This is a genomic window from Stenotrophomonas sp. GD03777, from assembly GCF_029842485.1.
Lineage (GTDB): Bacteria > Pseudomonadota > Gammaproteobacteria > Xanthomonadales > Xanthomonadaceae > Stenotrophomonas > Stenotrophomonas sepilia.
The window spans coordinates 1-55,174 of record NZ_JAOCGL010000002.1 but is presented as its reverse complement, the minus strand read 5'-3'; the positions used below and the strand labels follow the sequence as shown (position 1 = coordinate 55,174).

At 65.8% G+C, this 55,174-nt stretch carries 56 protein-coding genes (1 of these 56 cut by a window edge); 26 read left to right on the top strand and 30 right to left on the bottom strand.

Annotation, left to right across the window (positions count from 1 at the left end):
• The 4 genes from N5E02_RS01105 to N5E02_RS01090 all read left to right on the top strand — a co-directional run.
• Positions 1 to 257, top strand: the 3' portion of a protein-coding gene (locus tag N5E02_RS01105) for a VWA domain-containing protein (RefSeq protein WP_279945721.1). Its footprint begins 577 nt before the window's first position; the window shows 257 of its 834 coding nt (coding positions 578-834); its start codon lies beyond the left edge, outside the window; it ends in the stop codon at positions 255 to 257.
• A 2-nt stretch (positions 258 to 259) separates the two neighbouring features.
• Entirely contained in the window at positions 260 to 982 is a 723-nt protein-coding gene (locus N5E02_RS01100; protein ID WP_279945720.1) for a hypothetical protein, read from the top strand.
• A gap of 14 nt (positions 983 to 996) precedes the next feature.
• The gene (locus N5E02_RS01095; protein ID WP_279945719.1) at positions 997 to 2,670 is read left to right on the top strand and encodes a protein kinase family protein; all 1,674 of its coding nucleotides are present in this window, start codon (positions 997 to 999) and stop codon (positions 2,668 to 2,670) included.
• 107 nt (positions 2,671 to 2,777) lie between these two features.
• Entirely contained in the window at positions 2,778 to 3,659 is an 882-nt protein-coding gene (locus N5E02_RS01090; protein WP_279945718.1) for a hypothetical protein, read from the top strand.
• Positions 3,660 to 3,760: 101 nt separating this feature from the next.
• On the opposite strand, the gene N5E02_RS01085 is transcribed toward N5E02_RS01090, so the two are convergent.
• The 3 genes from N5E02_RS01085 to N5E02_RS01075 form a co-directional block, all read right to left on the bottom strand.
• A complete protein-coding gene (locus N5E02_RS01085; RefSeq protein WP_279945717.1) occupies positions 3,761 to 4,558 on the bottom strand; it encodes a type I restriction enzyme HsdR N-terminal domain-containing protein in 798 nt (265 codons plus the stop codon).
• A gap of 236 nt (positions 4,559 to 4,794) precedes the next feature.
• Complete coding sequence (locus N5E02_RS01080) at positions 4,795 to 6,771, bottom strand: TonB-dependent receptor (protein ID WP_279945716.1); 1,977 nt, start codon at positions 6,769 to 6,771, stop codon at positions 4,795 to 4,797.
• A gap of 72 nt (positions 6,772 to 6,843) precedes the next feature.
• Positions 6,844 to 7,254 carry a helix-turn-helix domain-containing protein gene (locus N5E02_RS01075; protein ID WP_049419476.1) on the bottom strand — a complete coding sequence of 137 codons (411 nt, stop codon included), beginning with the start codon at positions 7,252 to 7,254 and terminating at the stop codon, positions 6,844 to 6,846.
• Positions 7,255 to 7,339: 85 nt separating this feature from the next.
• Between N5E02_RS01075 and N5E02_RS01070 the strand changes: the two genes are divergently transcribed.
• Positions 7,340 to 7,966 (top strand): cation transporter, encoded by a 627-nt coding sequence (locus N5E02_RS01070; RefSeq protein ID WP_279945714.1) that lies wholly within the window; start codon positions 7,340 to 7,342, stop codon positions 7,964 to 7,966.
• Positions 7,967 to 8,310: 344 nt separating this feature from the next.
• Here N5E02_RS01070 and N5E02_RS01065 read toward each other — a convergent pair whose 3' ends face one another.
• The 3 genes from N5E02_RS01065 to N5E02_RS01055 all read right to left on the bottom strand — a co-directional run bounded on the left by N5E02_RS01065 (position 8,311) and on the right by N5E02_RS01055 (position 10,746).
• Positions 8,311 to 9,435: an XVIPCD domain-containing protein gene (locus N5E02_RS01065; protein WP_279945713.1), complete on the bottom strand. Its 1,125-nt coding sequence runs from the start codon at positions 9,433 to 9,435 to the stop codon at positions 8,311 to 8,313.
• Positions 9,436 to 9,457: 22 nt separating this feature from the next.
• Entirely contained in the window at positions 9,458 to 10,057 is a 600-nt protein-coding gene (locus tag N5E02_RS01060) for a hypothetical protein (protein WP_139726619.1), read from the bottom strand.
• A 287-nt stretch (positions 10,058 to 10,344) separates the two neighbouring features.
• Entirely contained in the window at positions 10,345 to 10,746 is a 402-nt protein-coding gene (locus tag N5E02_RS01055) for a hypothetical protein (RefSeq protein WP_164229725.1), read from the bottom strand.
• Between the two features lie 577 nt (positions 10,747 to 11,323).
• Between N5E02_RS01055 and N5E02_RS01050 the strand changes: the two genes are divergently transcribed.
• Positions 11,324 to 12,094, top strand: coding sequence for a DUF3011 domain-containing protein (locus N5E02_RS01050; protein WP_111176962.1), 771 nt, complete (start codon positions 11,324 to 11,326; stop codon positions 12,092 to 12,094).
• A gap of 55 nt (positions 12,095 to 12,149) precedes the next feature.
• On the opposite strand, the gene N5E02_RS01045 is transcribed toward N5E02_RS01050, so the two are convergent.
• Positions 12,150 to 12,599 carry a hypothetical protein gene (locus tag N5E02_RS01045; RefSeq protein ID WP_065196028.1) on the bottom strand — a complete coding sequence of 150 codons (450 nt, stop codon included), beginning with the start codon at positions 12,597 to 12,599 and terminating at the stop codon, positions 12,150 to 12,152.
• 275 nt (positions 12,600 to 12,874) lie between these two features.
• Between N5E02_RS01045 and rocF the strand changes: the two genes are divergently transcribed.
• The 3 genes from rocF to N5E02_RS01030 all read left to right on the top strand — a co-directional run bounded on the left by rocF (position 12,875) and on the right by N5E02_RS01030 (position 14,524).
• Positions 12,875 to 13,795, top strand: coding sequence for an arginase (gene rocF, locus N5E02_RS01040; protein WP_005420594.1), 921 nt, complete (start codon positions 12,875 to 12,877; stop codon positions 13,793 to 13,795).
• Positions 13,796 to 13,958: 163 nt separating this feature from the next.
• Complete coding sequence (locus tag N5E02_RS01035) at positions 13,959 to 14,096, top strand: entericidin A/B family lipoprotein (RefSeq protein WP_005407710.1); 138 nt, start codon at positions 13,959 to 13,961, stop codon at positions 14,094 to 14,096.
• Between the two features lie 206 nt (positions 14,097 to 14,302).
• Complete coding sequence (locus tag N5E02_RS01030; RefSeq protein WP_004153772.1) at positions 14,303 to 14,524, top strand: CsbD family protein; 222 nt, start codon at positions 14,303 to 14,305, stop codon at positions 14,522 to 14,524.
• A gap of 72 nt (positions 14,525 to 14,596) precedes the next feature.
• Here N5E02_RS01030 and N5E02_RS01025 read toward each other — a convergent pair whose 3' ends face one another.
• Positions 14,597 to 15,397: a hypothetical protein gene (locus tag N5E02_RS01025; protein ID WP_164093135.1), complete on the bottom strand. Its 801-nt coding sequence runs from the start codon at positions 15,395 to 15,397 to the stop codon at positions 14,597 to 14,599.
• Between the two features lie 108 nt (positions 15,398 to 15,505).
• Between N5E02_RS01025 and N5E02_RS01020 the strand changes: the two genes are divergently transcribed.
• The 4 genes from N5E02_RS01020 to N5E02_RS01005 all read left to right on the top strand — a co-directional run bounded on the left by N5E02_RS01020 (position 15,506) and on the right by N5E02_RS01005 (position 20,158).
• Positions 15,506 to 16,801 (top strand): tryptophan--tRNA ligase, encoded by a 1,296-nt coding sequence (locus tag N5E02_RS01020; protein WP_065178978.1) that lies wholly within the window; start codon positions 15,506 to 15,508, stop codon positions 16,799 to 16,801.
• Between the two features lie 204 nt (positions 16,802 to 17,005).
• On the top strand, positions 17,006 to 17,308 hold the full coding sequence (locus N5E02_RS01015; protein WP_032954673.1) for a hypothetical protein: 303 nt from the start codon (positions 17,006 to 17,008) through the stop codon (positions 17,306 to 17,308).
• A 159-nt stretch (positions 17,309 to 17,467) separates the two neighbouring features.
• The gene (locus N5E02_RS01010) at positions 17,468 to 18,400 is read left to right on the top strand and encodes an MBL fold metallo-hydrolase (protein ID WP_065185635.1); all 933 of its coding nucleotides are present in this window, start codon (positions 17,468 to 17,470) and stop codon (positions 18,398 to 18,400) included.
• A 105-nt stretch (positions 18,401 to 18,505) separates the two neighbouring features.
• Positions 18,506 to 20,158 (top strand): M28 family metallopeptidase, encoded by a 1,653-nt coding sequence (locus N5E02_RS01005; RefSeq protein WP_279945765.1) that lies wholly within the window; start codon positions 18,506 to 18,508, stop codon positions 20,156 to 20,158.
• A gap of 112 nt (positions 20,159 to 20,270) precedes the next feature.
• Here N5E02_RS01005 and N5E02_RS01000 read toward each other — a convergent pair whose 3' ends face one another.
• Together N5E02_RS01000 and N5E02_RS00995 are read right to left on the bottom strand one after the other, a co-directional pair.
• On the bottom strand, positions 20,271 to 20,606 hold the full coding sequence (locus tag N5E02_RS01000) for a hypothetical protein (RefSeq protein ID WP_279945712.1): 336 nt from the start codon (positions 20,604 to 20,606) through the stop codon (positions 20,271 to 20,273).
• A 31-nt stretch (positions 20,607 to 20,637) separates the two neighbouring features.
• The gene (locus N5E02_RS00995) at positions 20,638 to 21,972 is read right to left on the bottom strand and encodes an MFS transporter (RefSeq protein WP_005420583.1); all 1,335 of its coding nucleotides are present in this window, start codon (positions 21,970 to 21,972) and stop codon (positions 20,638 to 20,640) included.
• Between the two features lie 223 nt (positions 21,973 to 22,195).
• On the opposite strand from N5E02_RS00995, the gene yedA reads away from it, so the two are divergent.
• On the top strand, positions 22,196 to 23,101 hold the full coding sequence (gene yedA, locus N5E02_RS00990) for a drug/metabolite exporter YedA (RefSeq protein WP_005420582.1): 906 nt from the start codon (positions 22,196 to 22,198) through the stop codon (positions 23,099 to 23,101).
• Positions 23,098 to 23,994, top strand: coding sequence for an EamA family transporter RarD (gene rarD, locus N5E02_RS00985; protein WP_065185636.1), 897 nt, complete (start codon positions 23,098 to 23,100; stop codon positions 23,992 to 23,994). Before yedA ends, rarD begins: the two co-directional genes overlap by 4 nt.
• A 120-nt stretch (positions 23,995 to 24,114) precedes the next feature.
• Here rarD and N5E02_RS00980 read toward each other — a convergent pair whose 3' ends face one another.
• Positions 24,115 to 26,940: a TonB-dependent receptor gene (locus N5E02_RS00980; protein WP_065185637.1), complete on the bottom strand. Its 2,826-nt coding sequence runs from the start codon at positions 26,938 to 26,940 to the stop codon at positions 24,115 to 24,117.
• Between the two features lie 358 nt (positions 26,941 to 27,298).
• Between N5E02_RS00980 and N5E02_RS00975 the strand changes: the two genes are divergently transcribed.
• A complete protein-coding gene (locus tag N5E02_RS00975; protein ID WP_005420578.1) occupies positions 27,299 to 27,598 on the top strand; it encodes a YrhB domain-containing protein in 300 nt (99 codons plus the stop codon).
• A 74-nt stretch (positions 27,599 to 27,672) separates the two neighbouring features.
• Here the strand turns inward: N5E02_RS00975 and N5E02_RS00970 are convergent, their stop codons facing one another.
• From N5E02_RS00970 to N5E02_RS00955, 4 genes are all read right to left on the bottom strand, one after another.
• Positions 27,673 to 28,995: an ABC transporter permease gene (locus tag N5E02_RS00970; protein ID WP_005420576.1), complete on the bottom strand. Its 1,323-nt coding sequence runs from the start codon at positions 28,993 to 28,995 to the stop codon at positions 27,673 to 27,675.
• A 13-nt stretch (positions 28,996 to 29,008) separates the two neighbouring features.
• Positions 29,009 to 30,166 (bottom strand): ABC transporter permease, encoded by a 1,158-nt coding sequence (locus N5E02_RS00965; protein ID WP_005420575.1) that lies wholly within the window; start codon positions 30,164 to 30,166, stop codon positions 29,009 to 29,011.
• Positions 30,167 to 30,180: 14 nt separating this feature from the next.
• Positions 30,181 to 30,870: an ABC transporter ATP-binding protein gene (locus tag N5E02_RS00960; protein ID WP_005420572.1), complete on the bottom strand. Its 690-nt coding sequence runs from the start codon at positions 30,868 to 30,870 to the stop codon at positions 30,181 to 30,183.
• Positions 30,871 to 30,972: 102 nt separating this feature from the next.
• Positions 30,973 to 32,220: an efflux RND transporter periplasmic adaptor subunit gene (locus N5E02_RS00955; protein WP_065178985.1), complete on the bottom strand. Its 1,248-nt coding sequence runs from the start codon at positions 32,218 to 32,220 to the stop codon at positions 30,973 to 30,975.
• A gap of 327 nt (positions 32,221 to 32,547) precedes the next feature.
• On the opposite strand from N5E02_RS00955, the gene N5E02_RS00950 reads away from it, so the two are divergent.
• Both N5E02_RS00950 and N5E02_RS00945 read left to right on the top strand, forming a co-directional pair.
• Positions 32,548 to 33,771, top strand: coding sequence for a sensor histidine kinase (locus tag N5E02_RS00950; protein ID WP_279945711.1), 1,224 nt, complete (start codon positions 32,548 to 32,550; stop codon positions 33,769 to 33,771).
• Positions 33,768 to 34,370 (top strand): response regulator transcription factor, encoded by a 603-nt coding sequence (locus tag N5E02_RS00945; RefSeq protein ID WP_005420563.1) that lies wholly within the window; start codon positions 33,768 to 33,770, stop codon positions 34,368 to 34,370. The genes N5E02_RS00950 and N5E02_RS00945 overlap by 4 nt, the downstream gene beginning before the upstream one ends.
• 559 nt (positions 34,371 to 34,929) lie before the next feature.
• On the opposite strand, the gene N5E02_RS00940 is transcribed toward N5E02_RS00945, so the two are convergent.
• The 9 genes from N5E02_RS00940 to N5E02_RS00900 form a co-directional block, all read right to left on the bottom strand.
• Positions 34,930 to 35,466: a cytochrome b gene (locus N5E02_RS00940; RefSeq protein WP_065178987.1), complete on the bottom strand. Its 537-nt coding sequence runs from the start codon at positions 35,464 to 35,466 to the stop codon at positions 34,930 to 34,932.
• A complete protein-coding gene (locus N5E02_RS00935; RefSeq protein WP_065196038.1) occupies positions 35,463 to 36,566 on the bottom strand; it encodes a catalase family peroxidase in 1,104 nt (367 codons plus the stop codon). The genes N5E02_RS00940 and N5E02_RS00935 overlap by 4 nt, the downstream gene beginning before the upstream one ends.
• 135 nt (positions 36,567 to 36,701) lie before the next feature.
• Positions 36,702 to 38,069, bottom strand: a complete 1,368-nt coding sequence (locus N5E02_RS00930; RefSeq protein ID WP_279945710.1) for a M17 family metallopeptidase — start codon at positions 38,067 to 38,069, stop codon at positions 36,702 to 36,704.
• Positions 38,070 to 38,072: 3 nt separating this feature from the next.
• The gene (locus N5E02_RS00925) at positions 38,073 to 38,792 is read right to left on the bottom strand and encodes an HAD-IA family hydrolase (RefSeq protein WP_053499497.1); all 720 of its coding nucleotides are present in this window, start codon (positions 38,790 to 38,792) and stop codon (positions 38,073 to 38,075) included.
• A gap of 31 nt (positions 38,793 to 38,823) precedes the next feature.
• Complete coding sequence (locus N5E02_RS00920) at positions 38,824 to 39,933, bottom strand: AI-2E family transporter (protein WP_065178990.1); 1,110 nt, start codon at positions 39,931 to 39,933, stop codon at positions 38,824 to 38,826.
• Between the two features lie 67 nt (positions 39,934 to 40,000).
• Entirely contained in the window at positions 40,001 to 40,462 is a 462-nt protein-coding gene (locus tag N5E02_RS00915) for a hypothetical protein (RefSeq protein WP_005420550.1), read from the bottom strand.
• The gene (locus N5E02_RS00910; RefSeq protein ID WP_004153834.1) at positions 40,459 to 40,929 is read right to left on the bottom strand and encodes a phage holin family protein; all 471 of its coding nucleotides are present in this window, start codon (positions 40,927 to 40,929) and stop codon (positions 40,459 to 40,461) included. The genes N5E02_RS00915 and N5E02_RS00910 overlap by 4 nt, the downstream gene beginning before the upstream one ends.
• An 8-nt stretch (positions 40,930 to 40,937) precedes the next feature.
• The gene (locus N5E02_RS00905) at positions 40,938 to 41,303 is read right to left on the bottom strand and encodes a hypothetical protein (RefSeq protein ID WP_010486932.1); all 366 of its coding nucleotides are present in this window, start codon (positions 41,301 to 41,303) and stop codon (positions 40,938 to 40,940) included.
• 101 nt (positions 41,304 to 41,404) lie between these two features.
• Positions 41,405 to 42,838: a Do family serine endopeptidase gene (locus N5E02_RS00900; protein WP_279945709.1), complete on the bottom strand. Its 1,434-nt coding sequence runs from the start codon at positions 42,836 to 42,838 to the stop codon at positions 41,405 to 41,407.
• 491 nt (positions 42,839 to 43,329) lie between these two features.
• Between N5E02_RS00900 and N5E02_RS00895 the strand changes: the two genes are divergently transcribed.
• Both N5E02_RS00895 and N5E02_RS00890 read left to right on the top strand, forming a co-directional pair.
• Entirely contained in the window at positions 43,330 to 44,217 is an 888-nt protein-coding gene (locus tag N5E02_RS00895; RefSeq protein ID WP_279945708.1) for a histone, read from the top strand.
• Between the two features lie 106 nt (positions 44,218 to 44,323).
• Positions 44,324 to 45,016 carry a hypothetical protein gene (locus N5E02_RS00890; protein ID WP_065178993.1) on the top strand — a complete coding sequence of 231 codons (693 nt, stop codon included), beginning with the start codon at positions 44,324 to 44,326 and terminating at the stop codon, positions 45,014 to 45,016.
• 15 nt (positions 45,017 to 45,031) lie between these two features.
• Here N5E02_RS00890 and N5E02_RS00885 read toward each other — a convergent pair whose 3' ends face one another.
• The gene (locus N5E02_RS00885) at positions 45,032 to 45,391 is read right to left on the bottom strand and encodes a DUF1428 domain-containing protein (protein ID WP_005420538.1); all 360 of its coding nucleotides are present in this window, start codon (positions 45,389 to 45,391) and stop codon (positions 45,032 to 45,034) included.
• Between the two features lie 91 nt (positions 45,392 to 45,482).
• Positions 45,483 to 47,885, bottom strand: coding sequence for a DPP IV N-terminal domain-containing protein (locus tag N5E02_RS00880; RefSeq protein WP_188239495.1), 2,403 nt, complete (start codon positions 47,883 to 47,885; stop codon positions 45,483 to 45,485).
• A gap of 210 nt (positions 47,886 to 48,095) precedes the next feature.
• Here N5E02_RS00880 and N5E02_RS00875 point away from each other — a divergent pair, with 210 nt between their 5' ends.
• Both N5E02_RS00875 and N5E02_RS00870 read left to right on the top strand, forming a co-directional pair.
• On the top strand, positions 48,096 to 48,668 hold the full coding sequence (locus tag N5E02_RS00875) for an Ax21 family protein (protein ID WP_065178995.1): 573 nt from the start codon (positions 48,096 to 48,098) through the stop codon (positions 48,666 to 48,668).
• Between the two features lie 198 nt (positions 48,669 to 48,866).
• Positions 48,867 to 49,544 carry a response regulator transcription factor gene (locus tag N5E02_RS00870; RefSeq protein WP_032954668.1) on the top strand — a complete coding sequence of 226 codons (678 nt, stop codon included), beginning with the start codon at positions 48,867 to 48,869 and terminating at the stop codon, positions 49,542 to 49,544.
• 6 nt (positions 49,545 to 49,550) lie between these two features.
• On the opposite strand, the gene N5E02_RS00865 is transcribed toward N5E02_RS00870, so the two are convergent.
• Positions 49,551 to 49,940 carry a DUF6165 family protein gene (locus tag N5E02_RS00865; protein ID WP_005420531.1) on the bottom strand — a complete coding sequence of 130 codons (390 nt, stop codon included), beginning with the start codon at positions 49,938 to 49,940 and terminating at the stop codon, positions 49,551 to 49,553.
• A 178-nt stretch (positions 49,941 to 50,118) separates the two neighbouring features.
• Between N5E02_RS00865 and N5E02_RS00860 the strand changes: the two genes are divergently transcribed.
• A complete protein-coding gene (locus tag N5E02_RS00860; protein WP_005420530.1) occupies positions 50,119 to 50,817 on the top strand; it encodes a TorF family putative porin in 699 nt (232 codons plus the stop codon).
• On the opposite strand, the gene N5E02_RS00855 is transcribed toward N5E02_RS00860, so the two are convergent.
• Complete coding sequence (locus N5E02_RS00855; protein WP_331250375.1) at positions 50,814 to 51,962, bottom strand: MFS transporter; 1,149 nt, start codon at positions 51,960 to 51,962, stop codon at positions 50,814 to 50,816. The genes N5E02_RS00860 and N5E02_RS00855 overlap by 4 nt on opposite strands.
• Positions 51,963 to 52,106: 144 nt before the next feature.
• Between N5E02_RS00855 and N5E02_RS00850 the strand changes: the two genes are divergently transcribed.
• Positions 52,107 to 52,994, top strand: a complete 888-nt coding sequence (locus tag N5E02_RS00850) for a LysR family transcriptional regulator (protein ID WP_065178999.1) — start codon at positions 52,107 to 52,109, stop codon at positions 52,992 to 52,994.
• On the opposite strand, the gene N5E02_RS00845 is transcribed toward N5E02_RS00850, so the two are convergent.
• Entirely contained in the window at positions 52,963 to 53,430 is a 468-nt protein-coding gene (locus N5E02_RS00845) for a DUF1456 family protein (RefSeq protein ID WP_005420526.1), read from the bottom strand. The genes N5E02_RS00850 and N5E02_RS00845 overlap by 32 nt on opposite strands.
• A gap of 84 nt (positions 53,431 to 53,514) precedes the next feature.
• On the opposite strand from N5E02_RS00845, the gene N5E02_RS00840 reads away from it, so the two are divergent.
• Positions 53,515 to 54,003, top strand: coding sequence for a hypothetical protein (locus N5E02_RS00840; protein WP_005420525.1), 489 nt, complete (start codon positions 53,515 to 53,517; stop codon positions 54,001 to 54,003).
• Positions 54,004 to 54,091: 88 nt separating this feature from the next.
• A complete protein-coding gene (locus N5E02_RS00835; protein WP_005420523.1) occupies positions 54,092 to 54,844 on the top strand; it encodes an SDR family NAD(P)-dependent oxidoreductase in 753 nt (250 codons plus the stop codon).
• 98 nt (positions 54,845 to 54,942) lie between these two features.
• Here N5E02_RS00835 and N5E02_RS00830 read toward each other — a convergent pair.
• The coding region (locus N5E02_RS00830) for an SPOR domain-containing protein (RefSeq protein WP_279939951.1) at positions 54,943 to 55,174 on the bottom strand (232 nt) is incomplete at its 5' end.

Below are 55,174 nucleotides of genomic sequence, written 5' to 3'. Positions count from 1 at the left end.
TCCTGCTGTTCAATCTGCACGTGAGCACGAGCGGTGGAGATCCGGTCAAGTTCCCAAGTTCCGACGCCGGCTTGAGTGACTCTTACGCAAAGTTGCTGTTCCGGATGTCCAGTGCTCTGCCTCCGCATCTCCAAAAGGTTGCCGAGGAAAAGGGTATCAAGGCAACTATGGAATCGAAGGGCTTCGTGTTCAACGGTGAAATCGCAGAGATCGTCGACTTCTTCGACATCGGTACGAGGGCCGCGCAGCTGCGCTGATCATGGCCCTGTCGGTTCTGTTTGAGGGGACGGTGGCTAAGCACGAAGAGTCGCCGAGCGACAATGAGGATGCCTACCGCCTAGCCCCCGACGTGGGTAGGATCGTTCTGGCCGATGGGGCGTCAGAGTCTTTTGACGCCCGTAATTGGGCGCAGCTCCTTGTTGACCGCATGGCTGATGAGGATCTATCAGTGGCTGCGGTCGGGGCCTGCGCGCAGGCCTACGAGGCTTTGCATGACCCGGAGCAGCTCACCTGGTCAAAAGCAGCCGCATACCAGCGGGGAAGCTTTGCCACGTTGCTAGTTGTGCAAGACCTCCCCGAATCCAGCTCGGTTAGGGTTTCCGCCGTTGGAGACAGCCTGGCCGCGTGGCTCGATGCGGACACGATGCTTGCATCAGTCCCCTATGGCAGCTCGGAGCAGTTTCTGGACAAGCCGGTGTTGCTCTCTACGAGGATGGATCTGAACGAGCCGGACGGTCTGCACTGTTCTGTGCACGAATGGGAGTATGAGGAGCAAGGGCACAGGTTCTTGCTTTGCATGACCGATGCACTTGGCGCCTGGCTCCTTTCCCATCAAGAGAGAGGAGACGCATCAGCACTGGAAGCCTTGTGTAGTATCCGAGAGCAGCATGAGCTTGTTGAGCTCGTGGAGAAAGAGCGTGCTGCGGGCCGGATGCGTCGCGATGACTCCACGCTGATCATCGCGTCAGTCACCAGATCTTGAGGCGGATCTGACCAATGGCCTACCCATCCTTAGAGCAGTACAACGAGGCACTGCAGTCCCCTCAGCTGGTGCTACTGGATCCTGAGCTCAAGCGCGGTGCGTTGAAAACCACAGGTCTCGGTCTACCATTGGCGCTATGCGGCGGCTTCGCGCTGACGTACAAGGTGACAGTAGGCACGAAAGACTACGCATTGCGCTGTTTCCACAAGGAATCTCGTGAGCTGGAGCACCGCTATCAGGCAATTTCGTCAAGGCTGAAGCAGCTCAATAGTCCGTACTTCCTCAATTTTGACTTCAATTCTGCCGGAATTCGGATTCAGGGGAGCACGTACCCTACCGTCAAGATGGCGTGGGCCAGTGGGACCACGTTGGCTGAGTTCCTTGAGGCCAAGCACGCTGACAAGGCGGCACTGACTAGACTGCGAGCTGCCTTGATCTCATTGGCTGCCTACCTGGAGCAGAACAACGTTGCTCATGGAGACATCCAGCCAGAGAACCTGATGGTCAGTGCTGATGGCAGCACTGTGCAGCTGATCGATTACGACGGCTTGTATGTGGAAACACTCAAGGGGGCTAAGGCGACCGAGCTGGGCCAGATCAACTTCCAACACCCTCAGCGTTCGGCGAACGATTTCGGTCCCACTTTGGATCGGTTCTCATTCTTGACGCTGGATGTGGCGCTCCAGGTCCTGATCGCTGCGCCATCGATGTGGGCCTCCACCAGATCTGAGCCAAGTGCGGTCGTGTTCCGGCGCAATGATTTCCTGGACCCGACCCAATCGACATCCTTCCAGAGCGCAGTGGCTATCCCTGGCGCCCGGGTCCATGTGGAGAATCTGGCCAAAGTCGCTGCCGCTCCCTTCTCGACGGTTCCTTCGCTGGCCGAGTTCCTAAAGGGCACGGGTGTACCTGCGGGACCAATCTCGATCAGCGCGGCCCCAAGGATCCTTACCTATCAGGGCCCCTATGTGGTCGCTGATGCCGCCAACTACTCGCAAGTACTGCAGCTGGTCGGTAATCGAGTAGAGCTCGTGGGTTGCATCCAAGAGGTCAGGCGTGGGCGTGCCAGAAATGGCAAGCCATACATCTTCGTGAACTTCGCCGATTGGCGGGGGCTGGCAGTCAAGCTGGCGATCTGGTCTGACGGAATGGATGCTATCAGGACCGGTCTCCCCGATGCTTCCTGGGTTGGGCGCTGGGTTTCGGTGATGGGTCTTGTTGACCCTGCATACAGCAACAGTGTTCGGGTCAAGAACAGCTCACGCTCGATCAGCTATACCCACCTGTCGATTACGATCACCTCGCCTGGTCAGATACAGACACTGTCTCAGAAGGATGCCAAGTTCCGGCTTCAGGTAGCAGGGAAGCCTGTGGGAGCTGCCTTGGGTGCCGTCACGACGCAAGCAAACAGCCGAAATGCCAACATCATCAAGGGCATGGGCGGAGCGTTGCCAAGCCCTGGACCGCTCCCTCCGCCAAGCCCAAATCCATCGCCTTCCCAGAGTCGGAATCAGGCGATCCTTGGGGGGATGCAGCGGCAGTCACCGACTCCGCCCGCGATGCCGCCACGTCGACCACCTGTCCCCGGAAGCGTCCCTCCCAAGCCTGTCTCATCCAACGCCGGGTGCTGGCCGGTCGTAGTGGCCGGCGCATTGTTCGCGGTGGTGCTGAAGGCGTGCGGAGGGTAGAGGATGGCTTCGGTACAGAACGCTTTCAGACTCTGCCTGCACGCCTTAGTTTGATGGTAGATGTGGCTGCCTGCAAACGCCCACCCTAGACAAATTTTGGGAGATGTATGTCCAGTTTGGTGCAGGAAATCCAGCGCGACGCGCTAGACCCCAAGATCGGGGTTAGTGACCTCCTTCGAAAGGCATTGGTAGTCTCAACCAAGCTCAAGATCAGTGAGGACACCGCTTGGATTAAGGCCGAGCTTTCAGGCTACACCGATGATGCTGAGCTGCCTGGCTATAGAGATCTGCGTGGGCTCCCTCAGGTACACAATCCCTATCATGGTTACTTGCCTTTTAACATGCCGGCGGAGATGGAAAAGGAGTTCTGCAAGCTGCCCATGGGATTCAGCGTGGCGGAGGTCGAGGCGCTTCTCAGAGGAGCGGAGAACGAGCTTCGCTTTAGCTTCCCACCAAGGGTCACCGCCTACTTCCTGAAGCATATGGAGGTGCAGATGCAGCCATCGCTCTTTATCTCAAAAAGTGTTTTCCATGGCGTCTTGGACACGGTCCGAAATCGCGTTCTTCAGTGGGCGCTCGATCTGGAGTCAGCGGGAGTAGTTGGTGACGGTATGAGCTTCAGCCCTACCGAAGTAAGGGCGGCCAAGCATGTTACGAACATCACCAACAACATTGGTGCTATGCATAATTCGCAGCTTCAGCAGCTGTCTGCAGGGCAGCAGTCATACCAAATGATTGAGAGTCGCGACGAGCTTGTATCCCTATTGGAGCGAATCAAAAATGCCGCCACATCCGAGGGTGCCCCTGCTCAGGTAGCTGTGGACATTGACACAGTCCTGATTCAACTCCAGTCCGACTCTCCCAAGCGGGGAGTCGTGGAGGAGTCTCTGAAATCACTGCGAACCATTCTGGAAGGAGCAGCTGGTGGCGTGCTTTCTAGCTATGTTCCCCGGCTTGTCGGCTTAATGGGGGCAATGGGAATCGGGTGAGGCCTATGGGCTGGGGAAACGCTGGGAGCTCCATCTGGCGCGATCGGCTTGAGCCGATCGCACCTTGCTGAATGGAGCTTAGCAAGTCTCTACGGTCGGTCCTATGCCTCGGCTGAGGCCGGGGCGGGACTTGAAGAAGCATCTTTCTTCGCCTGGGCCTTGGCGTTCTTAGACGCCGCTCGTCGAATTCGCTGTTGGGCGTCCTTAACCTTCTCTCCATCCAGCACTTCACGCTTCAGTATTTCATTGTTGAGCAGTTCAACAATCGCCTCCGATTCAATCTTAAGTTCTGGGAAAAGGCGACGAAGCTCCCGGCGAATGACGGAGACAACGTGCTCGCCGAGCACAACTTGGGCGACGGTGAACTTGTTGAGAACAGCGATGTGCTGATGGTACAAGCCCATAGCATCTGATGTGATGCCTTCTCGGCAAAGAAGGAAGAGTCGGCGTTGGTCTTCTTCGTTCTTTAGGTTTACGTCGGCAATGCACAGGGATGAAACCAGCTCATAGTCAATGGGCTGGCCAAATTTGATTCTGTAGAGTCGCCACTCAAGTGCATTGGTGAGCACAATCCACTCGATGCCCTCATGGGCGCCGTAATTTACTGCTTGGCGTAGATGAGTCTCGTTTAGAGAGATCGCCGCAGCTTTCACCTCGATCAGCACGCGGATCTTACCGTCAATCTTTACGGCAAGATCGCAGAACGTGCCCCTTATCTGTTGCTCTCCAGTCAGCTCGTTGTATTTGTCATAGCCGAAGATCTCGGCGAGCATGTCCTTGACTAGAGTCACCGTGTCAGCTTCGGAAACATCCCTGGTCTTGTGGGATACCGCTACTGTTACCAGAGACTTCACCGCCGCAGGCCACCTTTCCATTACCTTCTTGGGGATCTTCAGCACGTCCTCAGCTCCTTGCTCGGATGATTTTTGCATATTGGCTTCTTGCCCGGATCCTTGCAATGCAAGCAGATTAGGCAGGCTCGCCTCAGCCGCCGAACCGGTCCGATATTTGCTGGTCCGGTCCCGGCCCTGGCGATGGAATAGCCCCTTTGTGACATGATGCGAGAGCTTATCCGATAGCTGGGAGAGTCTGCTCTTGGCGGGAAGCGGACACCGCCTCCCGCATCAGCTCAACCCTAGAATTTCAGCCTCACGCCACCGTTCACCACAAACCCTTCCAGCGGCGCCCATGCATCCACGGTCCACTGCCCATCGTGGGCACGGCGGGGCCGCAGCATCGGGTTGTAGCCGCTCTGGCGGACGTTGAGGATGTTTTCCAGGTTGAGGAACACGCTGACTCTTCCCAGCACGATCTCTCCCAGTGCACCGACTTCCAGATACGGTCGGCTGCGTCGGCGCCAGGGGTTGTCATCAAGCGACTGGATGCCGGTGTAGTAGGCTTCCAGGCCTATACGGCCACGGCCATGTTGTTCCCACATGGCAACCAGGCCTGCGCTGTGCCGGGGTGTGAGTGAAACCAGGCGGCGGCCGGCGCCCTCCTCATCGGGTTCGCGCGCATCGGTGTAGACATAACTGCCGGTCACCGTGATGTCCTGCCAGCGATAGCGCAGCAGCAGCTCACTACCCCGGGTGCGGGTGACGCCCGCCACATTGACCAGTTGCACACGTTCACCCGGGGTGGTCGCAGATTCCACCAGGCGTACCGCATGGTCGATGTTCGATGCGAACACGCTGAGGTTCAGTTCCCAGGGCCCATGCGCGTAGCCCGCATCGATGGACCCGGCGGTAGCGATCTCCGCACGAAGCCCACCGAGCGGCTCCAGGCGTGACAGGCCAGCGGCCTCGATCTGCTCGACGAAGGGCGTAAGCGCGTAGAAGCCTCTGCCGATCGAGGCACGCAGGGTCCACTCGTCAGGGCGGAACAACAATGAAACGCGGGGGCTGAAGTGCCCGCCATAGGCGCTGTGGTCATCCCAGCGCGCACGGCCGGAAAGCGTGAGATCATCGCGCAGCGCCTGCTCGGCCTGCACGAACAGGGCAGGCACGGTGTAGCGGTAATCAAACTGCGGGTGCCGAGCGGAACGGAACCGATCCTGCTGCGCGGCAATGCCGGCCAGCCAGCTGGTGGCGCCGACGCCGGACGCGTAGCTCATTTCCGCAAAGCCGGTCTGATGCGTGTCGTTGTCCTGCGCAGGGCCATACCCGTGGTCGTGATTGGTGGACATGGCCGATGTGCGCAGTTGCAGGCGGTCGCTATCGCGCACCGGAACATCGACCACCGCGCCGGCGTCAAGACGCTTCGTGCGCTGTGTGAGGGCGAACGGCTGCCCATCGGGTGCCCGTTGCCCGGGCAGTGTTCCGCCCACCCGGCTCTCCCGCACTGCACCTGCCGTCAGCAGCGCACGTGCGCCATTTTCCGATTCCCAGAACAGGCGCGGCCTGAGCGTGGCCCGCTCGTAGCCGGGAATGTCAGCCCAGCCGTCGCCGTCCAGGTTTTGGTGGTCCTGGCGATGGTAGCCACCGACCACCGAGAGGCCCCAGTGCCCGGCCAGCGGCCCGGCGGCGTAGCTGGTCACGTCCTGCCCGCCTCGGCTGGTGGCATTGAGCAGCACTTCGGCCTCGGCGGTCTCCTTAGGCCGGCGCGATATCAGGTTCACCACGCCGCCCAGCGCTGCCGGGCCGTACAACGCCGACGCGCTGCCCTTGATGATCTCGACACTGCCAAGGTCGGTCGGCGGAATCTGCAGCAGGCCGATGGACGATGACTGACCGCCGTACAGCGGCAGGCCATCGGCCAGCAGCTGGGTATACCGGCCGCGCAGACCCTGGATGCGGATGTTGGATGCGCCCATGCCCGGCGAGGTGTTCTGCACCCGCACGCCGGCCGTCTCGGCCACCAGCATGGAGACGTTGCCCGGCGACATCAGCAGCTTCTCTTCGATCTCTTCCTGCGATACGACGTCTACCCGGATCGGTTCGTCGGAAACGTGACGCCCTGACCGGGTTGACTGCACCACCACCGCATCCAGCTCCACGGGCTCATCGTGGTGGTCATCGTGCGCGGCGGGCGGTTCATGCGCATTGGCCGGGGCAACGGCGGGCAGCAGGGCGGCGCTCAGCGCCAGGGCAAGCGGATGGGGCAACAGGGTCATGGGTCGTCAGGGCGGCAGGGCCGCGCGGTGGCGAAGTAGCCCGGCGTTGTAAACCTTGATGCGGCTACAAGGTCAAGCGGCAGGCTGCGGCTGAAGGGCTTCCAGCACCCTGCAATCGGCTACGCGGCCGCCCGGGCAATTGCCGATCATCCGCTCCAGCTCGCCCTGCAACGCCTGCAGGTCTTGGATCCGGCGGGTGATGTCTGCGATATGCGCTTTCACCACATCGTCCACCGAACTGCACTCGTGCTCCCGCTGTTCACCAAAGGCAATCAACTCGCGGATCTGTTCGATGGAGAAGCCAAGCTCGCGCGCGCGGCGCACGAACGACAGGCGCCTCTGGTCCTGCGCGCCGTAGTAGCGGTAGTTGCCCTCCGAGCGCAGCGGCGGCTGCAGCAGGCCGATCTTCTCGTAATAGCGGATGGTTTCGGCCTTGGTGCCGGTCTGGCGGGCCAGCTGGCCGATGGTGAGGTGGCTAGGCACGGGCTTGACCTTGTAGGGGCTATAGGGTTGATAACGACTATCCCACCCTTTTTCAAGCCCGGCCACAGCCTGGCGGGAGACATCCATGGACCACTGCTGCGGCCACAAGCGCCAGGAACTGGAAGCGCTGGCCCTTCACGGTGCGCAGCGGAGCGTACTGGTGGCGGTACTCATCATCAACCTGGCGATGTTCTTCATCGAGTTCGGCGCGGGCATCGTGGCGCGCTCCAGTGCCTTGCAGGCCGATGCAGTGGACATGCTGGGTGACGCGATCGTGTATGGCCTGAGCCTGTGGGCAGTGAACCGGGGGGCGCGCTGGGAGGCCGGTGCAGCCCTCGCCAAGGGGCTGCTGATCCTGGCTTTCTTTGTCTTCATCGTGGTGGAGGTGGTCAGCAAGCTGATCCACGGCGTGCCGCCTTCCAGCGGCTTGATGCTGGGGTTTGGAGCCATCGCTCTGGTGGCCAATCTGGTGTGCCTCGCACTGCTGTGGCGGTTCCGCGCGCTCAACATCAACATGAAAAGCACCTTCGAGTGTTCCCGCAATGATGTCGCCGCCAACATCGGTGTGTTGGTGGCTGCCGGTGGCGTAGCGCTGACCGGAAGCGGCTGGCCGGACATCGCAGCAGGCGCGGTGATCGCCCTGCTGTTCCTGAAGTCCGCGCTGGGCGTGATCGGCGAGGCGTGGCCCGCGTGGCGTGCAGCGGTGAAGTAACAAGGCGTTGGGGCAAACGCTGGTTAGGACTGTGCCGAGCGGATGTCGGCTTCTGGCCGATAGGGACATCGCCAAGATCCAGTGTTCGGAACGTCTGTCTCAGCGATCGCGAGCGCGCCGAGAGCAGACGGATGATCAACCCGTCCATCAGCATCCGCGCTTGCTGGGGGTACTTTTGGGGGTCTTCAACTATCTTGCAGGGCACTATTATTTTCTAAATCAATGCGTTGTTGTAACTTTGTGGGTCGGATAAGCGCACCACCCCAAGATTCAGCGCCTCTTTGCGCTGCTCTAGGTACCTGCCCGGTGGTTCGAAGGGCGGCAGAGCTGTTTTCTCGACAGCCTCACCTTGAAAACGATGGCCCGTACTGCGCATGAACCTGCTGCGCCGGCTGCTGTTCAAGATTTGCGGCCAACGCTTCAGCGCGATGAAGGGACTCTGCTTCAGGAACGCGAAGCGCGTCCATCATATTCATGGTTCCACGGCGTTGGGCAGGATCGTCCATCGCCCCCTCGACGATGAATACTTTCTCGCCACGTGCAAGGGACTCTGTCGGGTTGTTCAATGCAACGTGGTCAACTCTTGAAAACCCCTGCTCCTTCGCGAGCACCAACAGACTCGCGGATATGCGCTGACTCGACTCATCCCACTGCTTCCCGCTCTCGGCGTCCAAGCGTTCCACACCCGCTCTTATCTGCATGTAGAGAGAGCGGTCAGCGTTTCCAAGTTCAGCTACTGAGGAAGCTGTTCGCTGCACTGAGAGTGAGTCGTCGGCGACCACGGCGTCTCTTTCCGCAGCCGAAGTGCGCTCGGCGTCAAATTCTGGCTCGGGCCTACGTCGACGCTGCGTGGGTGCTATGTGCTGATCATAGTGCGCGCCATAGTAAAGCTCGTATGTCGCATGAGGACCAACAGAAGGAGCCTCCGTTTTGAACACCTCAGCGATCTGTCCAAGTGCCTGGTTTCGATTGATCCGCCCGGCCTGGAGTTCAACGGCAATGGCTCCATACTGTTGCGGTCGATTACCCGTACCCGACACGCCAATGTCCGGTCCACCGGCCGCAATGAGTTCACGCTGGACCTGGACATTACTGAGCGTCGCAGCGGCTTCTCCGCGTAGCAGGGTGTTTACATAGGTTTGCTTGGACGTCGGATCGGGACGTTCGGTGAAGAGATGGTGCCCCACCTCGTGTGAAAGAGAGCGCGCGATTCTGGAGCCTTGTCCAACCGCGTTCTCGTCAATAACGATCTTCTCACCGGGAACAAGATAGGTGCCCCTACCGGCTTGTCCCCAGACAACCTCCAGATCGTCGCGCTCGGCCTGTGCGAGACCCGCCCGAAGTGTTGGGGATTTCGCTAGAAGCGGCGCCAGCGAGGGGTCAGCTAACGGGGAGTCCGGCCGACGTTCGGGTCCTGGGCGAGGCCCCCCCTGCGGCTGCGGCAGTACAGAGTCTTCAGTACGTTCCATGTTGGAGCTCCTGCCCTGGGGGTCAACGCTGACTGATCAATACGTGGGTCAATGTCGCATTGTCAGGGGCCAGAGTGAGTACAACCTCAGCACCGTTCACTGGCGCGGTCCAGTAAGGGCGTGAGTCAGGGGCATCAGGCCGAGGTGGATATTGCGCGGTTCCCTCCCAGATGACTTCTTTGAGCGCGACGCTCGGTGGCGCGACATCGAAGGTCAGCTTCGCCTGCGCAGGATTATCGACAGCACTTCTCAGTGAGATGTTCCGAACTTCAAGGCCGCCCAACATTCCACGTTCTGCGGTTCGCTCGTCTCTCAGGCCCTGCCGGGTCGGTTTTCCAAGATGCGTGTGAAGCTGTTCGTTCAACGCATCGATATCGCCAAAACGCACATTGGACAATCGCTCGATGCTGTTCTTGAATCGCTCCATACCAGCTTCACTCCCTGATTTGATGGCCTGTCTTTGATTCACATGATCTGATGGGGGCGGCGTCGCGGCGCTCGAACATGCTGTCAGCACCAGCGCCGGAATAACGATCGCGAGGCGACGACGCGCTGCGATCCAGAGGCGGCGCCGAAGTCCGCGTTTTGATGAAGAATCGCATTTCTCGACCCACGCATCCATGAAAGCATCTCTCGCGCCACTGTCACGCTCTTGAATCTAGCACAGCATCTTTTGACTGCGGATTGGGTCCGTGATCCGTGCCTTGGGTGTGCGCTTGCATGCCAGAGCAGCATGGGCATGCGCCGAGCATGATGCGTCGGCGCGGCGCCGGTCGCAAAGGCGGGGGAACGAAAATGAAGAAACCGCCTTTCGCCGGTCTTCTCGCCCCAACCCGGTGAGTCAGCTCAATGTATGACGTGGGCAGATCCTTCGATCAACGCCGCACACACACTGCGACCGCAGCAGCCTCAGCTACGCACCTGCAACGCCACATACTCCGCCAGACCCCGGCAGGCCAGCATCAGTCCTTCGCGCGTGCCGTCGCCGATGTCGTCTTTCTCTTCCCCGTCCACGCGCACGCGCTCGGCGGCGTGGTACAGCTCCAGCAGTGACACCAGGCCCACTGCGGCGCGATCCCGGCGCGCGGCGGCCACGGCCTGGCCGGGTGTGCTGGCGGGCCCCGGCCACGGCTGTCCATCGGCGGCGTCACCGGCCTGGATGCGCTGCAGGCAGCCGGGCAGGTTGATCGGCGCGGGCGCCTCGTTCGCGGCGGCGAAAGCGGCTTCCAACGGCTGGGCCAGTTCAGGTGGCAGGCGCAGAGCCGCCTCGCCGAGGGTGGCGGTCAGGTACGGGTGAGGGGTTCTGGACATGCGGGCATCCTCGTCAGGAACAGAGGTGCCGCCACGGTAGGGTGGCGGGCGATGCGTGGCTTCCAAGACCGGGAATCGATGAGCCGGCGGGCACGGGGCCCCCACGCACCGCCCGCCGTCGATCGGCGAACGGATTGCCAGCCGGCGCCGCTTGGGAAGACGGCGCCGGCTGGCAAGCGTATACAGCATCGATTACGCGGGCTTGGAAGACCCGGCCACCTTTGCAGGTGGCGATTCATCATGCGCACGTGAAATCACCGCCTGCCAGTCGTTTGTTTCGATGGCATCGGGAGATCTGAAAGGAAAAATGAATTATCGCGTTTGGCCCGTTTCGGGCATCGCAATGCCAGAAGCGACAGATTGCGCAGTGGCGCCATCAGCGAGAAATCTGCCCGAACCATCGCTGCCGCATGCCCTGAGCTGGCCCACGAAGTAAAGGTGACTTAACAGCCCGGGCAAGGCTCCACATCTACCATAGCAAACACAAACGCCCGAATGCGCTGCCGGCTTTTTGATTCACAGACCATTTGCAGACCCCCGACACATACTGGGGACACATGCCCTTCGGGACCCACCCATGCGTCGCCACGCCCTGCCGCTCACCGTCGCACTGTTGGTCACAACCTTCGCAGCCCCGGCCATGGCCGCCGTGCCGTTCTTCAACGCCAGCTGCCCGGGCGGCATCGATGTTCACGCAGACGATGGCGGGCCGGTCTACGTGCAGGGCCGCGAGACGGCGCTGAAGCGCTTCAACGACCGCTATTTCGAAGCACGCGATGCCAACAGCGGCATCACCCTGTCGATCAGCCGCAACGATGACGGCGCGCCGCAAGTCAGCTACACCGGCCGTGGCGGCGCCAATGGCATCTGCCAAGTCAGCGCCAGCGGCACGCCTGCGCCCGCCGCAAACGGCGAACGCTCTCGCGACGGTGCCGCCGGGGATGCCGCGCTACCGCGCGAAGTCACCTGCGAATCCACCGGCCAGCAGCAGGTGTCGTGCGATCTGAATACCCGCGGCAATGTGGAAATCGTGCGCCAGCTCAGCCGCACCCGCTGCGAGGAAGGCAGGAACTGGGGCCTGTCGCGGCACTCGGTGTGGGTCAATGGCGGCTGCCGCGCGGTGTTCCGCAATGTGTCTTCGGTGACCACCCCGGCGCCGGCAGGCGATACCGCGTTGGGCGCCTGCAACATGCGCAAGGGCGCTCAGGGCGCGCTGGTCACCCAGATGCCGGTGGGCAGCGATTACCAGGAACTGATCATCGATTATCCCGACGGCCGTTTCCTGTGCATGATGCGCAACAACGGTCAGGTGCAGAGCCTGACGCCGGTTCGCCGCCGCGGCGGTTGAGGCGCGGCGGCGGCGTGTCTAAGGGGGCAGCGCGGTGCGCGTTGCCCCCGTTCCGCTACTGCTGGTTCACCGGGTCATTTCCCTTCTTGTAGGTGTAGCCGGTGACGTCCCAGCCGCCGCCATGGCCGGAAGAGGGTTCCACCCAGGTGAATTCCCACGTCTGGATGGAACCGTCGGGAAGCAGGTTTTCCACCCGGTAGATCTCACCGGGAATGCCCTGGTCTGGCAGTTTTCCAGGTATCGATTCATCCGAGCGTGCAGACGCGCGGCCTACGGAGACTGCCTGTCGTTCCACCTGTACGTTGCCGTAGCCCTGGGGAGCGAACGACGGCTTTACCCGCTGCGCCACCCAGTCGAGTACCTGGCGTGCGCCTGCCGTCTGCATGGGATACGCGTCGGTGGTCACCGTATGCGTGATGCGTTGCGAGGGTGCACTGGCAGCGGCGGGAAACAGTCCGCCCAGGGCAATTGCCAGTACCGCAAGTCCATTGAGTGCATGTTTCATGCGCGTGGTGCTCCATGATTGAGGAAGTGAGGCGGCACCTTCAGGGTGCCTGCGCAGCGTGGACACAACAACAGCCTTGCGTAAGAGGCGAAACCGACCGGGATGTGAGGTGGATCGCGGAAGGTCCAATTCCTGACGACCCAGCGCTGGAATGCCTGACCGGATACGGCTGGCAGGCCGCGGCGATCTGACCCATGCCCTGCTGCACCGCCGCGAGTGGTGTCACACAGCTCTGGCTAGACTGTGCTTCTTTTTCCGCACCGCAGGAGGCACCCATGGCCCATCCCATTTCCGTATCCCTGATTGGCGTTCCCACCGATGTCGGTGCGGGCCATCGCGGCGCACGGCTGGGGCCGGAGGCGCTGCGCGTGGCGGGCCTGCCGGAGGCGCTGGAAGCGCGCGGCGTGGACGTGCGCGACGTGGGCAACCTGGATGGCCCGCGCAACCCGTGGACCGCGCCGGTGGAGGGCTACCGCCACCTGGATGAGGTGGTGGCCTGGAACCGCGCACTGATGGAAGCCAGCTACGCCGAGCTGCAGGCCGGGCGCATGCCGATCATGCTCGGTGGCGACCATTGCCTGGGCATCGGTTCGATCACCGCCGTCGCGCGCTGGTGCCGCGAGCAGGGGAAGAATCTGCGCGTGCTGTGGCTGGATGCGCATTCGGACTTCAACACCAGCGATGTCACGCCGTCGGGCAACATCCACGGCATGCCGGTGGCCTGCCTGTGCGGCCTCGGCCCGGACGCGCTGACCCGTCTGGGCGGCAGCGCACCGGCGATCACCCCGGCGCAGATGCACCAGATCGGCATCCGCTCGGTGGACCCGGAAGAGAAGCGCCTGATCAAGACCCACAAGGTGGATGTCTATGACATGCGCTACATCGACGAGAACGGCATGAAGCGTGCCGTGGAAGCGGCGCTGGCCGGCATTGATGAGAACACCCACCTGCACGTCAGCTTCGATGTGGATTTCCTCGACCCCAGCATCGCGCCGGGCGTCGGCACCACGGTGCCGGGTGGGGTGAACTATCGGGAGGCGCAGCTGGTGATGGAAATGATCGCCGATACCGGGCGCATGGGATCGCTGGACATCGTCGAGCTCAACCCCTTGCTGGACAAGCAGAATGCCACCGCCGAACTGGCCGTGGACCTGGTGGAAAGCCTGTTCGGCAAGTCCACCCTGATGCGCGACTGACCGCCCCCTGCTGAACGGATCGCCGAACCGTTCACGCCCGCTCCACGCCCCTGCCGCCAGATTGCACTTCACGCGGCGGCAGTGGGCATTGGTGCCCTCCCGCCGAGCGAAAGAATCCCATCCGCGAATGAAGCGGTATAGCGGCGAACCCAAGGAGAAGCCTATGAAGCGCGTAGTTGCCCTGATGCTGTTGTCGATGTTCTCGGTGGCCCTGCTGGCCGGTTGCAACACCGTGGCCGGTGCCGGCAAGGACGTGCAGAAGGCCGGTGAAAAGGTTGAGGATGCCGCCAAGGGCCGTTGAGCCTGAATTGGAACGGAAAGCAAAAAGGCCGGGGGATCTCCCCGGCCTTTTTGCTTGCGCGTTTCCCTGCAGCGTACGTGTCGAAGCGTAGTGAACCATTCAAGCAGGTGAGCGTGTATTTCATTGGCGGTTGACCGGCATTCAACAGCTGCTGCGCGAAGCTGGAGCCACGGTAAGAACGCCGTTGCAATCAAGGACTCCCAGCAATGAACAAAGACATCATTTCCGGCAAGTGGTCGCAGCTTAAGGGCAAGGCGCAGGCCAAGTGGGGCGATCTGACCAACGACGATTTCGATGTGGCCGAAGGCAATGCCGAGTATCTGGCCGGCCGCCTGCAGGAACGTTATGGCTGGGCCAAGGACCGCGCGGAGAAGGAAGTGCGTGAGTTCCAGGACGCGGTGAGCAAGGACTACCCGGACTACAAGTAAGCGCTTCGGTTTCCCCACATCACGACGCCCGCACCGTGAGGTTGCGGGCGTCGTGCTGTCTGCGCGGGACGATCAGCGGGCCGGAGGGTCCGGCACGTAGCGGTTGGGGAACGCCTGCGGTTCGCGCGGCAGGCGCGAGGGCGCATCGACCAGGATGCCGCGCGCACGCAGGTTGCGGGCACTGTCGTAGCGCAGCTGCAATACCTGTGCAGGGCTGCGGCTGGCACGTTCGAAGTCGGTGTCGCGTACCGAGGATTGCTCGCGTGCGCCATGGCCGGTACCCAGCGCCGGGGCCTGCGACTTGCTGGCGTAACCCTCGATGCGGCTGGCACTGGCGTCGGCCGCCGCTTCGGCCTGTGCGGCTGGAGCCGGCGGCGGCAGGCCACGGCGCAGGATCGGCTCGGGGCGCCAGCGGCGCGCTTCCTCGAACACCGCCACGCCGACCACGCCGACGTTGTCCGGGCGACCGGTGCGGCTGGCATAGCTGCCGCTGGGGCTGCTGAACACGAACTGCGCCACTTCATCCTGGCTCTTGCGCCAGCCGGTGATGTCGGCGCGCTGGCCGGGGTTGAGCACGTAGCCGGTCTGCGACGGATCGGCATCCTCGCCGGAGATGGCGTTGACGCCGTCTACCGACAGCACCACCAGCACCCGGCGCGGGCTGTCGTTGTACAGGCGCACGGCGTAGCGGTGGCCGCGCTCGCCGGCCACCCAGCGCTGGCCCTCGGCGGGGTAGCTGCGCAATTCGGTGCCGCGGTCGCGGTCGACCAGAGACATGCGCACGGGGCCGCCCTCGTAGGCCGGCGGCGGCATCGGGGCGGGGCGGAAGCCGGCCAGGGGCAGGATCAACAGCAGGGGCAGCAGGCGTTTCATCGGGCGTCTCCAGCGGGGTTGCGTGAATGAACGCGCCGCAGGCCCTGACGGGGTTGGTGGCGTGCAAGGTAAACTGGCCCCGTTCATCGAAGGTTACCCCACGCAGTCATGACGACCCGAGTCCTTACCGGCATCACCCCCTCCGGCACGCCCCACCTGGGCAACTACGTTGGCGCCATCCGTCCGGCCATCGCGGCCAGCCGCGCGCCGGGGATCGAGAGCTTCTTCTTTCTGGCCGACCTGCACAGCCTGATCAAGTCCCAGGACCCGCAGCGCACCCAGCGCGCGACCCTGGAGATCGCGGCCAGCTGGCTGGCCTGTGGCCTGGACCCGGAACACGTGTGGTTCTACCGGCAGAGCGACATCCGCGAGACCACCGAGCTGATGTGGTTCCTGACCGCCATCGCCAGCAAGGGCATCCTCAACCGCGCGCACGCCTACAAGGCGGCGGTGGACAAGAACCGCGAGGAAGGCGTGGACGAGGACGCAGGCGTCAGTGCCGGCCTGTTCATGTACCCGGTGCTGATGGCCGCCGATATCCTCATCTTCAAGGCCAACCAGGTACCGGTGGGCCGTGACCAGATCCAGCACATCGAGATGGCGCGCGACTTCGCCCAGCGCTTCAACCACGTGTACGGCAAGGAGTACTTCCCGCTGCCGGACGTGGTGATCGATGAGCAGGTGGCAACGCTGGCGGGCCTGGATGGCCGCAAGATGAGCAAGAGCTACCACAACACCATTCCGCTGTTCGTGCCGCGCGAGGAGCTGAAGAAGCTGGTGTTCTCGATCCTGACCGACTCGCGCGCACCGGGCGAGCCGAAGGACACCGAGGGCTCGGCGCTGTTCCAGATGTACCAGGCGTTCGCCACGCCGGAACAGACCGCGGAATTCGCCAGGGCCTTCGCCGCCGGCATCAGTTGGGGCGACGCCAAGCAGCAGCTGTTCGAGCGTATCGACAGCGAGCTGTCGCCGCTGCGCGAGCGCTACAACGCGCTGATGGCCGAGCCGGAGAAGATCGAAGCGCTGCTCAAGCGCCGTGGCCAGCAGCTGCGCGAGCAGCTGGCGGCACCGCTGCTGGACGAGCTGCGCCATGCGGTGGGCCTGCGTGACCTGTCCAGTGCCGGTGACATCGCCAGCGAAGATGCCGGCGTGGCCCGCGTGGCGCCGCCGCAGTTCAAGCAGTACCGCGAAAAGGACGGCCGCTTCTACTTCAAGCTGACCGCCGGTGACGGCACGCTGCTGATCCAGAGCGAAGGCTTCGATTCGCCACGCGATGCCGGCCAGTTGATTGCGGTGATCAAGCAGGCCGAGCAGGGCGACCAGTTGCAGAGCGAGCTGTTCAAGCTGGAAACCGAGGTGGACGCCGTGCTGGCCGCCCTGGCTGCGTTGCGCGAAGCTGCCTGATCGCCGGGCCTGCCTGCCCTTTGTAGAGTCGAGCCATGCTCGACCCGGCTCCGCCTCTGTAGAGCCGAGTCCACGCTCGGCTGCTTTGCTAACCAGCCGAGCATGGGCTCGGCTCTACAGGGAAGACCCCCGCCAGCACGACCGTGGCACAGCACCCATGGCATGATGTCCGCGCGCCTCTGGCGCGATGACATGGAGTCTGCGATGGCCTGGTTGTCGCTGCTGCTGTTCCTGCCCTGGTTCCTGCTGCTGGGCAGCCTGTACTGGCTGTTTCCGCGCCAGCCGCGCAGCGCGCGGCGGCGCCTGTTCGATGGCACCACCCTGGTCGTGGCGTTCGCGCTGAGCATCGTGTCGATGCTGTGGGGCTACCGCATTGGCGTGGTGCAGCCCGGCGCCGGCCCGATCTGGCCGCAGGTGCTGGCGGTGCTGTATGCCTATGGCGCGTTCCTGGCGGTGCTGGTGCTGGCGTTGCTGCTGCGGCCGCGGTTCGGATTGCGTTCTGGCTGATCGGTAGTGCCGGCCGCTGGCCGGCGGCACATGCATTCTCCCGGCCATCCCGAGGTTGCCGGCCAGCGGCCGGCACTACCCGACCAAAGCCGCATCGAACCCGGACCGCCTGCGCGCCTACCATGGGCGTCTGTTTCCGAGACTGCCAGGTGCGTGCCGATGACCGCCGATCCCAGCATCCACACCATCGATACCGGCTTCCAGCGCCCGGACTTCGACGCGGCCTACCTGATCGTTGAAAACGGCCGCGCGGCCTTCGTCGACTGCGGCACCGGCCTGTCTGTGCCGGCGATGCTGCAGGCGCTGGTGGACGCTGGCCTGGGCGTGGATGCCGTGGACTGGCTGCTGCTCACGCACGTGCACCTGGACCACGCCGGCGGCGCCGGACTGCTGATGCAGCAGCTGCCCAACGCAAAGGCGGTGCTGCATCCGCGCGGTGCGCCGCACATGATCGACCCGACCCGGCTGATTGCGGGTGCGACGGCGGTGTACGGCGCCGAGGAGATCGCGCGCAGCTACGGCCGCATCGAGCCGATTCCCGAACACCGCGTGGTGGTGGCCGAAGACGGCCACCGCATCGATCTCGCTGGCCGCGAGCTGGTGCTGCTGCACACGCCGGGCCACGCACTGCACCATTATTGCGTGTGGGATGCGCGCAGCCGCAGCTGGTTCACTGGCGATACGTTCGGCATCTCCTACCGCGAGCTGGACAGCGCGCAGGGCGCTTTCATCTTCCCGACTTCCTCGCCGGTGCAGTTCGACCCGGAGGCGATGAAGGCCTCGATCCGACGCATGCTGGGCTACGGCCCGCAGGCGATGTACCTGACCCACTATGGGCGCGTGCAGCAGGTGCAGAAACTGGCCAACGACCTGTTCGAACAGATCGATGCGATGGCCGCGATCGGCCGCCAGTGCGATGGCCGGCCGGACCGCCACCGCTGCCTGCTGGCCGCACTGCAGGCGCTGTACCTGGAACGGGCGCAGCAGCATGGTTGTGCGCTGGACGATGCGGCGGTGATTGCCGTGCTGGCGATGGACATCGAACTCAACGCACAGGGCCTGGCCTGCTGGCTGGATCGCATCAGCAGGTAGATCAACGCGATGCGTGGATGACACAGGCCCAAGCCGCGCCGTGGTGTCACGACCACGTTACACTCTGGTGACTTCCAAGCTAGCCGTGGTACTGCCGTGAATCCGATGCGCGTGTTGCTGCTGTCGTCCTGCCTGTTCGTCGGGGGCCTGGCCCATGCGGCCAACGACCTGCCGGGTGGCGGCATCGATCCGCAGGCACTGTCGCGGCATGTGCGTGTGCTGGCGTCGGATGAGTTCGAGGGCCGCGCACCGGCCACCGAGGGCGAAGAGCGCACGGTGCAGTACCTGATCGAGCAGTTCCGCAGCTATGGCCTGCAGCCGGGCGGCGTGGACGGCAGCTGGGTGCAGCCGGTGCCGCTGGTGCGCGCGCAGCTGGAGGGTGAGGCCAAGGCCAGCCTGTCGCTGAAGCAGGGCAAGCGTGCGCTGGCCAATGGCGTGGACGTGACCCTGCAGAGCCTGCAGCCGCGCAAGCGCGTGCAGATCAAGGATGCACCGTTGGTGTTCGTCGGCTACGGCATCGACGCACCGGAACGCCACTGGAACGACTACAAGGACGTGGACCTGCACGGCAAGATCGCCGTGGTGCTGATCAACGACGCCGACTTCGAGGCCGACGCGCCGGGCGCGTTCGATGGCAAGGCGGTGACCTACTACGGCCGGTGGACCTACAAGTTCGAGGAAGCCGCACGCCGGGGTGCCGAAGGCGTGCTGATCGTGCACGAGACCGCGCCGGCCGCGTATGGCTGGGCCACGGTAAAGAGCTCGGGCACTTCGCCGCTGTTCGACATCGAGCGCGGCCACGCCGAAGCGATGGCGCAGCACACCCCGCTGCGCGGCTGGATGCAGCGCGAGCTGGCCGAGGCGATCTTCGCCGACGCCGGCCTCGACTTCGATGCGGAGAAGCGCAAGGCGATGCGTGCCGACTTCCGCCCGGTGGCACTGGACAACGCGAAATTGAGCGTGGATTTCGCGCTCAAGCGCGAGCAGGTGGTGACCCGCAACGTGGTCGCCAAGCTGCCCGGTGGTGAACATGCTGACGAGGCCGTGATCTTCTCCGCGCACTGGGATGCGTTCGGCATCGGTCAGCCCGACGCCAAGGGGGACCGCATCCGCCGCGGTGCGATCGACAACGCCACCGGCGTGGCCACGGTGCTGGAGCTGGGTCGGGTGTTCGCTGCCGGCCCGCAGCCACAGCGCACGCTGTACTTCGTGGCGCTGACCGCTGAAGAGAAGGGCGTGCTGGGGGCCAGCTACTATGCTGCGCACCCGCTGGCGCCGCTGGACAAGACCGCTGCGGTGCTGAACATCGAGATGTTCAGCCCGGATGGCCCGACCCGCGACATTGCCTCGTGGGGCAAGGGCCGGGTGTCGTTGGAAGGCGATCTGGAGCGCGTGGCCAAGGCCCGTGGCCGCAGCTACAGTCCGGACCCGAACCTGGAAGCCGGCTTCTTCTACCGTGCCGATCACTTTGCCTTCGCCCGCCTGGGCGTGCCGGCGATCACCATCGGCCCGGGCCTGGACAAGCTGGACGGTGGCGTTGAAGGCGGCCGCGCGCTGCGCGAAAAGTACTTCGCCGACTGCTACCACCAGGCCTGTGATGCCTGGACGCCGAGCTGGGACCCGAGCGGCCACGCTGCCGACACGCTGCTGGTCTACGACCTGGGTGCCGAGCTGGCCAACAGCCGCCGCTGGCCGACGTGGGAAAAGGAATCGGAGTTCCGCGGCGCGCGCGACAAGAGCGAAGCGGCCCGCCGCTGAGTAATGCCGGCCGCTGGCCGGCAACTCCCTGCTCTTTCCGGAGGTTCATGAGGTTGCCGGCCAGCGGCCGGCACTACCGAAAGACGGCGGCTTTGCCGGCCAGCGGCCGGCACTACCCGCGCCGTCGCAGCAGCTTCCACGCGCCCCAGCCGCCGGCGGCGAGCGCGGCCAGATAGCACGCCGCCATCGTGCGCAGGCCGACCAGCGGCCCCGCGTTGACGCCGCGATGCAGCCGCAGGTGCAGCGAGCTGTGGCCGCTGCCCAGGTCCATCGCCAGCTGCAGCGCCAGCGCGGCGCAGAACACCAGCAGGGCGATCCCGAAACCCGTGCGCGGCCACGTGGCCTGCGCGTTGGGGCGGCGCAGCACCCAGGCCAATGCCGTGGCTGCGGCCAGCGCCACCGCGATCCACATCAGCGTGGTGGCGGGAGACGTAGCGGCCACCGGCATTGCGCCAGTGGCCGCGATCAGGGCAACGCGCTTACTTGCGGGTGCCGTCGAGCCAGTTCGGGCCCTTGTTGGTAAGGAAGAACACATAGACCACCAACGATACCGCGATCGTGGCGGTCACGTAGATGGCGAACCAATCGACGTGGCCGGTCTTCAGCGCGCCCTGGTACAGCAGCGGGGCGGTGCCGCCGAACAGCGAGTTGGCCAGCGCATAGCCCAGGCCCACGCCCAGTGCACGCACGTGGGTGGGGAACAGCTCGGCCTTCACCACCGCGTTGATCGAGGTGTAGCCGGTGAGGATGACGAATGCCAGCGCCAGGGTCAGGAAGGCCAGGGTGGCGTCATGCTGGTGCGGCAGCTGGGTGATCAGGTACCAGCTGTACAGCACGCCGCCGACGCCGAAGAACACCAGCAGGGTCTTGCGGCCGATGATGTCCGACAGCCAGCCGCCGACCGGTTGCAGCACCATCAGGAAGGCCAGCACGCCCAGGTTGATCAGGGTGCCGGTCATCGGGTCGTTGCCGGCGAAGGCGCTCTGGATCATCTTCGGGCCGTTCACCGAGTAGGTGTAGAAGGCCACGGTGCCGCCAGCGGTGATCAGGAAGCACAGCAGCAGCGGCCGCCACTGGTGCACGAACAACTCGTACATCGAACCGGACTTCTTTGCCTTGCCCTCGCGCGCGGCCTCGATCGACGACTCCGACAGCGATTCGTCCATGCCCCGGCGCAGCCAGAACACCACCACCGCGGCGATGCCACCGATACCGAAGGCGATGCGCCAGCCCCACTCGGAGATCTCCGGCTTGCCCCAGAAGGTCAGCATCAGCAGCAGGGTCAGCTGGGCCAGCACGTGGCCGCCGACCAGGGTGACGTAGTGGAACGAGGACAGGAAGCCGCGACGGCCCGGAATGGCGGCCTCGGACATGTAAGTGGCGCTGGCACCATACTCGCCGCCAGTGGCGAAGCCCTGCAGCAGGCGCGCGAACAACAGGATCACGGCGGCCCAGATGCCGATGCTGGCGGCGGTGGGGGTGATGGCGATGAGGAACGAGCACAGCGCCATCAACGTGACCGAGACGGTCAGCGCCAGGCGGCGGCCGTGGCGGTCGGCGAAGCGGCCGAAGAACCAGGCGCCGATCGGGCGCATCAGGAAGGTCGCCGCGAAGATCGCCCACACGTACAGGGTGGAGTTCTTGTCGTCCGGCGAGAAGAACTGCGATTCGAAGTACACGGCGAACACCGAGTACACGTAGACGTCATACCACTCCACCAGGTTGCCGGCGGAGCCTTTGAGGGTGTTGGAGATCGACCGCCGCAAGGCGGCACGGTCGTTCGCGGGGACAACAGGTTGGGACGTGGTGCTCATCTGGGTGGAAATCCTCGATGCGGCGCGTCCGTGCGCAGGGAAAACGGCGTCCGGCCTTGGGGCGGCGCGGCCGGGCAGCCCTCTTGGTACTGCATCGGCCGTCAACACGGGGTAGCAGACCAGAGCAGGGTGCATGGATGGATGACAGCGTGCCACCGTATGGGGTCCCGGACCATACTCAAAACGTCCTAGAATCCGCCTTCCCCCGGCTCCCTGGTGTGTCATGTCGGCTCCCCCCTCTTCGTCTGCGGCTGCCCCCCGGGGTGGCCTTGTCGCGCTGGCACTGCTGCTGGTCTACGTGGTCTGGGGTTCGACCTATCTGGGCATCGCCAAGGCCCTGCACGGCGGCGCACTGCCGCTGACGATGGTCTCCGGCAGCCGCTTCATCATTGCCGGCGGCCTGATGTTCCTGGCCTTGCGCCTGTTCTGGAAGCTGCCGAACCCGACGCTGCGGCAGTGGCGCAACCTGGTCATCATGGGTGTGACCATGCTGGTGCTGGGCAACGGCATGGTGGTGCTGGCCGAGCGCGAGGTGTCCTCGGGCCTGGCCGCCACGGCGGTGGCCTCGGTGCCGCTGTGGATGGCGCTGTTCTCGGCGCTGCGCGGGCAACATGCCAGCCGTGGTGAGTGGCTGGGCATCGCCATCGGCTTCCTCGGCGTGGTCTGGCTCAACGCCGGCAGCAGCCTGACCGGCTCGCCGACCGGGCTGGTGCTGCTGCTGATCGCGCCGATCGGCTGGGCGTTCGGTTCTGTGTGGGCACGCGGCCTGGACCTGCCGGGTCCGTTCATGACCGCGGCCGGGCAGATGATCTGCGGCGGCGTGCTGCTGGTGCTGATCGGCCTGGCGGTGGGCGAGCGCCCGACCACGCTGCCCGATACCGGTGGCCTGCTGGCGATGGCCTATCTGTGCGTGTTCGGCTCCATCGTCGCGTTCACTGCCTACGTGTGGCTGCTGCAGAACGTGCGCCCGGCGCTCGCGGGCAGCTACGCGTATGTCAATCCGGTGATCGCGGTGCTGCTGGGCGCGCTGCTCAACGGTGAGCGCTTCGGTTGGCGCGACCTGCTGGCGATGGCGGTGATTCTTCTGGGTGTGGTGGTGCTGACAATGGCAAGGACGAGAAAGAAGTGAGCATGGACGAGAAAGAACAACGCCGGGGCCTGCTGGTCACTGCATCCACCTTCGTGATCTGGGGCCTGGTGCCGGTCTATTGGCACCTGCTCAACGAGGTGCCCTCGTTCCAGATCATCGCCCACCGCATCATCTGGAGCACGGTGCTGGTGCTGAGTTGGCTGTTGATCAGTGCGCGCCTGGGCTGGTGGCGGAAGATCGCCGCGCAGCCGCGCGCGCTGCCGATCCTGCTGGTGTCGAGCCTGACCATCGCGTTCAACTGGGGCCTGTACATCTGGGCGGTCAACGCCGGTCATGTCATCGAGACCAGCCTGGGCTACTTCATCAACCCGCTGGTGAACGTGCTGCTGGGCGTGCTGGTGCTGAAGGAACGGCTGCGCCGGCTGCAGTGGGTAGCGGTGGCAATGGCGGCGGTGGGCGTGGCCTGGCTGACCATCGATGCAGGTACGCCACCGTGGATCGCGCTGGGCCTGGCCTGTTCGTTCGGCTTGTATGGCCTGCTGCGCAAGCTGGTCTCGGTCGACCCGGTGGCCGGCCTCGGCGTGGAGAGCATGTACCTGTTCCTGCCGGCGCTGGCGTTTGCGATCTGGGCCGAGAACGGCCACGGCGGTGCGTTCTTCCATGGTTGGGGCTGGCGCAACGACCTGCTGCTGATCTTCGGCGGCGCGGTCACCGCAGTACCGCTGATCGGCTTCGCCTACGGCGTGAAGCGCATTCCGCTGTCGCTGGTCGGCATCCTGCAGTACATCGCACCGAGCCTGCAGCTGCTGCTGGGTGTGTTCTTCTTCCATGAGGCATTCGACACTGCCAAGGCGATCGGGTTTGCAGCGATCTGGGCTGGCCTGGTGCTGTTCGTCGGCGACAACATCCGCACGATGCGCGCCAAGCGCTAGCGCCGGCGGGGATCCGACCCTGCTTCCACGCAAAAAAGAACGGCGCCCCGAGGGGCGCCGTTCTGCTTCCATCCACGGCCAGGAGAGAGGGATGGCCGTGGCGGGAACGCGGTTGCAGGCTTAGAAGCGCTGCTGGTACTTCATGTACATGAAGCGGCCGATGTCGAAGCCACCGTAGTAGGTGAAGCTGCTGTTCGGCTGGCTGTACATGATCGGGCCCTGGTGGTTGAACACGTTGTTCACGCCCAGCGACACGGTGCCATCCCACGGCAGGCTGTAGCGCACCTGCAGGTCGTGGAAGGTGTTGGAGCCCACCCTGTTGGTCGGCGAGGCGCTGGTGTACGACGAGTTGAAGCCCGGCATGTTGCACTCGTCCATGTACGAGCACTTCTCCTTCATGCTGGAGTAGTAGCGCGCGGTCCAGCCGATGCCGAGGTCGCCATACTGCCAATCCAGGTTGAAGGTGGAGCGCACGCGGAAGTCGCCCGCCCAACCGGTACGCTGTTCCACCGGGGTGGTGGCGGCGCTGTCGTTGCGCTGCTCCAGGTAATCGGTGTAGGTGGTGTTCCAGTTGACGGCGAACTTGCCGAACGCGGTTTCCGGCAGGCGGTAACGCACGTTGATGTCATAGCCGGCAGTTTCGCGGTAGCCCGCGTTGACCAGCGAGCGGTCCAGCGAGTTGACCTGGCCGTTGCTGCCACGGGTGAAGCGGCCACAGGCAGCATCCGAACCCTGCACGTAGCACTGTTCCAGGATGTTGGTGGCCGACTCACCGACGATGGCGTTGTCGATGCGGATCTTCCACCAGTCCAGGCTGACGTCCAGGCCCTGCACGAAGTCCGGGCTGTAGACCAGGCCCACGGTCCAGGTCTTGGCGGTTTCCGGCTTCAGGTCCGGGTTGGAACCCGAGCTGAAATCGGTGGTGGCCTGCTGGCCGGGCTTGGTGGCCACGCTGCCATCGCTGTTGAGCTGGCGGAAGTTGGCCGGCACCTTCAGCGCCTGGCAACGGGCAGCGACGGCCGGGCTGCTGGCGGCGGTGCCGAAGGAGGTATCGCACGGGTCGGTGAACGAGTCGCGACTGCTGACGGTGCCGCCATACAGGTCATCCACGGTCGGCGCACGGAAGCCGGTGCCGTAGGTGGCGCGCACCAGCAGGCTGTCGATCGGCTTCCACTTCAGGCCGAACTTGCTGTTGGTGGTGGAACCGAAGTTGTTGTAGTCCGAGTAGCGACCGGCCACGTCCAGCGACAGTTCGCGGGCGAACGGCAGGTCGGCCAGCAACGGCACCTGCAGTTCCAGGTAGGCCTCGTTGAGCGAGTAGTTGCCGCGGGTCGGCTGGCCGCTGGTGCCGGCGATCTCGCCCTTCTGCACCTTCATGTCCGGCGTGTAGCTGGCCTCCTCGCTGCGGTGCTCGAAGCCCATCGCGGCCAGGATGTCGCCGGCCGGCAGGGTGAACAGCGAACCGGAGATGTTGCCGCTGGCGACCTTGGTGGTGCTCTGCATCTTGTCGACGAAGCGGGTGAACAGGTAGTCCTGCACGTCCTGGTTGCTCAGCGAGCCCGGGCCGGTGTAACCCATCGGGGCAGCCGGGTTCCACGGCACGCAGCCGGCGATCACCGCGCCCGGCGCACCGCAACGGGCCACGTTGCCGTCCATGAAGGACGGGCCGACGGCCAGGTTGACGTGCGGCTGGTACATGCTGCCGGTACCGATGCGCTCGCCTTCGTTGCGGTTGTACATGTAGTTGATGTTCCAGTCCCAGTACCGCGAACCGGTTTCGAAGCTGCCTTCCAGGCCGATGCTGGCGCGCTTGGTTTCCAGGTTGTTCTCGGTGCCGCGCGGCAGTTCCTCGGTGCGGTGCGCGAACAGCGCATCCTGGCCCCACAGGTTGAACGCGCTGTCCTTGGACAGGGCGGCACGGCTGCCATTGCGGGCCTGCGCGGCGCTGACCGAGTACGGGTAGCCGGCCAGGTGCTTGGTCGACTCGCGCTTGCTGTACAGCGCGTCGGCGACGATGCGCAGGTTGTCGGTGATCGAGAAGCCACCGTTGGCGAACACCGAGGTGCGCTCCAGGCCGGTCAGCAGGCTCATGTTCGACTTGGTGTTGGCACCATCGGCCGGGTTCGGCGCATGGAAGTTGCCGGCCTTGCTTGGGTCGCCGCCCGGACCCACGGTCAGGTTCTTGCCGCCGACGGTGACGTAGCCCCACGGCGTGTTGCCGTTGAGGCCATCGTTCGGGTGGCGCGGGCCGTTGGTGTAACGGCTGAACTCGCGGTCCTTGCCCAGCACCTCGTCTTCCTTGGTGCGCTCGGCGCCCACGCTGAACCAGCCGCGCTCGAAGGTCTTGCCGAAGGTTGCACTGTATGCGCGCTTCTGGCCGTCACCCTGGCCGTACTGGCCGACATAGACGCTGGCCTCGCCACCATCGAAATTCTTGCGGGTGATGATGTTGACCACACCGGCGATGGCATCGGAGCCGTACAGCGCGGAGGCGCCGTCGGTCAGCACTTCCACGCGCTCGACGATGGACGACGGGATCGAGGCCAGGTCGGAGTAGCCGCCGGCGCTGACGCCCATGCGGCGGCCGTCGATCAGCACCAGGCTGCGTTCCGGGCCAAGGTTGCGCAGGCTGACGTACATGCCGCCGAAATCGCGCGAAGAAGTCAGCGACGAGGCGCGGCTCATGCTCGGCGCACCGGCGGCAGGAATGTCCTGCAGGATGTCGGCGACGTTGACGTAACCCTTCTTCTCGATCTCGGCGCGGTTGAGCGCGACCACCGGCTGTGCGGTTTCGACACTGGCCTGGCGGATGCGCGAGCCGGTGATTTCGATGCGGTCGAGGTTGGTCGGGGTATCGCCGGCGCTCTGTGCGAAGGCGGGGGTGGTGCAGCTGGCGGCCAGCGCGATGACGATCGCGTTGCGCAGCGGATTGGTTTTCAGGGACATCCGTGAAATCTCGTGTTTCAGTAAAAACATGCGCCCGTTCTATGGGCGCGTGGGGTGCTGCAAACCAACGTGGGGGGCGCGATTCTAGAATGTTTTCATTCGTAACTGTTTGTCTCGACGCCGCTGGGAGTGCGCGAAGATGAATCGCAACCAACAATCCACAGATGCACTGTGCGCAGCGTCACGCGCACTGCGTCTGCGATGAGTAGAGGCATCGATAGCGGCACAGAACCGCCACGCTTGAGCGGTTGTGACAACACGCCGCAGTGCGCACTTGTACGCAGGTGCCTATCCGTTGCGATGCATCCACCCGCATGAAATGCTCTTCGCGCTGTCATCGAAAACAAGAGGCGAAGGAATGATCCAGCTCGACGAAGCACGCCGTCGCGTGCAGGCTGCACTTGCCAGCGACGATGAGCCGGTTGCCATCACGCACGAGCATGAGATGGTCGAAGGCTGGCTGTTCTGCTTCCAGTCGCTGCGCTACCTGCAATCCGGCGAGATCTCGGACGCGCTGGCCGGCAATGGCCCGATCTTCGTCGACAGGCATACGGGTGAGCAGCACGCGCTGGGCACGGCGTACGCGCCGGAGGAGGCTGTTCGCCGGCATTTGGCCCTGCGGCACCCACCATCCGATGTTGCGGCGATGGATGCCTGAGTTCAGCAACGAAAAAGGGACGGAGCCTTCGCTCCGTCCCCCTGCGTGATGCGCAGTCCACCGCTGCATGATGCTCAGGTTTCGCGCAGCGCCGTAGTGATCGGCAAACGCGCCGCGCGCAGCGCCGGGAACAGGCCGCCGACCAGGCCGATGCCCAGTGCCCATTTCAGGCCGGTCCACAGCAGTTCCGGTGATACGTGGAACTTGAACACCACCGCGCTGAAGTTGCTGCCGATGGTGGACACGCTGTAGCCATTGAACAGCAGCCATGCAACCGCACAGCCGAGCAGGCCACCGAGCAGCGCCAGCAGCATCGTTTCCAGCATCACGGCCGTCACCACCGGCAGGCCGCGGAAGCCGATCGCACGCATGGTGGCGATTTCGCGGGCGCGCGTGGCCACGGCCGCATACATGGTGTTGAGCGCGCCGAACACCGCACCGACCGCCATGATCGTGCCGATCACCTTGCCCAGAATGTCGATCAGCTTGGTCAGCCCGCCGCCCTGCTTGCTGTAGTAGACGCGGGTGGTTTCCACGTCCAGCTTCAGGCGTGGGTCGGCAGCGACGGCCGCCTTGAACTGATCGAAGCCGGCCTTGCCATCGGTACGCACGCTGATCGACTGCCAGGCGCTGCGCTGGTAGGTGGTGGCCAGCGTATCGGCGTCGGTCCACAGTTCCGAATCATGCGCATCGCCAGTGGCGAACACACCGACCACGGTCCAGGTCTGGTTGCCCAGCGTCAGCGTCCTGCCGACCTCCATGTCGCGGAACTGGCCCTTGGCGCCCTGGCCGACCACGATCTCGCGCAGCCCGGTGGCGAACTTGCGGCCCTCAACGATCTTGACCTTGTCATGCACCGCCCACGCCTGCGGGCCGACGCCGCGGAACTGCGCGTTGACGTCGGTGCCATCGGACTTGGACACCAGGTTGACCACCTGCGACAGCTCCGGTGACAACAACGGCCGGCCCTGCGCATCGCGGCTGATGCCGGGCAGGGTGGACAGCATGGGTACCTGTTCGCGGGTGATCACCGAGTTGGTCTCGGCCTGCGAGCCACCGCGCAGCACGATGGCAGTGGTGTCATCGCCGGTGTTGTTGAGCGTGGCCTGGAAGCCTTCGCCCATCGCCAGCATCGCCACCAGCACGCCGACCACGCCAGCGATGCCGACCACGATCACCGAGGACGCGCCCCAGCGCTGCGGCAGGCTGGCCACGCCGATGCGGGTGGCGGCCAACGCCAGCCGTCCACCGCGGGTCAGCAGCAACCACAGGGCCACCAGCACGGCCACGGCCAGCACGCCGATCCACGGCAGGCTGATCCACAGCACCAGGCCGACCGCCAGCAGCAGCACCGTCACGCCGTTGCCCAGCCACTTCTTGAGTTTGCTCTTGAACATGTCGGTGTTCTCCTCAGCGACCGGCCAGTGCGTCGACGATCTTCAGGCGCTTGGCACGCAACGCTGGCAACAGGCCGACGATGATGCCGATCACCACGATCAGGCCCAGCCCCATCAGCCAGGTTGGCGTCGGCACGTGCGGCGGCAGCATGCCCATGCTCTTCGGGCCGATGGCCGGCAGGATCAGGGCGGCCAGGCCCATGCCGATCAGGCCGCCCAGGCCGATCAGCAGCACCGACTCCACCATCACCAGGGTCAGCACGGTGCTGTCCTTGAAGCCCAGCGTTTTCAGCGTGGCCAGCTCCGGCACGCGCTCGCGCACGGCCTGCGCCATGGTGTTGCCGGTCAACAGCAGCAGGGTGAAGAACACCGCGCCCATGATCGAGGTGACGATCATGCCGATATCCGCGAACTGCTTGACGAAGGCCTGCTGGAACGCCGATTCGGTCTGGGTCTTGGTCTCGTGGTCGGAGTTGGCCGAGATCGCATCGATCGCCTGTGCGACCCGCGAAGAGTGGTCCGGGTTGTCCAGCGTCACCGTGTACCAGCTCACCTGGTTCTTGATGTAGTCGTTGGATTCATCGAAGTACTTCCAGTTCATCATCAACTGGCGTTCTTCGTTGGCGGCCAGCGCACGGTCCTTGGAACGGTAGATGCCCTTGAGCACCAGCGGCCAGTCGTTGCTGCCGCCACGCGGGAAGATCGTCGCCTGCAGCGGGATGGTGTCGCCGATCTTCCAGCCGAACTGCTTGGCAAGGGTTTCGCCGACGATGGCGCCGGTGCGGGTCTGCTTCCAGTCCTCCAGTTGTGCCGGATCGATCTGCAGTTCGCGGTAGACATCGAAGTAGTTGGGTGACACCGAGAAGTTCGGGAAGAAGTTCTTCGGGTCCTGGTAGATGCCACCAAACCACATGCCATAAGCCACGTCACGGACGCCGGCCACCTGCCGAACCTGTGCTTCCAGCCGGATCGGCAGTGACTGGGTGATCGACAGCCGCGAGGCCACCACCAGGCGGTTGGCGCCTTCCACGCTGCCACCCGACGAGAACGCCACGCGCACCGAATCGAGCATGCCAAACAGCAGGAACGCGGCCACCACCGACAGCAGGGTCAGCAAGGTGCGCGTGCGGCTGCGGAACAGCTGCGCCCACACCAACGAGAAGTATTTCATCGCTGTGGCCTCCGTCAGTGGGCCAGCGGCGCGTCGGCCAGCTCGCCCTTGTCCAGGTGCACCGTGTGCGTGGCGTACTCGGCGGCCTTCGGGTCATGGGTGACCATGATGATGGTCTTGCCGTGCTCGCGGTTGAGCTGCTGCAGCAGGCCGAGGATCTCCTCGGCCGATTGGCGGTCGAGGTCGCCGGTTGGTTCGTCGCAGATCAGGAAGGTCGGGTCGGAGACAATCGCGCGGGCGATCGCCACGCGCTGCTGCTGGCCGCCGGACAGTTCATTCGGGCGGTGGCTGCGACGGTCGGCCAGGCCGACCAGGGTGAGCGCGATTTCGGCATTGCGGCGGCGCTGCGCCGCACTGAGGTGGGTCAGCAGCAGCGGCAGTTCCACGTTCTTCTGCGCGGTCAGCATCGGCATCAGGTTGTAGAACTGGAATACGAAGCCGACATGGTGGCTGCGCCACGTCGACAGCTGGCCGCCACTCATCTGGTCGATGCGCTCGCCCTCGATGCTGATCTCGCCGCCAGTGGGGCTGTCCAGGCCGCCGATCAGGTTGAGCAGGGTGGTCTTGCCCGAACCGGACGGGCCCATCAGCGCGACGAAGTCGCCGCTGGCGATGTCCAGGTCGATGCCGTGCAGCACCTGCACTTGCTCGGGGCCACGCTGGTAGGTCTTGGTGATGTTGCGCAGTGAAACCAGGGTCGACATGGGTGGTTCTCCACGGGAGGCGGGAAACGGGGAAGCGCACCTGCGGCGGCCGCAGGCGTGCGTCGAGCGATGCTGCCGGCCGCGCCCACGGGCGCCAGGCCGTTACTGCGCTTGTTTCTGTTGCACCTTGGCGCCATCGCGCAGGGTGTCCGGCGGGTTCACCACCACCGATTCACCTGCGCTCACGCCCTTGAGGATCTGGCGGTCCTTGCCCATCGCCTGGCCGGCCTCGACCGTGCGCTGCTGCACGCGGCTCTCGTCACCCAGCACGAAGGCCACCGAGGCACCGTCGCGCTGCACCACGGCGCCGCCCGGCACGCGCACGCCCTGCGGCTTGGCGGCCGCCTGCGGCTGCGCCTGTTCCAGGAAGCTGACCCGCACGCCCATCTCCGGCACGATGCGCGGGTCTTTCACCTTCAGCGCCACGCGCACCTTCACCGTGGCCTTGCCGCGGTCGGCGGTGGGGATGATGGCGATCACCTCGCCGGGAATCTTCCATTCCGGGTAGGCGTTGAGCGTGGCTTCTACCGGCATCTTCGGCTGCACGCGGCCGATGAAAGCCTCGCCGACCTCGACTTCGATCTCCAGCGAGTCCATGTCCACGATGGTGCCGATGCCGGTACGGGTGAACCCACCACCCGCCGACAGCGGCGAAACGATCTCGCCGGGCTGCGCCGCCTTGGCGGTGACCACGCCGGAGAACGGCGCGCGCACGATGTTGTTGTCCACGCCCAGATCGGCGATGGCCAGCTGGTCGTTGGCAACCTTGACGTTGCGCTGCGCGGTATCCAGCTGCGCACGCAGGCTGTCGCGCTGGGCCACGGCCTGGTCGTACTGCGAGCGCGAGACCAGCTGCTGGCCAACCAGCGCCTGCAGGCGGCTGGCTTCAGCGGCGGCCTGCCTCTGCTGCGCCTCCAGCCCGGCGACCTGGCTGCGTGCGGCCTGCAGCTGCGAGGCGTACAGGCTGCGCTGCGCGTCGGCATCGATCGGGTCGAGCGTGGCCATCACCTGGCCAGCCTCGACCCGCATGCCTTCTTCGATCATCACCTCGCGCACCTTGCCGGTGATCTTGGCCGATACCGTGGCCATGCGCCGGGCGACCACGTAGCCACTGGCGTCGAGCACCGAGCTGCTGGCGCTGCCCTGCTGGATGGCCACGGCGGGAGCGGTTTCCACCTCTACGGCCGGTGCGCGGCCGAACAGGTAGGCCACGGTCGCGGCGACCAGCAGCACGACCACGATGATCGCGATCCACAACCCGCGGCGGCCACCGCCATTGCCTCCGGCGGCCGGCGGCGGCGACTTGCGGTCGATACGGAGTTCCTTCAACAGCTCGGCAGAAGCGTTCATTCGTTCCATCACATGCGTTCGGGCGGGTGTGGCCGGAAGCGCGGACGACGGCGGTTCCGGCGGTGGAGCGTGCGGCACAGCATGAAGGCAGGCACAGCGAAGACGGCAGTGACAGCTGTCATCCGATGACACTGACGGCGGCAACTGCGAAATGTGACCACGGCGGCACAGGATGGCAACGTTCCCGCTACCGGTACTGCCCATGGATCCGATCGCCCCATTGCCGGCCCGCCGCAGCGGCGCCGCCAAGCGTACCGTGATCTGCGCTCGGCTGCGCCGGTGCCGCCCAGCCGACGGTGGCGCCTGCGCGCAGGCGGCTGAACTGGCATGATCGGCGGCGATCGTCCCCGCCTGGAACCGCCCGTGCCGTCCATCTGGCTTGCCTCGCTGCTGCGCCCCGCGCCCGACTCGGCGGTGGCCGAGACGCTGCGCCGGGGAAAGTCCCCCTGGGGCGAGGCAATCCACCTGCTGTGGTCAGTGTGGATCTTCCTGACGCCCTTGCTTGGCCATGGCTTCACCCTGCGCTGGCTGCTGTTGACGCTGGCCAGCTATCCGGTGTTCCTGCTGCTGTACGCCAAGGTGATGGTGGCGCCGCGCCATCACGCCCCGCGCTATGCCCTGGGCCTGATCGCGATGTCGCTGGTGCTGCTGCCCTGGTACCCGTCCGGGCTGACCTACTTCGTGTTCGGCTGCGTGCTGCTGCGGGTGAGCGGTCGCGGCGGCTGGTGGCAGTATCTGCTGCAGCTCACTGGCCTGAACCTCCTGTTCTGCAGCCTCGCCCTGCTGTTCCAGTACCCGTGGCAGAGCCTGGTCTGGATCCCCGCCGTGTCCTATATCGTCGGCCTGGTCGTGAACGTGGAGGCACTCAACCAGCAGAAGGATGCGGCACTGCAGCTGTCGCAGGACGAGGTGCGGCGGCTCGCAGCCACCGCCGAGCGCGAACGCATCGGCCGCGACCTGCACGACCTGCTCGGCCACACCCTGTCGCTGATCACGTTGAAGCTGGAGCTGGCGCGCAAGCTGCACGACCGCGGCGACGCGCGCGCGCGGGTGGAGATCGGCGAGGCCGAGGCCATCGCCCGCGAAGCGCTGGCACAGGTCCGCAGCGCGGTCACCGGCATCCGCGCCAGTGACCTGGCCGGTGAGCTGGCGTCGGCGCGGCTGCTGCTGGAGTGCCAGCAGGTCCACCTTCAATACGCACCCCCACCGGCGATGCCGGTGGATGTCGAACGTGGGCTGGCGCTGGTGCTGCGCGAGGCCGCCACCAATATCGTGCGCCACGCACAGGCAACGCAGGCACGGGTGGAGTTCATGCTGGAGGGACGCATGCTGGCGATGCAGATCCGCGACGATGGTCGTGGCGGCGTGCAGGCCGAGGGCAATGGGTTGTGCGGCATGCGCGAACGCGTGGCCGCCCTGGGTGGAAGCCTGCAGGTGCAGTCCGCAAGGGGCGAGGGTACGGTGCTGACCGTGCGCGTGCCACTGGCCGCCGCGACCACACCGCTGCCGCCAGGCGTGCCGCCGTCGCTGGTGCAGGACGGTGCCGCATGATCCGCATCCTGCTGGCCGAAGACCAGGCGATGGTACGCGGCGCACTGTCGGCGCTGCTGGGCCTGGAAGCGGATATCGAAGTGCTGGGCAGCGCCGCCGACGGCGAAACCGCGTGGCGCATGCTGCAGCAGCTGCAGCCGGACATCCTGGTGACCGACATCGAGATGCCGGGCTTGTCCGGGTTGGAGCTTGCACAGCGCATCGCGCGTCACGAGCTGCCGATCAAGGTGGTGATCGTGACCACCTTTGCCCGCGCCGGTTTCCTGCGCCGTGCGTTGGAAGCGGGCGTGCTGGGCTATCTGCTGAAGGACGCACCGGCCGAGAACCTGGCCGAGGCACTGCGCAAGGTGAAGCAGGGCATCCGCGCGATCGACCCGCAGCTGGCACTGGATGCGTGGTCGCAGGCCGATCCGCTGACCGACCGCGAGCGTCGCGTGCTGCGGCTGGCGGGCGAGGGCCGCACCGCCAGCGAGATCGCCGAACAGCTGGGGTTGTCGCACGGCACAGTGCGCAACTATCTGTCCGAGTGCATCGGCAAGCTGGGCGTGGCCAATCGCATTGAGGCGTACCGGCTGGCGCGGCAGAAAGGGTGGCTGTAGGGGCGGCCTGCCTTTCCTGGTGATGTCGTTTCCGCGACCGCGGGTGGGTGTCACTTTCTTTGCGCGCAAAGAAAGTAACCAAAGAAACGCTCCGCCGGCCGCGAGCCGGCGCGCTTCGCACGCCGGTGCCCTGCGCTCCTCGGTCCGTCGAGGGACGGTGCGGGAACTCGCTGCGCTCAGACACCCGCACCTCTTCGCCCTCGCCGGACCTGCGGTGCTCGGCTCGCTCAAGGCGGACTTGAAGGTCAAGATCAACAGCAAGAGCATCCACGCATGGCGTGGATCTACTGGGTGCAGCTGTCGCTCTTGATGTTGGGTCCGCCTTGAGCGAGCCGAGCATCGCAGGGGAATCAGGGGCGAAGAGGCGCCGGTGTTTGAGCGTAGCGAGTTCGGCGCCGTCCCCTGATTCACCGAGAAGCACAGGGCACCGGTGCGCAGCACCGGCTCGCGCTCTGGCGGCGCGTTTCTTTTGGTTACTTTTCTTTTCGCGCGAAAAGAAAAGTGACACCCCCTGCGGTCGCGGAAACGATCCGCCGGGAACTCCCGGCGAACCCGATCATCACTTCTTCCCGCGCGCCATCGCCTGGAACACCCCGTCGCGACGCACCCACAGGTGGAACAACGCCGCACCCACATGCATCAGCACCGTAGCGAACAGCACATACGCCAACAGGCTGTGCGCATTGCGCAAGGCGGCATACAACGCCGGGGTGTGCGGCACGATCGGCGGCAGGTGCAGCCCTCCCCACAACACGATCGGGTATCCGCCGGCCGACAGCATCGCCCAGCCGATCAACGGCATCGCCAGCATCAGCGCGTACAGCATCCAGTGCGAGGCCTTGGCCGCTACCCCCTGCCAGACCGGCAGGTCGGCAGGCAGCGCCGGTGGGCGATGGCGCAGCCGGTTGTACAGGCGCAGCAGCGCCAGCAACAGGATCGCGATGCCCAGCGGGCGGTGCAGGTCGATCAGCGCGGGACGCAGGTGCAGCGAGGCGACCATGGTCACGCCGATGAACAGCATGGCGACGATCATCAGCGCCATGGACCAGTGCAGCACCCGCGCCAGCAGGTTGAAGTGGCCGTTGCCGGTGCTCATCGTGCGGCCTCCTTCGGTTGCTCGACATTGCCGGCGGCGCGCTCGCGTTCACGGCGGTTGAAGGACTGCGAGTACACCGCCGAGCGGGCCGCCAGGATCGGATCATTACTGCCGCGCACCCCACTGGGCAGGATCAGCGGATCGAAGTTGATCTGGCCGCAGGCGCCTTCTTCCTGCGACTGCATGCGGTCCAGGCTGAGTACGCCCGCCACTACCTGGTCACGCGACTCGGGCCACGGTACCGACGGATCATCGATGGCATCGCCGGGCTCGGCGGTGGTCACGACCAGGTTCCAGCGTACCGGGCCGCGGGCCAGGCGCTGCTGCAGTTCCTGGCTGAGGAAATCGACGCTGGCCTGCTTGCGCGCTTCCGCATCCATCTCCACCACCGGCGCCAGCGGCTGCCAGCGCCAGCGCACCGCACGCTTCTGGCCCTGCGCATTGGTGAACCAGAAACTGTTGACGCTGTTGAAAGTGGTGTCGGCCCAGCTGCTGGTCCATGGCGCTGTCTTCGCCCACTGCTGGAACGCCTGCGCACTGGGGTATTTCGCCAGCACTGCCGCCATCTTCTGCGGGTCCGGCTTGCCGGTGGCCGGGTCAGGAATCGAGGCGCGGGTCTGCTCGTAGAACGCCTCGGCCGTGGGTACCGCGAAGAACGGGAAGCTGTTCATCGCCATGCGCCATTCCTGGCCATCATCGCTGACCATCTGCACCGCCAGGCTGCGCACGCGTGCGGTGTTGTCGGCGCCGTAGGGGTCGCCGCCACCGATCGACAGGCGGCCCATCACCGGCACACGCGTCTGCGAGAACACCCGGGCACTGGACAGGGTAGGGGCCTGCGCGCTGGGTTCGAACCAGCCGCTTACGCAGACGCCCTTGCTGTGTGCACGGCGGAAGCCCGGATGGGCCGGGCCGGTGGCCTCGATGGTGTCGGTGAAGCGCTGCGCGGTGAGGCGGTCGCCCATCCAGCCGGCCAGCCAGGCGAAGGCCAGCGCCACGGTACCCAGGATGAGCGCGATCAGCGCGATCCAGAGCAGGGGGGAATGCTTGCGCGGTGCGCCTGGCGTCTGGCCGGCACGGGTGTAGCCGAAGAGCGACATGGTCGGAGTCCTGCCTTCACGGAGCGTGTGGGTGGTCGACCCACACATCCTCGCAGAACCCTTCCAGGCCCGGTATTCAAATTTTCGTCAAGTTTGCCGGGGACGGCGTGCCGACCAAGGTCGGCACCCACCCGATCAGCTGTAACGCGCCTTCAACATCGCCCACGCCGAGCGCAGCGCCAGCGCTTCGCCACCGGCCGGACGGCCCGGGCGTTCACCGTCGTTCCAGGCGTACACGTCCAGGTGCGCCCAGCGCTGGCCGTCTTCGAGGAAGCGTTCCAGGTACAGCGCGGCGGTCACCGAGCCGGCCATGCGCGAACCGGCATTGGCCAGGTCGGCAATGCCGCTGCTCAGATAGCGCAGGTAGGGCCGCCACAGCGGCATGCGCCAGACCGGGTCACGGGTTGCGTCGCCGGCCTGCAGCCACTGCTGCGCCACCGTGTCGTCATTGCTGAAGAGCGCCGGCAGATCCGGACCCAGCGCGATGCGTGCGGCACCGGTAAGAGTGGCGAAATCCAGCACAAGGTCCGGCTTCTGCTCACCGGCGAAGGTCAGCGCATCGCACAGGATCACGCGGCCTTCGGCATCGGTGTTGTCGATCTCCACGCTCAGGCCCTTGCGGGTGGCGATCACTTCGCCCGGGCGGAACGCATCCGGACCGATCGCATTTTCCACCGCCGGCACCAGCAGGGTCAGGCGCACCGGCAGTCCGCGCGCCATCACCAGGCCGGCCAGGGCCAGCGCATGCGCGGCGCCGCCCATGTCCTTCTTCATGTTGCGCATGCCGTCGGCCGGCTTGATGTCCAGGCCGCCGGTATCGAAGCACACGCCCTTGCCGACCAGCACCAGTGCCGGGTCGGTTTCCTTGCCCCAGCGCAGCACCACCAGGCGCGGCGCGCGGTGCGACGCGCGGCCCACGGCGTGGATGGCCGGGAAGTTCTGCTTCAGCAGTTCATCGCCGGTGATCGCCTCGACCTGCGCACCATGTGCATCGGCCAGTGCACGCGCGGCGTCTTCCAGCTGCTGCGGCCCCATGTCTTCGGTCGGGGTGTTGACCCAGTCGCGCACGCGCAGGCTGGCGGCGATCAGGTCGGCCACTTCGCCGGACGGTGAGGCCACCAGCTGCGCCGGGGCGCGGTTGCGCTTGCGGTAACGGTCGAAGCGGTAGCTGCCCAAACCCCAGCCCAGCTGCAGCAGCGCCTGTTCGGCGGCAGGCAGTTCATTGGCCAGCTGCCAGACACTGCCTTCCGGCAGCGCGTGCGGCGCATGCGCATAGCTGTAGGCATCGGCGCGATCACCGACACCGATCACCGCGCCGGCCAGGCCCTCACTGCCGGGCAGCAGGGCCACGCTGTGCGCACCGGCAGTGAAACCCTGCGAGGCCAGCCAGGCCTGGGTGGCGGCCGGTTGGCCGTCCTTCCAGGCGGCGAACTGCTCGCGGTCCAGCACGTACAGCGGCAGCGCCGCGGTGGTGTCGGCGGTGAAACCAGTGATCTCGCTCATGCGTCAGGTACTCCGGGATGCGGCGGCGTCGAGGTTGGCGTCCAACCAGTCGGCCAGGCCGGTGAGGGTGTCGAACTGCAGGTCCGGCTGCAGTTTCGGATGGGTCCAGGTGGCTGCTTCGCGGTTGATCCAGCACCCGCGCAGGCCGGCGGCGATCGCCCCGGCCACGTCCATTTCGGCGTGGTCGCCGACATGCAGTACCTGTGCCGGCGCCACACCCAGTCGGGTGCAGGCGGCGTGGAAAATGCTTGCCTCCGGCTTGGCCGCGCCGTGTTCGCGCGCGCCCAGCTGGAAGGCGAAATGATGCGCCAGGCCGATCCGCTCCAGATCGGCGTTGCCGTTGCTCAGCGCTGCCACCGGCACCCGCGCGGCAATCCGCGCCAGCGCATCGATCGCATCGGGATAGCACTCGACCTGGTTGCGCGCGGCGTAGAACGCTTCGTACGCTGGCTCCAGCAGATCGAGGCTGGCGCCACTGGCGTGCAGCGCTTCGTGCAGGGTCAGCCGGCGCAGTGCGCTCAGGTCGTGATGGAGGTGCGGATGGGCGTGGTACAGGCGCTCGCGCAGTTCGCGCATTGCCGCCACCGGATACATCGCGGCGGTGGCGGGGCTGTGTTCACGCATCCACTCGTGCAGGACCAGGTCGATGCGGGCGCCAATCGGAGCGAACGGCCACAGCGTGTCGTCAAGGTCGAGAGTGATGGCTTGGACGGGGAAATTCACCCCGCCATTCTACGCCTGCCCGCGCGGGCTTTCATTCCAGCAGCCGTGCCCAGCCCTGCATGCCTTCCAGCCGTGCCAGCACCAGCTTGATGCAGACCAGCAGCGGCACCGCCAGCAGCAGGCCGATCATGCCCCAGGCCCAGCCGAACACCATCAGCGCCAGGATCAGCACCAGCGGCGACAGCTTCATGCGCCGGCCCAGCACGATCGGGGTCACCATCTGCCCTTCCAGAGTGTGCAGGGCCAGGTACGCGGCCGCCGGCAGCAGCGCCTGCAGCGGGTCGCGGAATTCCACGAAGCCCATCAGCAGCATCAGTGCCACGCCGATCAGCGGGCCGACGTACGGGGCAAAATTCAGCAGCGCAGCCACCGTGCCCCACAGCAGCGCCTCCTGCAGGCCGATGCCGAGCAGCATCAGCACGCCTGCGAACACCAGCCCGACCAGGGTGTTGATCACGCTGATGGTCAGCACGTAGCGCGAGACCTCGCGCTCGATCGACCGCAGGATGTCGGCGGTGAAGCGCTGCTGCTGGCGGTTCGGGAACAGCGCGATTGCCGCGCGCTGCAGGCTCTGCCCGTAGATCATGAAGAACAGGGTCAGCAGCACCACGGCCAGCACCGAGGCGGCAAGCCGTGGCGCGCGGGTCAGCATGCGGTACGGGTCGTCGAGCTGGGTGCGGATCACCTGCACCTTGTGGTTGCTGTCGCCGCCGGCGACGCGCGCGAAGTTCTCCGCCGCCTGGTTGGCCTGCTGCACCGGCTTGGTCAGGTCCTGCACCTGGCGGGCGACCTTGCGCAGCTGCTGCGGGGCTTCCTGCGCCCATTCCATCGCCGGGCCGATCAATTGCACCGCCAGCGAACCGGTCACGCCCAGGCCGGCGCCGAGAATCAGCAGCGCGCCCAGCGCGCGCGGAATCCACAGTTTCTGCAGCAGGCGCAGGATCGGGTTGCCGACCAGTGCGAAGAACATCGCCAGCAGCACCGGCAGGATGATGTCCTGCGCAGCCCACAGCGTGTAGCCCACCGCCAGGGTCGCCAGCACCACCAGCGACATCGGCCCGCGTGGGCGAGACGGAGGCGGCAGCGGTGCCTCCGGGTCCTGCGGATCGGCTGGTGACAGGGACAGGGAGGACTCGCTCATCGACGCATCAGCCGGAAAGGGGAGCGCATTATCCGCCGGCCGCGATCGGCGCGGCGGATTCCATGGATCAACGTTCGGACAGTTCGGTGGCGGCTTCGGCCGGGCGCGGTTCGCGCGGCTCCGGTTCTGCGGCGGGCCGTGGCGCCGCCGCTGGCGCGGGCCGTGCGGTTGATGCCGATGCGGCCGCCTGTGCCTGTTCGCTGGCGTTGTCGGCTTCTTCGGCCGCATCGTCGGCGGTAGCCGCCGCCTGCGCCGCCATCGCCGTGGCGAACGCTGCCTGCGCACTGGCGAACAGGTTCGACACTGAACCCACCATCTGCAGCCAGCGCGCACCGTTGACCTTGCCCGGCATTTCCAGCTTGCCGGCAATGAAGCCACCGGCCAGGCCCACTACCACAATGCGTAGTGGCGACCAGCCCTGGCGCCAGACCTGGCTGAGCGTGGACCAGTGGTCCTGGGTCTCGACCAGACGCACGGTCACCACCTGTTCGCAGCGCTTCACCCGCCGCTGCAGCGCACCGAACTTCATGGCTTGCCCTCTGGCAGCTGCACATCGGCATCGGGGTCGTCTTCGCTGGGCTCGTCGAACAGGCCCAGGCGGGACAGCTGGCGCCGGGTGGCGTGCATGCCGGTGTGGTGGAAGAAGTAGGACACCCGCCAGATCGCATAACCGGTGACGGCCAGGCTCAGCAGCGAGGTGATCAGCAGCGCCTGCAGCCAGCTCAGGCCCCAGCTCTGCAGCAGGGCGATGAGGGTGGCGGCCATCAGCAGCCAGGCCGACGCACCAAATACGATCGCTACCCCGGCCCAGGCCAGTGCACGGCCGAATGCGCTGCGAGCCAGCGCGAAGTCGGCCGAGGCCAACCGGCGCAGCGAACGCAGCGAGTGCTTGGCCGAGTCGGCAGCGGCACGACCGGCCGCGCCGACCTGGCGGATGCTCTCATCCAGCGGCGGGGTAGCCGCCGGATCAGGGGCTTGCGCGTTGTCTTCGCTCACGCCGCGGCTTACTTGTCGCTGCTGCCGCGGGCCAGCTTGGCGATGATCCAGCCGGCAGCGAAGGCCACGCCGAACGAGGCCAGCGGACGTTCGCGGATCAGCTCGGCGGCGCTGTCGATCAGGTCCTTGCCCTTGTCCATCAGCGCATCGACCTGCTCCTTGGCGGCGGCACCACCAAACTCGGCAGCGGCCAGGCCGGACAGCGCGCTGTCGGACAGCTCAGCCTTGACGTTGGCCTTGCCGATGCGCAGTTCGTCGGTCGCGGCTCCGGTGGCGCCCTTGATCGCACCGCCGGCGGCGCTGGCGGCCTGCTTCAGGTGGGAACCGGCTTCACCCAGGTGTTCCTTCAGGTTTTCGGTATTGGTGGGGCTCATCGAATCACTCCTGTTGCGATGGGGGAACGGGCGTCGGCGGTGCCGACCTGGACGGACAGCAATAGCATTGCCGGGGTATAGGGGGTGTTACGGCAGGGCGATCAGCGCATCACGAGCTGGCCCTGCTGCTGGCCATTGTTGCGCAGCACGCGCACCACCAGGGTCGGCGGGCGCTGCTGGAAATTGGCACGCCAGCTGGCCAGGTCGGCGAATTCGCCCACGGTGGCGTCGGTGATGATGTCGCCCTGCTGCAGGCCGTTGCTGGCGGCGCGGCTGCCGCGCTTGACCTCGCTGACCAGCACGCCGCCGACGCCAGACTGCCGCAGTGACTCGGGCAGGTCGACGAAGGTCGCACCGGTCAGGCGCGGGTCCAGGCTCTCACCGGTGACCGCGCGCGCCTGTTCCTTCAGCGTCGCCTTGATCTGCAGTGGCTTGCCTTCACGGCGTACGTCCAGCGTCATCGCGCTGCCGACGGCCGCCAGGCCTTCCACGTTGTGCAGGGCCTCGGCGCTGTCCACGCGCTGGCCGTTGGCCGACACCACCACGTCGCCCGGCTTCAGCCCGGCTGCGGCGGCGGCCGAACCGGCCAGCACGCGGGTGATCAGCGCACCGCGGGTTTCGCCCAGGCCCAGGCCCTGCGCGATCTGCGCGGTCAGGTTCTGGCTTTCCACGCCCAGCGTGCCGCGCACCACCACGCCGTGCTTGACCAGCTGGTCGACCACGCTGCGCGCCAGGTTGGAAGGAATCGCCAGGCCCAGGCCGATGTTGCCGGCCATGCTGCCCTGCGGATTGAAGCTGGCGGTATTGATGCCGACCAGCTGGCCCTGCAGGTCGACCAGCGCGCCACCGGAGTTGCCCGGATTGATCGACGCATCGGTCTGGATGAAGTTCTGGTAGCCCAGCCCGCGGATGCCGCTGCGGCCCACCGCCGAGACGATGCCGGACGTGACCGTCTGGCTGAAGCCGAACGGGTTGCCGATGGCCACCACGAAGTCGCCTACGCGCAGCTGGTCGCTGTTGCCGAGCTTGATGTCGGTCAGGTTCTGCGCCGGAATGCGGATCAGCGCGATGTCGGTATCGCGGTCCGAACCGAGGAACTCGGCCTTGACCGTGCGCCCGTCCGCCAGTGTCACCTGGACGTCATCGGCGTTGTCGATGACATGGTGGTTGGTCAGCACCAGCCCCTCCTTGGCGTCGATGATCACGCCCGAGCCCAGCGATTCGTTGATGCGTTCCTGTGGGATATCCGGGAACAGGCGGCGGAAGAACGGGTCGTTGAAGAAGGGGTTGCGCACGCGCACCACTTGCTTGGTATTGACACTGACCACCGCCGGCATTGCCTTTTCCAGCATCGGTGCCAGCGACGGTACCGCCTGACCGGCCACCGAAGCCGGCAAGGCCGCCGTGGTCGGCAACACCGCCGGCAGCGGCGCGGCGTCGGCACGGTTGTCCAGGTGGGCATTGATGCCGGTGGCAACGAAGCCACCGAAGGCGGCGGCGATTGCGAGCGTGAGCAGGGTGGGAAGCGGTCGCATGGGAGTCGGTTCGCTGGCGTGGGTGGGGGCTGTTCGGGCCTACGGTAAAACAAGCTGAATGAGTGTGTCGCGATCTGGATAAATGCGCCATGAAAACGGGGGCCTCGAAGGTGGGAGCGCGGGGGCCAAAAGCGCGGTTGTGGTGACACCCGGGCAGGTGATGGGTGCGCCACTCAAGGCCAACGCGCGCCGCACTGGCACAGGCGGATACTTGCGCAGTTCCGCGCAGGCGGGTGCCGCAATGCGCCACGACGGATGCCGGACGCTGCGTCCGTGCATGTGCGCGCGACGACGGCCAGACAATGCTGGGTTCGCGTGGCGCAGTACTGAAAAAAAGGGGTTTGCTGCGAACCGCAGGTGGCAACGGGGGCTGCTGCGTACACCATCGGCGTCGCAACAGATGCGATTGCTGGCACATGCCCCGTTCCACGATCGTCAATGTCGGTATAGCATCGCCCCGTTTTGATACTTAAGGCCCGCAGGAGGGCAACATGAGCAACGGTAATGGTGTGTCGGTCGTGACCGACGCTGTCGAGAACGTGAAAGAAACCGCCACCAACGTCGGCGAGACCATCGCCCACGCCGCCGAAGACGCAGTGAAGTCGGTCAAGAAGACCGTCAAGCGCGCCAGCAAGGCTGCCGGTACCCGCGTTGCCAAGGCCAAGAAGGCCGTGGCCAAGGTCGAGAAGACCGTTGCCAAGAAGGCCGAGAAGGCTGCCAAGTCGGTTGGCAAGACAGTTGCCAACGCCAAGAAGAAGCTGGAAGCGGCCAAGAAGAACGCCAAGGCCGAAGCTGCTGCCCTGAAGAAGGAAGTGGCGAAGAAGAAGGCGGCTGCGGGCAAGGCCGTGACCAAGAAGGCCGCCGCTGCCAAGAAGACCACCAAGGCCGCCACCAAGGCTGCCGGCAAGAAGGTCGCCACCGTGAAGAAGGCCGCCACCAAGAAGGCTGCTGTCGCGAAGAAGACCGTTGCCAAGAAGACCACGGCCGCCAAGAAGGTGGTTGGCAAGAAGGTCGCCACCGCCAAGAAGGCTGTGGCCAAGAAGACCGTCGCCGCCAAGAAGGTTGCCGGCAAGAAGGCAGTGGCTGCGAAGAAGGTTGTCGGCAAGAAGGTTGCCGCCACCAGGAAGGTCGCCACCAAGAAGACCGCCGCCGCCAAGAAGGTTGTCGGCAAGAAGGCTGCCGTCGCCAAGAAGGCCGTTGCCAGGAAGACCACTGCTGCCAAGAAGGCTGTCGGCAAGAAGGTCGCTGCGACCAAGAAGGTCGTCGCCAAGAAGGCTGCACCGCTGAAGAAGGTCGCCGCCAAGAAGGCTCCGGCCAAGAAGGCTGTTGCCAGGAAGGCCCCGGCCAAGGCCGTGCGCAAGGTCGCCAAGCGCAAGTAATCGCGCCGTGACCGAAGGCCCTGCCGCCCACCGGGTGGTGGGGCCTTTCGCGTTTTCGGGGCGCGGTCTGGGGCAAGATGCAGATTCTTCCCGCCGGAGCCCCAGCATGCGCGGTATCGATTTCAGTTCCTGGCAGGGCGTGCTGTCCACGTTGGCCGGCCTGGTCCTGATCACCCTGCTGGGCGTGGGCATCCGCCTGCTGGTGATGCAGACCCTGCAGCAGCGTCGCGAGCGCGAGAACCGGCAGATCAACGAGCGGCTGCGCACACTGATGGCGGCCTACAAGACCCTGGGCGGTTCATTCACTGGTGAACTGGGCGTGGATCCCAGCCATCGCCGTGATCTGCGCCAGCGCGAAGCGGCCGAAGGCATCGCCGAACCGCGTTCAGATCGAACGCGCCGCATCCGCGATGCGGTCGAGGCCGCGCTCTCGGACATCCTGTTGCTGGGCACCGACGAACAGGTGCGGCTGGCCGCGCGCGCTGCCAACGAACTGGCACAGGGGCGACCGGTGCATACCCACGAACTGGTGGTCTCGCTGCGCGACTTCGTGCGCGAAGCGCTGGACCTGGCGCCGATTCCTCCCGACCTGCGGATTCCGCCGCAGGGGCCGACCCGCCCCGCTGCCAGTGGTGGCGGCAAGGGGCGCAACGATGGCGATGCCAAGGGCGGCCGTGCGGGTGGTGGCGGAGGTGGGGGCGGCGGAATGGGCGCTGGCATGGGCGGCATGGGCCTCGGTGCCGGCGCCGCACTGGGCGCCGGCCATGCCGCTGCCAGCGATGAAACGGACGCGCGCTGAGCACGTCCGCCGGGTTCAGCGGGTCAGCTCGTAGATCGGCACGAAGCCGCCGTAGATCATCCGCGCACCGTCAAACGGCATCGGATTCTTCGTTGGATCAAACCGCGGGTCTTCCATCATCTTCTTCATACCGGCGTCGCGGGTCGATTTGTCGGGCCATTCGATCCAGGAAAACACCACCGTCTCGTCCGGCGTGGCTTTCACCGCGCCGAAGAAATCGGTGGTCTTGCCGTGCGGCACGTCATCGCCCCAGCACTCCACCACGCGCAGTGCGCCGTACTCGATGAAGACCGGATCTCCTGTGCGTGCATGGGCGAGGAACTTCTCCTTGTTGGCGGTGGGAACCGCCAGGACGAAACCATCGATGTAGCTCATTGCCAGCCTCCGGATGGACCGTGCCACATGCACGGCCTTCAAGTACACGACGAACCAGCGCGGCGGGGATCGACATCCCGCGTACGCCTGTTCAGCCCGGGCCACCCGGGAGCGGGGCCAGCGCCGTATCCGGTGGCTGCTGGCCGGCCAGGTGGCGCACGAAGTAGTCCCACATGCGGTGCGTATAGGTGGCGTCGTTGCGGAACAGTTCGTGGTCCTGTCGAGCCAGGTACAGCAGGTCGTAGCGACGCTGGGCCTTGTTCAGGGCCGCGGCCAGCTGCAGGGTCAGCGCGGGTGGCGCGTTCTCGTCCAGTTCGCCATAGACCAGCAGCAGATGCCCGCGCAGGTTGCTGGCCAGCGCCGCATTGTCGAGACCGGCAAAGGGGGCCGGCACGCCATCGGCCATGGCTGTAGCTGGCACCACGCCACCGAACAGCCGGTCCATGCCGTGCAGGGCGCCGCCGTACATGCCCTGGAAATTGTGGCTGCCGGCCGAGGCCACGGCCACCCTGTAGAACGCGGGGTAGCGCAGCAGGGCACGCGCCGCGCTGTAGCCGCCGAACGAATGCCCATAGATGCCGACCCGCTGCAGGTCGATACCCTGGTAGCGTTCGCCCAACTGGCGCAGTGCGGCCACATGGTCATCGAGCTGTACATCGGCGCCGTGCAGGAAGCTGCTGTCATGGAATGCCTTGTCGCGGCCGCCGGTGCCGCGGGCATCGATGCTGACCACCACGAAGCCGAGCTCGGCGAGGCTGGCGCGGGATACCGGGTTCTGCGCCGAGACCGCTTCGGCATAGGTGACCGGCGCATTGCTGATGAAAGCACCGCCGTACATCGCGTCGATCACCGGGAAGCTGCCGTCATCGCGATAGTCGCGGGGCAGGTAGATGGTGGCGAAGATCGGCGTGCGCCCGTCGGCGGCCAGCAGCCGCTCGCGCCGTGGCGGCCGCCAGCCAGCAGTGACGACCGCCTGCGTATCCGCAGCCTCCAGCACCATCACTTCGCGGCCATCGTCGCTGGCGCGCAGCACCGTGCGTGGCGGCTGCGTGAGGCTGGACACCGTATCCACCAGGTAGCCACCGCCGGGTGACAGCGCTTGCGGTGCACGTCCACCGAACAGCATGCCGGTGCCCGCATCAACCAGGTGGTCGTCGCCATCGGCGGCCAGGCGCTGCACCGCTCCGCCGTGCAGCGGTACCCGGTACAGGCCACGCACGTAGGGATCGCCGCCCTCGACACCGCCGGCACTGAAGTATGCCCAATCGCCTGCGCTGTCCACGCCGAGCAGGTCCCGCACCGCCCACCGGCCGCCGGTGAGCTGGCCCATCACCTTGCCGTCGGACAGGCGCACCCGGTACAGATGGCCCCAGCCATCGCGCTGCGAGAACCACACGGCGGTGTCCCGGCCGGGCAGGATTGCCACCGCTGGCCGGTTGTAGGAATACACGTTGAGCTGCAGGCGGGTATCACTGGACTCCTCCAGCACGGTGCGCAGCGCACCGCTGCCGGCGTCGATCTCTACCAGGCGCAGGCGCCGTGGCATGCCGAAGTGCGCCATCGCGGCGTACAACCGGCCACCGTCCCAGCCCAGGATGCCCGCCTCGCTCAGGATGTTCCAGCCCTCGGGCAGGGTGATGTCCTGCTGCCGGCCGCTGCGTACATCGACGATGTACAGGCTGTCGCGCACCTGCTGTGCATCGCCCAGTACCCCCAGCTTCACGGTGTGCACGCGTGGGCGCGCGCTGTTGGCCGGCGTGCTTTCCAGATAGGGGTAGTCCTGCAGCGCACGCTCGTCGTAGCGGATGCCGGCCACGTAGCGGCCATCCGGTGACCAGCCGACCGCAAACGGCCGCACCGGCATCCGGCCCTGGCGGCGCGGAATGCCGCGGAGGGTGAAGTCCGGCAGTACGCCATAACCATGACCGGGTTCGCCGCCGGTGGTCAGTGCCCGTGCCGCCGTTCCGGGCGACTGCAGCCACAGATTGTGGTCGCGCACCTGCAGCCAGGCATCGCCAGCGGGCGAAAGCAACGCATCTGCCGGCGGCATCGCATCCTGCGACGGCGCGCATTGCCAGCGCGGCCACCGGCAATCGATCGGCGCCTCGCCGCTGAATCGCAGGCGCAGGCCATCGTCGGTTGCCTGCACGCTGGCCAGTCGCAGGCGTGGCCCGCTGGCACCGAAGGGCGCCACCGCGCTGTCCAGTGCGGCGGGCTCGAACAGGACCTCGCCAGTTGCCTGTAGCGGGTCGACCAGTACCGCCTGGCGTCGACCGCGTGCATCCTCGCGCTCATACCAGAAGCGGCCATCGGCCAGCCAGTTCGGCACGACCGAGGCATTGCGCAATGCACCGCGCAGGTGGCTGTCGTGCACGCGCTCGGCGCGCTGGTAATCAGAAGGCTGCAGTGGCTGAGCCGATACAGTGGAACACCCGTCGATGAAGGCGAGGACGACAGCGCAGAGCGGGAACCGCAGCGGGGCAGGCACGTGCAAGGCAACCTCCTGTTGCAAGGGTCAGCGGAACTCGAATGCACGCGCGCCGCGCGCGTATGCCAGATACAGCCTGAATCAAGCCAAAAAATTCAGCAATGCGAAGGCTGCTGTTTTCAGGGAGCGTTGTGGCGAATAACGGAGAATTTACATTCCCGATGCGATGGCGCCCTGGCGCTGCTGCACACCATAAGAAAGTAAAGGTGTACCCCCATGAAGAATTCGCTGATTGCTCTGGCCCTGGCCGCTGCCCTGCCGTTCACCGCCTCGGCTGCTGAGAACCTGTCCTACAACTACGCCGAAGCCAACTACGCCAAGACCGACAACGACGCGTTCAAGTCCGACGGTTGGGGTGTGAAGGGTTCGTACGGCTTCCTGCCGAACTTCCACGCTTTCGGTGAGTACAGCCGTCAGGAATTCGACCACACCAACGTCAAGCTGGACCAGTGGAAGATCGGTGCAGGCTACAACGTTGAAATCGCTCCGAGCACCGACTTCGTTGCCCGCGTTGCCTATCAGAAGCTCGACCAGAAGCATGGCCTGGACTTCAACGGCTACAGCGCTGAAGCCGGTATCCGCACTGCCTTCGGCGCCCACGCCGAGGTCTACGGCATGGTTGGCTACGAAGACTACGCCAAGAAGCACGGCGTGAATCCGGAAGGCCAGTGGTACGGCCGCCTGGGTGGCCAGGTCAAGCTGAACCAGAACTGGGGCCTGAACGGCGAACTGAAGATGAACCGCGACGGCGACAAGGAATACACCGTCGGCCCGCGCTTCAGCTGGTAACTGCTGTTCCGGCGCGCCTGCGCGCTGGAGGCGTCTCGACAGGCCCGGCTCTTGCCGGGCCTGTTGCGTTTGTGGCGGCGCGAAACAAAATGCCGTCTGACTGGTGGCGCACGCGGGCCGAGCATTGCAAGGAATTGGATTCCGCCGCTGCGGGCACCGGCCTACGGTGGATGTTCCATGTTGCCTGGACAGGCCGCGATGCCACCGACACTCCCGCCCCTGCGGCCTGATCGGCCACGACGCCTGGCGCTGCTGGATCCGCACCCGGTACTTCGGTTGGGCGTGGAAGTTCTGCTCCGCCAACACAGTGGTGTGCAGGTGCGCGTGAGCCTGTCCAACGAGGCGCACCTGCTGCAGCTGCTGGAGCGCAGCCCGAGGTGTGTCGACCTGCTGCTGATCGATGCGCTGCCGATGGGCGACCTGGGCGATGGATTGGCCCTGCTGCGCGTGCTGTCGCAGCGCTGGCCGGCGCTGCCGGTGCTGGTGCTCTCGGCGCACTGCAACGCCAGTACGGTGACCACCGCGATGCGAGCCGGCGCGCGCGGCTTCCTGTCCAAGTCGATGCCACCGGAGACGTTGCTGCGCGCCATTGACGTGGTCGCTCGCGGAGGGCGCTTCGTGCCACCGGAACTACGCGAGGAGCTGAAGCTGCCACGCACACGCCGGGTATCTGCACCGGTGCTGACGCCGCTGAGCCAGCGCGAGCGTGAAGTGCTCGGGTTGGTGCTGAAGGGCGTCAGCACCAGTGAAATGGCCCTGCGCTCAGGGCGCTCGGCCAGCACCATCAGCTCGCAGAAGACGTCGGCCTACCGCAAGCTCGGCATCCGCGGGGATGGTGACCTGTTCCGCTTCCGCCACCTGCTCGAATGCGGCTGAGCGGCCTTACTCGCCCTGGTACTGCTTCTCTTCCACCAGCGCCGAACCGGCCACGCGGTTGATCTCGTTCTTCACCTGCACGCGCTCGCCATTGGTGCCATAGACACCGCGTGCCAGCTGGATGAACGCATCGTCGAACTCCTGGGCCGCTTCCTTGTCGCGCAGCTGGTCCTGGATGTCCCACATGCGTTCGTTGATCGCCTTCAGCTGCTGCTTCAGCGCGTCCAATGCCGGCTGCGCCTGCAGCTGCTGCTGCAGCAAGGGCAACAGGCCATCCAGTTCGGTGCGCACGTTGGCCAGCTTGGCAGCATCGTCGATGCGCTCGGCCTTGATCTCGAGAATGGTGATCTTGTCGATCAGCTCGCCGATCGATACCGGGGTCAGGATGGCGTCCACGTGGTTGGTTCCTGGAAACAAGGCGCCATGATACCGCGCGGCTGGCACGTAGCCTCCATCCACGGGATTTACGCCGAATTTGCGCTGCAGGCCGGGCAGCGCCCTCGATCCGTTACGGCGGCGCCCCCGACACTGCCGTCCCGGCGGCGCGATCGCCTTCGACGAGGAACACAGTGCAGTGAACAGCAAGGAGACGATGGCGGCGCTGGTGGCCGCCCTGGCAGGGCTGCTCGGGATCGGCAGCGCGCAGGCACAGGTGCAGGCCAGTGGCAGTGCTGCATTGACCAGCGACTACGTGTGGCGTGGCAGCTCGCAGAGCGATGGCGACCCGGCGGTGCAGGCCGGCGCGAAGGTCTCGATCCCGTCGGGATGGTACGCCAGCGTGTGGGGTTCGAACGTTTCGTTCAAACCGGACAATGGCGCGCGCAGCGAGTTCGACCTGGTGGCCGGCTGGTCCGGCGCACTGGCGCCGGCCTGGAACCTGGATGCGAACCTGACCCGCTACGTGTACCCGGGCAGCGGCCGCACGCTGGACTGGACCGAACTCAACACCACGTTGACCTGGAAGCAGCGTGCCTGGCTGCAGGTCGCCCATTCCAGCGATGCACTGGCCGGTGGCCATCGCGGCACCTATGCCCAGCTGGGTGTGCGTGTGCCGCTGCACGAACGCGTCCGCCTGGAAGCGGCGGTGGGCCAGTACTGGCTGGCCACCGCGCAGGGCCCGGACTACCTGCATGGCCAGCTCAGTGCCATTGCCACGCTGGCCCCGGCATGGGAGCTGCGTGCCACCGTGCACGACACCGACAGTGCGGCCAAGCGCCTGTTCCCGGGTAACGCCGGTGGACGCTGGGAGCTGGCGCTGCAGGGCAGTTTCTAATTCGACGATGCCGCCTGGCGCGCACGCAGCGCGCCGGGCAGCCACAGCAGCAGGGCCAGCACGGCTACGGCGGCACCGGCCACGCAGACACCGGTCCAGCCGAAGCGCTGGTAGACCTGTGCAGACAGCAACGAGCCCAGCGAGCCGCCGATGAAATAGCCGGTCATGTAGCCGGCATTGAGGCGGTTGCGTGCCGCAGGCTGCAGCGCATAGATCAGGTTCTGGTTGCTGACATGCAGCAGCTGCGCGGCCAGGTCCAGCACCACCACGCCGACCAGCAGCGCCAGCAGCGAGTGGGCCGACAGCCCCAGTGGCAGCCACGACAGCAGCAACAGCGCCAGTGCAATGGCGGTGGCACGTCCGGTCTGGCCACGGTCGGACATGCGACCAGCCAGACCCGCCGCCAGCGTCCCGGCCGCACCGACCAGCCCGAACAGGCCGATGGTGGCGTCGCTGTAGGCGTACGGCGGTTGTGCCAGCAGGAATGCGAGCGGGGTCCAGAAGATCGCGAACATGGCGAAGCTGCAGGCCCCCAGCAGCGTGCGCTGGCGCAGCACCGGTTCCCGCACGAACAGCTCGCCGATGGAGCGCAGCAATGCGAAATAGCCAAGGCCGGCGCTGTGGTGGAATCGCGGCAGGCCGCGCTGCAATGCCAGTGCGGTCAGCACCAGGGTGGCAGCGGCGATCGCGTACACCAGGCGCCAGTCGCCCAGGCTGGAAAGCAGGCCGGCCACGGTGCGCGCCAGCAGGATGCCCAGCAGCAGGCCACTCATCAATGTTCCGACCACGCGGCCACGATGTTCCGGCGCGGCCAGCGTGGCGGCGAACGGCACCAGCACCTGGGCCACCACCGAAAACAGGCCGGTGATCGCGGTGCCCACCAGCAACCAGGTCAGCGACGGTGCGCAGGCACTGATCACCAGTCCGCCCGCCGACAGCAGGCTCATCACCACGATCAGGCGGCGGCGTTCGAACAGGTCACCCAGCGGCACCAGCAGGATCAAGCCGGCGGCATAGCTCAGCTGCGCGGCGGTAACCACCATGCCGACCTGGCCGAACGGCACGCCGAAGGCGTCGGCGATGGTGTGCAGCAGCGGTTGCGCGTAGTAGTTGCTGGCCACGGCCACGCCGGTGGCGACCGACATCAGGAGCACCTGCCAACGGTGCAGAGGGGGAAGGGACGGGCTCACGCGATGTTCCAGGAAGCGGGGGGGCACAGTGTCCGCCTGCTGCGATCATGATGGAAATGAATCATCATCATCCATGCCATCTGAAAACAAGATAGTTGTATGAACCTCAAGCAGCTCGAGTTCGCCGTGGCGCTGGCCGAGGAGGGCAATTTCACCCGTGCCGCCGAGCGCTGCCACGTGGTGCAGTCCGCGCTCAGCCACCAGATCGCCCATCTTGAACAGGAACTGGGTGCCACGCTGTTCGAGCGCCTGCCGCGCCAGGTGCGGGCCACCGCCGCCGGCGAGGCGTTGCTGGTGCACGCACGCCAGGTGCTGGCCAGCCTGCGCCACCTGCGCGCCGACGTGGCCGCCGTCAGTGGCGAAGTGCGTGGGTTGCTGGCCATCGGGCAGATTTCCTCGCTGACCGGAATCGACGTTGTGGCGATGCTGGCGGCCTTCCAGCGCGTGCACCCGCAGGTGGAGTTCCAGTTGCGCGTGGACAAGAGCGAGGACCTGATCGCGCAGGTACAGTCGCGCGCGCTGGATGTGGCACTGGTCGGCCTGGCGCCTTCGGCAGCGCTGTACGGTGTCTGCCATCAGGTGCTGCAGGAGGAGGATCTGGTGGCGGTACTGGCGCCATCGCACCGGCTGGCCGGGCGCAAGCGGCTGCCATTGGCCGCACTGCAGGATGAAGCACTGGTCGACTTCCCGCGCGGCACCGGCGCACGCCGGCAGACCGATGATGCTTTTGCCGCAGCCGGACTGCCGCACACGGTCCGTTTCGAGGTCAACCTGATGGAACTGGTCGAGCGCTTCGTCCGCCATGGGTTGGCGGTCGGCATCGTGCCGGCATTGATCGCCGATGGGTTTCAGGGCGTGGTGCAGATTCCGCTGCAGCCGACCCCGACCCGGCGCGTGCACCTAGTCTGGCAGCGCCTGCCGACACCAGCGGCGCGGGCGTTCGTCGACGCCGTGCTCAACCGCGCAGGCGCAGGCTCAGGCCCTTGAGGAAGTTGCGCAGCATCTGGTCCAGGCAACGCCGGTAGTTGGCGTGCCCGGGTTGGCGGAACAGCGCGCCCACTTCCGACTTGGAGACATTGAAACCTGCGCTGGCAAAGATCTCCATCAGGTCCACGTCGCGCAGCTGGAACGCCACGCGCAGCTTCTTCAGCACCAGGTTGTTGTCGATGCGGGTCTCCACTGCGCGCTGCGGCTGGCTCTCGTCGCGGCCACGCAGGTGCACGATCAGGCCGTCGAGGAAGTGCGCCAGCGCGCTGTCGTTCATCGCCTCGAAACCGGCTTCGTCCTCGCGGCGCAGCCAGGCCTTCACCTGCCCGGTATCCACGGCAAAGGCCGGGTCGGCCATCTGGCACAGGGCGACCACGTGCTGGTCACCCAGGTCCAGGGAGTAGCGCACGCTGCGCAGGACATCATTGTTGATCATGGCCCAATTGTACCGGCCCCTGGCGTGTCACCGGACTGTCATCGAACTGCAGCATCGTGAGCACTCGTTCGCTGGGACCCTTGCATGCGCCGGTATCTGTTTTCCGCACTACTGCTCGCCGGCAGCTTCGCTGCCTTCGCCCAGGACCGCTTCGTACCCGTCGAGCGGCGCCTCAGTGCATCCCAACTGGCCGAGGTCGGGCTCAGCCCAGCGCAGTTGCAGGCGTTGAACCGGGTACTGCGCGAGGCAGAGAGCACGACCGCTGCGTCGACGGCAGCGGTGGCCCCGGTCGCTGCGCCGCTGCCTGCCAATGTGCCGGCACCGGCAGCAATGCATCTGGGCCTGGATGACGAACCGGTCAGTGCCCGTGTAGTCGGAGAGGTCGCAGGCTGGCAGCCCGGCACGCTGTTCACTCTTGATAACGGTCAGCAATGGCAGGTGATGAAGGGACAGATGAAGCTGCGCAAGGTGTTGCAGTCGCCGCAGATCGCCGTTGTTCCTGGAATTGCCGGGCGCTGGTTCCTGCAGGTCGACGAAGACCTGCCCAAGGCCAGAGTGTTTCGCGTGCGTTGAGCCGGGGGGACGGCTGGACGGCGGGCAACTCAGGACGGGCCGGGAATGCCAGAATGGGCGTCCGGTTTTTCCCCCCTGGAGTTGCCTGATGACCCGCACTGTCCTGATTACCGGCGCCACGTCCGGCTTCGGCGCCGCCGCCGTCCACCGCTTCGCCCAGGCCGGCTGGAAAGTGATCGCCACGGGCCGCCGCAGCGAACGCCTGCAGCCGCTGGTCGAGCGCTACGGCAAGGACGTGGTGCACGCCGCCGCCTTCGACATCCGCGATGCGGTGGCGATGGAGGCGGCCCTGCTGGCGCTGCCGCCGGCCTTTGGCGAGATCGACCTGCTGGTCAACAACGCTGGCCTGGCGCAGGGCACCGCGCCGGCACAGAGCGCCACGCTGTCGGACTGGACCACGATGATCGACACCAACATCACCGCGCTGGTGACCCTGACCCACCGGCTGCTGCCGCAGCTGGTGGAGCGCAAGGGCGCGATCATCAACATCTCGTCGGTGGCCGGCGTCTACCCGTACCCGGGTGGCAACGCCTACGGTGGCACCAAGGCCTTCGTCAGCCAGTTCTCGCTGGGCCTGCGTTCGGACCTGCACGGCACCGGCGTGCGCGTGACCACGATCGAGCCGGGCATGGCCGAAACCGAATTCACCGTGGTACGTACCCATGGCGACCAGAACGCCTCGGACAAGCTCTACAGCGGCGCCAACCCGATGACCGCCGAAGACATCGCCGAGCAGATCTTCTGGGTGGCCAGCCTGCCGCCGCACCTGAACATCAACCGGCTGGAGCTGATGCCGGTCAGCCAGTCGTTTGCCGGATTCCAGGTCGCCCGCGAGGGCTGACCGGAGTTGTATCGCTTTTTGCAGAGTCGAGCATGGCTCGACTCTACAGAAACAAGAAAGCCGGGCACTGCCCGGCTTTTTCATTCACATCGGCAGGCTTACTGCGCCTTGATCGCCATCGCCTGCAGGCCGGTGCCATCCAGCTTCTGCTTGGCTTCGGACAACTCGCCGGCACTGCCGTACGGGCCCATGCGCACGCGGTACACGGTCTTGCCGTTGATCTGCGCCGACTCCACGCGTGCCGCCAGGCCCATCATGGCGAGCTTGGCCTTGGTGGCTTCGGCGTCACCGGAAGCCCCAAAGGCTCCTGCCTGCAGGATGTAGCGGGCG

Excerpts from the sequence above, each read along its gene's own strand:
- N5E02_RS01080 (WP_279945716.1), bottom strand. The coding sequence starts at position 6,771 with ATGACCCTGTTGCCCCATCCGCTTGCCCTGGCGCTGAGCGCCGCCCTG.
- N5E02_RS01060 (WP_139726619.1), bottom strand. The coding sequence starts at position 10,057 with ATGGATGCGTGGGTCGAGAAATGCGATTCTTCATCAAAACGCGGACTT.
- N5E02_RS00900 (WP_279945709.1), bottom strand. The coding sequence starts at position 42,838 with ATGCGACCGCTTCCCACCCTGCTCACGCTCGCAATCGCCGCCGCCTTC.
- N5E02_RS00965 (WP_005420575.1), bottom strand. The coding sequence starts at position 30,166 with ATGAAATACTTCTCGTTGGTGTGGGCGCAGCTGTTCCGCAGCCGCACG.
- N5E02_RS01070 (WP_279945714.1), top strand. The coding sequence starts at position 7,340 with ATGGACCACTGCTGCGGCCACAAGCGCCAGGAACTGGAAGCGCTGGCC.
- N5E02_RS00980 (WP_065185637.1), bottom strand. The coding sequence starts at position 26,940 with ATGTCCCTGAAAACCAATCCGCTGCGCAACGCGATCGTCATCGCGCTG.
- N5E02_RS00855 (WP_331250375.1), bottom strand. The coding sequence starts at position 51,962 with ATGTCGGTCGCCACCGGCGTGGCCGTGGCCAGCAACTACTACGCGCAA.
- N5E02_RS00960 (WP_005420572.1), bottom strand. The coding sequence starts at position 30,870 with ATGTCGACCCTGGTTTCACTGCGCAACATCACCAAGACCTACCAGCGT.
- N5E02_RS00995 (WP_005420583.1), bottom strand. The coding sequence starts at position 21,972 with ATGAGCACCACGTCCCAACCTGTTGTCCCCGCGAACGACCGTGCCGCC.
- N5E02_RS00955 (WP_065178985.1), bottom strand. The coding sequence starts at position 32,220 with ATGAACGCTTCTGCCGAGCTGTTGAAGGAACTCCGTATCGACCGCAAG.
- N5E02_RS01030 (WP_004153772.1), top strand. The coding sequence starts at position 14,303 with ATGAACAAAGACATCATTTCCGGCAAGTGGTCGCAGCTTAAGGGCAAG.
- N5E02_RS01015 (WP_032954673.1), top strand. The coding sequence starts at position 17,006 with ATGGCCTGGTTGTCGCTGCTGCTGTTCCTGCCCTGGTTCCTGCTGCTG.
- N5E02_RS00895 (WP_279945708.1), top strand. The coding sequence starts at position 43,330 with ATGAGCAACGGTAATGGTGTGTCGGTCGTGACCGACGCTGTCGAGAAC.
- N5E02_RS00945 (WP_005420563.1), top strand. The coding sequence starts at position 33,768 with ATGATCCGCATCCTGCTGGCCGAAGACCAGGCGATGGTACGCGGCGCA.
- N5E02_RS00845 (WP_005420526.1), bottom strand. The coding sequence starts at position 53,430 with ATGATCAACAATGATGTCCTGCGCAGCGTGCGCTACTCCCTGGACCTG.
- N5E02_RS01050 (WP_111176962.1), top strand. The coding sequence starts at position 11,324 with ATGCGTCGCCACGCCCTGCCGCTCACCGTCGCACTGTTGGTCACAACC.
- N5E02_RS01010 (WP_065185635.1), top strand. The coding sequence starts at position 17,468 with ATGACCGCCGATCCCAGCATCCACACCATCGATACCGGCTTCCAGCGC.
- N5E02_RS00840 (WP_005420525.1), top strand. The coding sequence starts at position 53,515 with ATGCGCCGGTATCTGTTTTCCGCACTACTGCTCGCCGGCAGCTTCGCT.
- N5E02_RS00850 (WP_065178999.1), top strand. The coding sequence starts at position 52,107 with ATGAACCTCAAGCAGCTCGAGTTCGCCGTGGCGCTGGCCGAGGAGGGC.
- N5E02_RS00890 (WP_065178993.1), top strand. The coding sequence starts at position 44,324 with ATGCGCGGTATCGATTTCAGTTCCTGGCAGGGCGTGCTGTCCACGTTG.
- N5E02_RS01095 (WP_279945719.1), top strand. The coding sequence starts at position 997 with ATGGCCTACCCATCCTTAGAGCAGTACAACGAGGCACTGCAGTCCCCT.
- N5E02_RS01090 (WP_279945718.1), top strand. The coding sequence starts at position 2,778 with ATGTCCAGTTTGGTGCAGGAAATCCAGCGCGACGCGCTAGACCCCAAG.
- N5E02_RS00920 (WP_065178990.1), bottom strand. The coding sequence starts at position 39,933 with ATGAGCGAGTCCTCCCTGTCCCTGTCACCAGCCGATCCGCAGGACCCG.
- N5E02_RS00835 (WP_005420523.1), top strand. The coding sequence starts at position 54,092 with ATGACCCGCACTGTCCTGATTACCGGCGCCACGTCCGGCTTCGGCGCC.
- N5E02_RS00950 (WP_279945711.1), top strand. The coding sequence starts at position 32,548 with ATGATCGGCGGCGATCGTCCCCGCCTGGAACCGCCCGTGCCGTCCATC.
- N5E02_RS01005 (WP_279945765.1), top strand. The coding sequence starts at position 18,506 with ATGCGCGTGTTGCTGCTGTCGTCCTGCCTGTTCGTCGGGGGCCTGGCC.
- rocF (WP_005420594.1), top strand. The coding sequence starts at position 12,875 with ATGGCCCATCCCATTTCCGTATCCCTGATTGGCGTTCCCACCGATGTC.
- N5E02_RS01000 (WP_279945712.1), bottom strand. The coding sequence starts at position 20,606 with ATGCCGGTGGCCGCTACGTCTCCCGCCACCACGCTGATGTGGATCGCG.
- N5E02_RS01035 (WP_005407710.1), top strand. The coding sequence starts at position 13,959 with ATGAAGCGCGTAGTTGCCCTGATGCTGTTGTCGATGTTCTCGGTGGCC.
- N5E02_RS00885 (WP_005420538.1), bottom strand. The coding sequence starts at position 45,391 with ATGAGCTACATCGATGGTTTCGTCCTGGCGGTTCCCACCGCCAACAAG.
- N5E02_RS00875 (WP_065178995.1), top strand. The coding sequence starts at position 48,096 with ATGAAGAATTCGCTGATTGCTCTGGCCCTGGCCGCTGCCCTGCCGTTC.
- N5E02_RS00970 (WP_005420576.1), bottom strand. The coding sequence starts at position 28,995 with ATGTTCAAGAGCAAACTCAAGAAGTGGCTGGGCAACGGCGTGACGGTG.
- N5E02_RS00940 (WP_065178987.1), bottom strand. The coding sequence starts at position 35,466 with ATGAGCACCGGCAACGGCCACTTCAACCTGCTGGCGCGGGTGCTGCAC.
- N5E02_RS00870 (WP_032954668.1), top strand. The coding sequence starts at position 48,867 with ATGCCACCGACACTCCCGCCCCTGCGGCCTGATCGGCCACGACGCCTG.
- yedA (WP_005420582.1), top strand. The coding sequence starts at position 22,196 with ATGTCGGCTCCCCCCTCTTCGTCTGCGGCTGCCCCCCGGGGTGGCCTT.
- N5E02_RS01100 (WP_279945720.1), top strand. The coding sequence starts at position 260 with ATGGCCCTGTCGGTTCTGTTTGAGGGGACGGTGGCTAAGCACGAAGAG.
- N5E02_RS01020 (WP_065178978.1), top strand. The coding sequence starts at position 15,506 with ATGACGACCCGAGTCCTTACCGGCATCACCCCCTCCGGCACGCCCCAC.
- N5E02_RS00935 (WP_065196038.1), bottom strand. The coding sequence starts at position 36,566 with ATGTCGCTCTTCGGCTACACCCGTGCCGGCCAGACGCCAGGCGCACCG.
- N5E02_RS00905 (WP_010486932.1), bottom strand. The coding sequence starts at position 41,303 with ATGAGCCCCACCAATACCGAAAACCTGAAGGAACACCTGGGTGAAGCC.
- N5E02_RS01045 (WP_065196028.1), bottom strand. The coding sequence starts at position 12,599 with ATGAAACATGCACTCAATGGACTTGCGGTACTGGCAATTGCCCTGGGC.
- N5E02_RS00915 (WP_005420550.1), bottom strand. The coding sequence starts at position 40,462 with ATGAAGTTCGGTGCGCTGCAGCGGCGGGTGAAGCGCTGCGAACAGGTG.
- N5E02_RS01055 (WP_164229725.1), bottom strand. The coding sequence starts at position 10,746 with ATGTCCAGAACCCCTCACCCGTACCTGACCGCCACCCTCGGCGAGGCG.
- N5E02_RS01025 (WP_164093135.1), bottom strand. The coding sequence starts at position 15,397 with ATGAAACGCCTGCTGCCCCTGCTGTTGATCCTGCCCCTGGCCGGCTTC.
- N5E02_RS00930 (WP_279945710.1), bottom strand. The coding sequence starts at position 38,069 with ATGAGCGAGATCACTGGTTTCACCGCCGACACCACCGCGGCGCTGCCG.
- N5E02_RS00975 (WP_005420578.1), top strand. The coding sequence starts at position 27,299 with ATGATCCAGCTCGACGAAGCACGCCGTCGCGTGCAGGCTGCACTTGCC.
- N5E02_RS01065 (WP_279945713.1), bottom strand. The coding sequence starts at position 9,435 with ATGGAACGTACTGAAGACTCTGTACTGCCGCAGCCGCAGGGGGGGCCT.